Annotated in this window: 50 protein-coding genes (2 of these 50 running past the window's edge); 20 read left to right on the top strand and 30 right to left on the bottom strand. The window is 68.1% G+C overall.

The window, feature by feature from the left end; genetic code table 11:
• From pyrH to rpsB, 3 genes are all read right to left on the bottom strand, one after another.
• On the bottom strand, nucleotides 1–625 hold the 5' portion of the coding sequence (pyrH, locus tag AC3B6A_RS06825; RefSeq protein ID WP_488401536.1) for a UMP kinase. It extends 113 nt beyond the left edge of the window; only the first 625 of its 738 coding nucleotides appear in the window; the start codon lies at nucleotides 623–625; its stop codon lies beyond the left edge, outside the window.
• Nucleotides 626–830: 205 nt separating this feature from the next.
• Entirely contained in the window at nucleotides 831–1700 is an 870-nt protein-coding gene (gene tsf, locus AC3B6A_RS06820; RefSeq protein WP_488401535.1) for a translation elongation factor Ts, read from the bottom strand.
• A gap of 125 nt (nucleotides 1701–1825) precedes the next feature.
• Nucleotides 1826–2566, bottom strand: a complete 741-nt coding sequence (rpsB, locus tag AC3B6A_RS06815) for a 30S ribosomal protein S2 (protein WP_488401534.1) — start codon at nucleotides 2564–2566, stop codon at nucleotides 1826–1828.
• Nucleotides 2567–2869: 303 nt separating this feature from the next.
• Here rpsB and map point away from each other — a divergent pair, with 303 nt between their 5' ends.
• From map to AC3B6A_RS06775, 8 genes are all read left to right on the top strand, one after another.
• Entirely contained in the window at nucleotides 2870–3652 is a 783-nt protein-coding gene (gene map / locus AC3B6A_RS06810) for a type I methionyl aminopeptidase (protein ID WP_488401533.1), read from the top strand.
• Nucleotides 3653–3795: 143 nt separating this feature from the next.
• Nucleotides 3796–6495: a [protein-PII] uridylyltransferase gene (locus AC3B6A_RS06805; protein WP_488401532.1), complete on the top strand. Its 2700-nt coding sequence runs from the start codon at nucleotides 3796–3798 to the stop codon at nucleotides 6493–6495.
• Nucleotides 6496–6513: 18 nt separating this feature from the next.
• Nucleotides 6514–7710: a succinyldiaminopimelate transaminase gene (gene dapC, locus AC3B6A_RS06800; RefSeq protein WP_488401531.1), complete on the top strand. Its 1197-nt coding sequence runs from the start codon at nucleotides 6514–6516 to the stop codon at nucleotides 7708–7710.
• 285 nt (nucleotides 7711–7995) lie between these two features.
• Entirely contained in the window at nucleotides 7996–8304 is a 309-nt protein-coding gene (locus AC3B6A_RS06795; RefSeq protein WP_488403533.1) for an arsenate reductase, read from the top strand.
• An 11-nt stretch (nucleotides 8305–8315) separates the two neighbouring features.
• Nucleotides 8316–8942, top strand: coding sequence for a LysE family translocator (locus AC3B6A_RS06790; protein ID WP_488401530.1), 627 nt, complete (start codon nucleotides 8316–8318; stop codon nucleotides 8940–8942).
• A 43-nt stretch (nucleotides 8943–8985) separates the two neighbouring features.
• Nucleotides 8986–10020 carry a 2,3,4,5-tetrahydropyridine-2,6-dicarboxylate N-succinyltransferase gene (dapD, locus tag AC3B6A_RS06785; RefSeq protein ID WP_488401529.1) on the top strand — a complete coding sequence of 345 codons (1035 nt, stop codon included), beginning with the start codon at nucleotides 8986–8988 and terminating at the stop codon, nucleotides 10018–10020.
• A 75-nt stretch (nucleotides 10021–10095) separates the two neighbouring features.
• Nucleotides 10096–11301, top strand: coding sequence for an aminotransferase class V-fold PLP-dependent enzyme (locus AC3B6A_RS06780; RefSeq protein ID WP_488401528.1), 1206 nt, complete (start codon nucleotides 10096–10098; stop codon nucleotides 11299–11301).
• Complete coding sequence (locus AC3B6A_RS06775; RefSeq protein ID WP_488401527.1) at nucleotides 11298–11705, top strand: SufE family protein; 408 nt, start codon at nucleotides 11298–11300, stop codon at nucleotides 11703–11705. Before AC3B6A_RS06780 ends, AC3B6A_RS06775 begins: the two co-directional genes overlap by 4 nt.
• A 231-nt stretch (nucleotides 11706–11936) precedes the next feature.
• Here AC3B6A_RS06775 and tcdA read toward each other — a convergent pair whose 3' ends face one another.
• On the bottom strand, nucleotides 11937–12743 hold the full coding sequence (tcdA, locus tag AC3B6A_RS06770; protein ID WP_488401526.1) for a tRNA cyclic N6-threonylcarbamoyladenosine(37) synthase TcdA: 807 nt from the start codon (nucleotides 12741–12743) through the stop codon (nucleotides 11937–11939).
• Between the two features lie 250 nt (nucleotides 12744–12993).
• Here tcdA and AC3B6A_RS06765 point away from each other — a divergent pair, with 250 nt between their 5' ends.
• The 5 genes from AC3B6A_RS06765 to AC3B6A_RS06745 all read left to right on the top strand — a co-directional run bounded on the left by AC3B6A_RS06765 (nucleotide 12994) and on the right by AC3B6A_RS06745 (nucleotide 18294).
• Nucleotides 12994–15591: a glycosyltransferase gene (locus AC3B6A_RS06765; RefSeq protein WP_488401525.1), complete on the top strand. Its 2598-nt coding sequence runs from the start codon at nucleotides 12994–12996 to the stop codon at nucleotides 15589–15591.
• A gap of 178 nt (nucleotides 15592–15769) precedes the next feature.
• Entirely contained in the window at nucleotides 15770–16927 is a 1158-nt protein-coding gene (gene dapE, locus AC3B6A_RS06760; RefSeq protein WP_488401524.1) for a succinyl-diaminopimelate desuccinylase, read from the top strand.
• On the top strand, nucleotides 16924–17103 hold the full coding sequence (locus AC3B6A_RS06755) for a hypothetical protein (RefSeq protein ID WP_488401523.1): 180 nt from the start codon (nucleotides 16924–16926) through the stop codon (nucleotides 17101–17103). The genes dapE and AC3B6A_RS06755 overlap by 4 nt, the downstream gene beginning before the upstream one ends.
• Nucleotides 17103–17912, top strand: a complete 810-nt coding sequence (locus AC3B6A_RS06750; protein WP_488401522.1) for a putative RNA methyltransferase — start codon at nucleotides 17103–17105, stop codon at nucleotides 17910–17912. Before AC3B6A_RS06755 ends, AC3B6A_RS06750 begins: the two co-directional genes overlap by 1 nt.
• Nucleotides 17913–17922: 10 nt before the next feature.
• Nucleotides 17923–18294 (top strand): hypothetical protein, encoded by a 372-nt coding sequence (locus AC3B6A_RS06745; protein ID WP_488401521.1) that lies wholly within the window; start codon nucleotides 17923–17925, stop codon nucleotides 18292–18294.
• Between the two features lie 65 nt (nucleotides 18295–18359).
• On the opposite strand, the gene AC3B6A_RS06740 is transcribed toward AC3B6A_RS06745, so the two are convergent.
• From AC3B6A_RS06740 to AC3B6A_RS06715, 6 genes are all read right to left on the bottom strand, one after another.
• Entirely contained in the window at nucleotides 18360–18569 is a 210-nt protein-coding gene (locus tag AC3B6A_RS06740) for a cold-shock protein (RefSeq protein ID WP_015476243.1), read from the bottom strand.
• 368 nt (nucleotides 18570–18937) lie between these two features.
• Entirely contained in the window at nucleotides 18938–19909 is a 972-nt protein-coding gene (locus AC3B6A_RS06735; protein ID WP_488401520.1) for a DUF4340 domain-containing protein, read from the bottom strand.
• Nucleotides 19910–19919: 10 nt separating this feature from the next.
• Nucleotides 19920–21746 (bottom strand): GldG family protein, encoded by a 1827-nt coding sequence (locus AC3B6A_RS06730; protein WP_488401519.1) that lies wholly within the window; start codon nucleotides 21744–21746, stop codon nucleotides 19920–19922.
• Between the two features lie 10 nt (nucleotides 21747–21756).
• Nucleotides 21757–22491, bottom strand: coding sequence for an ABC transporter permease subunit (locus AC3B6A_RS06725; protein WP_488401518.1), 735 nt, complete (start codon nucleotides 22489–22491; stop codon nucleotides 21757–21759).
• Entirely contained in the window at nucleotides 22488–23411 is a 924-nt protein-coding gene (locus AC3B6A_RS06720) for an ABC transporter ATP-binding protein (protein WP_488401517.1), read from the bottom strand. Before AC3B6A_RS06720 ends, AC3B6A_RS06725 begins: the two co-directional genes overlap by 4 nt.
• 166 nt (nucleotides 23412–23577) lie before the next feature.
• A complete protein-coding gene (locus AC3B6A_RS06715; RefSeq protein WP_488401516.1) occupies nucleotides 23578–24048 on the bottom strand; it encodes a hypothetical protein in 471 nt (156 codons plus the stop codon).
• A 167-nt stretch (nucleotides 24049–24215) separates the two neighbouring features.
• On the opposite strand from AC3B6A_RS06715, the gene plsB reads away from it, so the two are divergent.
• From plsB to AC3B6A_RS06695, 4 genes are all read left to right on the top strand, one after another.
• A complete protein-coding gene (gene plsB, locus AC3B6A_RS06710) occupies nucleotides 24216–26726 on the top strand; it encodes a glycerol-3-phosphate 1-O-acyltransferase PlsB (protein ID WP_488401515.1) in 2511 nt (836 codons plus the stop codon).
• Nucleotides 26727–26825: 99 nt separating this feature from the next.
• On the top strand, nucleotides 26826–27287 hold the full coding sequence (locus AC3B6A_RS06705) for a low molecular weight protein-tyrosine-phosphatase (protein ID WP_488401514.1): 462 nt from the start codon (nucleotides 26826–26828) through the stop codon (nucleotides 27285–27287).
• An 83-nt stretch (nucleotides 27288–27370) separates the two neighbouring features.
• On the top strand, nucleotides 27371–28498 hold the full coding sequence (locus tag AC3B6A_RS06700; RefSeq protein WP_488401513.1) for a glycosyltransferase family 4 protein: 1128 nt from the start codon (nucleotides 27371–27373) through the stop codon (nucleotides 28496–28498).
• 175 nt (nucleotides 28499–28673) lie between these two features.
• On the top strand, nucleotides 28674–29351 hold the full coding sequence (locus tag AC3B6A_RS06695) for a DUF4197 domain-containing protein (protein WP_488401512.1): 678 nt from the start codon (nucleotides 28674–28676) through the stop codon (nucleotides 29349–29351).
• A 76-nt stretch (nucleotides 29352–29427) separates the two neighbouring features.
• Here the strand turns inward: AC3B6A_RS06695 and AC3B6A_RS06690 are convergent, their stop codons facing one another.
• Nucleotides 29428–32496, bottom strand: coding sequence for an efflux RND transporter permease subunit (locus AC3B6A_RS06690; RefSeq protein WP_488401511.1), 3069 nt, complete (start codon nucleotides 32494–32496; stop codon nucleotides 29428–29430).
• Between the two features lie 6 nt (nucleotides 32497–32502).
• Entirely contained in the window at nucleotides 32503–33606 is a 1104-nt protein-coding gene (locus AC3B6A_RS06685; RefSeq protein ID WP_488401510.1) for an efflux RND transporter periplasmic adaptor subunit, read from the bottom strand.
• Nucleotides 33607–33702: 96 nt separating this feature from the next.
• Between AC3B6A_RS06685 and AC3B6A_RS06680 the strand changes: the two genes are divergently transcribed.
• Complete coding sequence (locus AC3B6A_RS06680; RefSeq protein ID WP_488401509.1) at nucleotides 33703–34335, top strand: TetR/AcrR family transcriptional regulator; 633 nt, start codon at nucleotides 33703–33705, stop codon at nucleotides 34333–34335.
• 159 nt (nucleotides 34336–34494) lie between these two features.
• Here AC3B6A_RS06680 and AC3B6A_RS06675 read toward each other — a convergent pair whose 3' ends face one another.
• The 7 genes from AC3B6A_RS06675 to ppc form a co-directional block, all read right to left on the bottom strand.
• Entirely contained in the window at nucleotides 34495–35280 is a 786-nt protein-coding gene (locus AC3B6A_RS06675; RefSeq protein ID WP_488401508.1) for a class I SAM-dependent methyltransferase, read from the bottom strand.
• An 82-nt stretch (nucleotides 35281–35362) separates the two neighbouring features.
• On the bottom strand, nucleotides 35363–36193 hold the full coding sequence (locus AC3B6A_RS06670) for an isocitrate lyase/PEP mutase family protein (protein ID WP_488401507.1): 831 nt from the start codon (nucleotides 36191–36193) through the stop codon (nucleotides 35363–35365).
• A 76-nt stretch (nucleotides 36194–36269) separates the two neighbouring features.
• Nucleotides 36270–37127, bottom strand: a complete 858-nt coding sequence (locus AC3B6A_RS06665; protein WP_488401506.1) for a DUF72 domain-containing protein — start codon at nucleotides 37125–37127, stop codon at nucleotides 36270–36272.
• 4 nt (nucleotides 37128–37131) lie between these two features.
• Nucleotides 37132–37479, bottom strand: a complete 348-nt coding sequence (locus tag AC3B6A_RS06660) for a hypothetical protein (RefSeq protein WP_488401505.1) — start codon at nucleotides 37477–37479, stop codon at nucleotides 37132–37134.
• A gap of 66 nt (nucleotides 37480–37545) precedes the next feature.
• On the bottom strand, nucleotides 37546–38220 hold the full coding sequence (tsaB, locus tag AC3B6A_RS06655) for a tRNA (adenosine(37)-N6)-threonylcarbamoyltransferase complex dimerization subunit type 1 TsaB (RefSeq protein ID WP_488401504.1): 675 nt from the start codon (nucleotides 38218–38220) through the stop codon (nucleotides 37546–37548).
• A gap of 99 nt (nucleotides 38221–38319) precedes the next feature.
• Nucleotides 38320–38967, bottom strand: a complete 648-nt coding sequence (gene adk / locus AC3B6A_RS06650; protein WP_488401503.1) for an adenylate kinase — start codon at nucleotides 38965–38967, stop codon at nucleotides 38320–38322.
• A 249-nt stretch (nucleotides 38968–39216) separates the two neighbouring features.
• Entirely contained in the window at nucleotides 39217–41853 is a 2637-nt protein-coding gene (gene ppc / locus AC3B6A_RS06645; RefSeq protein ID WP_488401502.1) for a phosphoenolpyruvate carboxylase, read from the bottom strand.
• Between the two features lie 234 nt (nucleotides 41854–42087).
• Here ppc and AC3B6A_RS06640 point away from each other — a divergent pair, with 234 nt between their 5' ends.
• On the top strand, nucleotides 42088–42432 hold the full coding sequence (locus AC3B6A_RS06640) for a pilin assembly protein (RefSeq protein WP_488401501.1): 345 nt from the start codon (nucleotides 42088–42090) through the stop codon (nucleotides 42430–42432).
• Between the two features lie 443 nt (nucleotides 42433–42875).
• On the opposite strand, the gene cadR is transcribed toward AC3B6A_RS06640, so the two are convergent.
• A complete protein-coding gene (gene cadR / locus AC3B6A_RS06635; protein ID WP_488401500.1) occupies nucleotides 42876–43343 on the bottom strand; it encodes a Cd(II)/Pb(II)-responsive transcriptional regulator in 468 nt (155 codons plus the stop codon).
• Between the two features lie 86 nt (nucleotides 43344–43429).
• Here cadR and AC3B6A_RS06630 point away from each other — a divergent pair, with 86 nt between their 5' ends.
• On the top strand, nucleotides 43430–45742 hold the full coding sequence (locus tag AC3B6A_RS06630; RefSeq protein WP_488401499.1) for a heavy metal translocating P-type ATPase: 2313 nt from the start codon (nucleotides 43430–43432) through the stop codon (nucleotides 45740–45742).
• A gap of 156 nt (nucleotides 45743–45898) precedes the next feature.
• Here AC3B6A_RS06630 and AC3B6A_RS06625 read toward each other — a convergent pair whose 3' ends face one another.
• The 10 genes from AC3B6A_RS06625 to prfB form a co-directional block, all read right to left on the bottom strand.
• Entirely contained in the window at nucleotides 45899–46408 is a 510-nt protein-coding gene (locus AC3B6A_RS06625) for an O-acetyl-ADP-ribose deacetylase (RefSeq protein WP_488401498.1), read from the bottom strand.
• Nucleotides 46409–46446: 38 nt separating this feature from the next.
• Nucleotides 46447–46770: a PA3694 family proteiin gene (locus AC3B6A_RS06620; protein WP_488401497.1), complete on the bottom strand. Its 324-nt coding sequence runs from the start codon at nucleotides 46768–46770 to the stop codon at nucleotides 46447–46449.
• Nucleotides 46767–47690: an alpha/beta hydrolase gene (locus AC3B6A_RS06615; protein ID WP_488401496.1), complete on the bottom strand. Its 924-nt coding sequence runs from the start codon at nucleotides 47688–47690 to the stop codon at nucleotides 46767–46769. Before AC3B6A_RS06615 ends, AC3B6A_RS06620 begins: the two co-directional genes overlap by 4 nt.
• Nucleotides 47687–48433 (bottom strand): TIGR00266 family protein, encoded by a 747-nt coding sequence (locus tag AC3B6A_RS06610; protein WP_488401495.1) that lies wholly within the window; start codon nucleotides 48431–48433, stop codon nucleotides 47687–47689. The genes AC3B6A_RS06615 and AC3B6A_RS06610 overlap by 4 nt, the downstream gene beginning before the upstream one ends.
• Before the next feature lie 47 nt (nucleotides 48434–48480).
• A complete protein-coding gene (locus AC3B6A_RS06605) occupies nucleotides 48481–49785 on the bottom strand; it encodes a flavohemoglobin expression-modulating QEGLA motif protein (RefSeq protein WP_488401494.1) in 1305 nt (434 codons plus the stop codon).
• Nucleotides 49782–50345, bottom strand: a complete 564-nt coding sequence (locus tag AC3B6A_RS06600) for a hypothetical protein (RefSeq protein ID WP_488401493.1) — start codon at nucleotides 50343–50345, stop codon at nucleotides 49782–49784. Before AC3B6A_RS06600 ends, AC3B6A_RS06605 begins: the two co-directional genes overlap by 4 nt.
• Nucleotides 50346–50450: 105 nt before the next feature.
• Nucleotides 50451–51167, bottom strand: a complete 717-nt coding sequence (locus AC3B6A_RS06595; protein ID WP_488401492.1) for a TetR/AcrR family transcriptional regulator — start codon at nucleotides 51165–51167, stop codon at nucleotides 50451–50453.
• A gap of 369 nt (nucleotides 51168–51536) precedes the next feature.
• The gene (locus AC3B6A_RS06590; RefSeq protein ID WP_488401491.1) at nucleotides 51537–52865 is read right to left on the bottom strand and encodes an IS4 family transposase; all 1329 of its coding nucleotides are present in this window, start codon (nucleotides 52863–52865) and stop codon (nucleotides 51537–51539) included.
• A 116-nt stretch (nucleotides 52866–52981) separates the two neighbouring features.
• Nucleotides 52982–54487, bottom strand: coding sequence for a lysine--tRNA ligase (gene lysS, locus AC3B6A_RS06585; RefSeq protein WP_488401490.1), 1506 nt, complete (start codon nucleotides 54485–54487; stop codon nucleotides 52982–52984).
• Nucleotides 54488–54601: 114 nt separating this feature from the next.
• The gene (gene prfB / locus AC3B6A_RS06580; RefSeq protein WP_488401489.1) for a peptide chain release factor 2 occupies nucleotides 54602–55046 on the bottom strand; it runs 651 nt beyond the window's last position. Within the gene, nucleotides 54602–55046 belong to an annotated coding region that runs on past the window's edge; the region does not span the whole gene.

Raw genomic sequence — 55046 nt, 5'->3', positions numbered from 1 at the left:
AGATGGCAGTGAGGTCCATCACACCCAGCTTGCGATCGAGCACTTCATCGTACGTCAGACGTTCGAATTTCTCGGCATTCGGGTCCTTGAACGGGTCGGCAGTGTACACGCCGTCCACCTTGGTCGCCTTCAGCACTACGTCAGCATCTATTTCAATGGCGCGCAGGCAGGCGGCGGAATCGGTGGTGAAGAACGGGTTGCCGGTACCGGCGGAGAAGATCACCACCTCACCGCTGGCCAGGTGGCGCATGGCCTTGCGGCGGTCGTAATGATCGGTGACGCCGACCATGGAAATGGCCGACATGACGATGGCGGTGATGTTCGAACGCTCCAGCGCATCGCGCATGGCCAGGCCGTTCATCACGGTGGCCAGCATGCCCATGTGGTCGCCGGTGACGCGGTCCATGCCCGCCGCGGACAGCGCCGCGCCACGGAACAGGTTGCCACCACCGATGACCAGGCCGACCTGGACACCGATACCCACGAGCTGGCCGATTTCCAGGGCCATCCGATCGAGCACCTTGGGGTCGATACCGAATTCCTCGGCCCCCATCAGGGCTTCGCCGCTCAGTTTTAGAAGAATGCGTTTATAGCGAGGTTGACGTGCGCTCAGCTGCTGAGCCATGACCTGTTTCTCCTGCGGCGATTGAATGCTTGGCGCCTGCGGCGCCTTGGTTCGGAAGCGTGGACCCGCCACGCTTGCGGCGCCATTGACCCGCCGTGCGGGCCCGTGCCGTGGAAGCCGCCCCATTTGGCTTCCCCAGTTTGGCAAAGAGGCCGCGCGCGTTAGCGGGCAGCCTCTTGCGGGGCGACAGTCGCGAGACTGTCTATTACTGCTTGGAAGCGGCTACTTGAGCAGCAACCTCGGCAGCGAAGTCGGCTTCGACCTTCTCGATGCCTTCGCCTACTTCGAAACGAACGAAGGAAACGATTTCGGCGCCGGCTTTCTTGGCCAGATCACCGACCTTGACTTCCGGATCCTTGACGAAGGCCTGCTCGACCAGGCTGGCTTCGGCCAGGAACTTCGCGATACGGCCCTTGACCATGTTCTCGACGATGTTTTCCGGCTTGCCGGCGATCTTGTCGGCGTTCAGCGCCAGGAAGATTTCCTTTTCCTTGGCAACGGCTTCTTCGGAAACCTGCGACGGGTCCAGGAACTGCGGGTTGCTGGCAGCGACGTGCATGGCGATGTCACGGGCCAGTTCGGCATTGCCGCCCTTCAGGGTGACCAGAACGCCGATGCGGTGGCCGTGCAGGTAGGCGCCAACCACGTCGCCTTCAACGCGAGCCAGACGACGGATGTTGACGTTCTCGCCGCACTTGGCGACCAGCGCCTCACGAGCGGGTTCCTGTTCGGCGATCAGCGGAGCGGCATCGGTCAGCTTCTGGGCGAAAGCCTTGTCCAGGCTGGCGGCCACGAAGCCCTTGAAGTCGTCCTGCAGGGCCAGGAAGTCGGTCTGCGAGTTGACTTCGATGATGGTGGCGGACTTGGCATCATCAGCCACTTTGGCGGCGATGGCGCCTTCGGCGGCGATGTTGCCGGCCTTCTTGGCGGCCTTGATGGCGCCGGAAGCGCGCATATCGTCGATGGCCTTCTCGATGTCGCCTTCAGCGGCGACCAGTGCCTTCTTGCACTCCATCATGCCCTGGCCGGTACGCTCACGCAGTTCCTTGACCAGTGCTGCAGTAATTTCTGCCATTTCGAAACCCTCTTGAGTTGCTCTCAAAACCAGATCGCCCGGCTGCCCGGGCGGAATTTACAAGGTGGCAAAAAGGGGGCCTAGCCCCCTTTCCGCGCACCGCAGGACGTCTGGACGTCCTGGAATCAGCCTTCGGCGGAGTCGGCCGGCGCTTCTTCGACGAACTCGTCGGCAGTCACGCCACCGGCGTTCTTGCCACGCAGCACGGCTTCGGCCATGGAGCCCAGGTACAGCTGTACGGCGCGGATGGCGTCGTCGTTGCCCGGGATAACATAGTCAACGCCTTCCGGGCTGCTGTTGGTATCGACGATGCCGATGACCGGGATGCCCAGCTTGTTGGCTTCGGTGATGGCGATGCGCTCGTGGTCGACGTCGATCACGAACAGAGCGTCCGGCAGGCCGCCCATGTCCTTGATACCACCCAGGCTGCGATCCAGTTTTTCCAGATCACGGGTGCGCATCAGGGCTTCTTTCTTGGTCAGCTTGGCGAAGGTGCCGTCCTGAGCCTGGGTTTCCAGCTCGCGCAGGCGCTTGATCGACTGACGGATGGTCTTGTAGTTGGTGAGCATGCCGCCCAGCCAACGGTGGTCGACGTACGGCATGCCGCAACGGGAGGCTTCTTCGCGGACGATCTTGCCGGCGGAACGCTTGGTGCCGACGAACAGGATCTTGTTCTTGCCCTGGGCCAGGCGCTCAACGAAGGTCAGGGCCTCGTTGAACATCGGCAGAGTCTTTTCCAGGTTGATGATGTGGATCTTGTTGCGCGCGCCGAAAATGAACTTGCCCATTTTCGGGTTCCAGTAACGGGTCTGGTGGCCGAAGTGCACACCGGCCTTCAGCATATCGCGCATGTTGACTTGGGACATGATAGTTCCTCGATAAGTCGGGTTAGGCCTCCATGCATCCCAACGGCCAACCCTCCGAACCAGTCGAAAGGCACCCAGGCCATCGTGTCGATGCATGTGTGGGTTTATGCCTCGAGACGGCCGTAGCCTTCGAAGCGGGGCGCTTTATACCACAACCTCGGCCCCAGCGAAACCCGCCCGGACATCCGGCACCGCTTCAGCGCCCCGTTTCAGCGCTGACCTTAAAAGGAAGGCCCAAGGTCTGATAGACTTGCGTATTCATCTCATTTACCCGCGCGATCGCAGCGCCTCAAGAGAATTCGCATGACCGTCACCATCAAGACGCCCGAAGACATCGAGAAAATGCGCGTCGCCGGCCGTCTGGCCGCCGAAGTGTTGGAAATGATCGGCGAGCACGTCAAGCCCGGCGTCACCACCGAGGAACTGGACCGCATCTGCCACGACTACATCGTCGACGTGCAGAAGGCCATTCCGGCGCCGCTGAACTACAAGGGCTTCCCCAAGTCGATCTGCACCTCGATCAACCACGTGGTGTGCCACGGCATCCCCAACGACAAGCCGCTCAAGGAAGGCGATATCGTCAACCTCGATATCACCGTGATCAAGGACGGCTACCACGGCGACACCAGCAAGATGTTCCTGGTCGGCAAGACCCCGGAATGGGCCGACCGCCTCTGCCAGATCACCCAGGAATGCATGTACAAGGGCATCGCCGTGGTCAAGCCGGGCGCGCGCCTGGGCGACATCGGCGAAGTGATCCAGAAGTACGCCGAGAAGAACGGCTTCTCGGTGGTGCGCGAGTACTGCGGCCACGGCATCGGCAAGGTGTTCCACGAGGAGCCGCAGGTGCTGCACTACGGCCGCGCCGGCACCGGCCTGGAACTCAAAGAAGGCATGATCTTCACCATCGAGCCGATGATCAACCAGGGCCGCCCGGAAACCCGCCTGCTGGGCGACGGCTGGACCGCCATCACCAAGGACCGCAAGCTGTCCGCGCAGTGGGAGCACACCGTGCTGGTCACCGCCGACGGCTACGAGATCCTGACCCTGCGCAACGACGAAAGCTTCCCGCGCACTTCTGCCTAAGACGCGGTTTGCAATCTCGCCGACGGCTGGGTAGAACATAGAAATCCCGGCCCGGCACAGCCGCCGGGCCTGGCACCAGACGTCCAGGCCCGACCGCCCTCTTGCCCCTGCCCTCCCTTAAGCCATTGATCAGGAAGGCCGCCATGCCGCAGGTGGATCCCGAGTTGTTCGACCGTGGGCAGTTCCAGGCGGAACTGGCCCTCAAATCCAGCCCCATTGCCGCCTTCAAGAAGGCCATCCGTCAGGCCAACGAGGTGCTCGACGCCCGCTTCAACGGCGGCCGCGACATCCGCCGGCTGATCGAGGACCGCGCCTGGTTCGTCGACCGGATCCTGCAACAGGCCTGGAACCGCTTCGACTGGGGCGACGCCGCCGATATCGCGCTGGTCGCCGTGGGCGGCTACGGACGCGGCGAACTGCACCCGCACTCGGACATCGACCTGCTGATCCTGCTCGACAGCGAGGACCAGGAGCGCTACCGCGACCCCATCGAAGGCTTCCTCACCCTGCTCTGGGACATCGGCCTGGAAGTCGGCCAGAGCGTGCGCTCGGTGGCCGAGTGCGCCGACGAGGCGCGCGCCGACCTGACGGTGGTCACCAACCTGATGGAGTGCCGCACCATCTCCGGCCCGGACGGCCTGCGCCAGCGCATGCTCGACGCCACCAATGCGCAGCAGATGTGGCCCAGCGGGCAGTTCTACCTGGCCAAGCGCAAGGAACAGATCCACCGCCACACCAAATACAACGACACCGAATACAACCTCGAACCCAACGTGAAAGGTTCGCCCGGCGGCCTGCGCGACATCCAGACGCTGCTCTGGGTCGCCCGCCGCCACTTCGGCAGCCTCAACTTGCACGCCCTGGTGCGCGAAGGCTTCCTGGTGGAAAGCGAATGCAGCGTGCTGGCCTCCAGCCAGGAGTTCCTCTGGAAGGTCCGCTACGCCCTGCACATGCTGGCCGGGCGCGCCGAGGACCGCCTGCTGTTCGACCACCAGCGGCGCATCGCCGGGATGCTCGGCTACGAGGACAACGACGCCAAGCTCGCGGTCGAGCGCTTCATGCAGAAGTACTACCGCGTGGTGATGGCCGTTTCCGAACTGAACGACCTGATCATGCAGCACTTCGAGGAAGTGATCCTGCGCGCCGGCGAGAACGGCCAGCTGCAGCCGCTCAACAGCCGCTTCCAGCTGCGCGACGGCTATCTCGAAGTCACCCACGCCCAGGTCTTCAAGCGCACCCCCTTCGCCCTCCTGGAAATCTTCGTGCTGCTCGCCCAGCACCCGGAGATCAAGGGCGTGCGCGCCGACACCATCCGCCTGCTGCGCGACAGCCGGCACCTGATCGACGACGATTTCCGCCACGACATCCGCAACACCAGCCTGTTCATCGAGCTGTTCAAGTGCAAGGAAGGCATCCACCGCAACCTGCGGCGGATGAACCGCTACGGCATCCTCGGCCGCTACCTGCCGGAATTCGGCCTGATCGTCGGGCAGATGCAGCACGACCTGTTCCACATCTATACGGTGGACGCCCACACCCTCAACCTGATCAAGCACCTGCGCAAGCTGCGCCGCCCGGACATGGCGGAGAAGTACCCGCTGGCCAGCAAGACCATGGAGCGCCTGCCCAAGCCCGAGCTGATCTACATCGCCGGGCTCTACCACGACATCGCCAAGGGCCGTGGCGGCGACCACTCGGAACTGGGCGCGGTGGACGCCGAGCACTTCTGCCAGCGCCACCAGCTGCCGCCGTGGGACACCAGCCTGGTCTGCTGGCTGGTGCAGAACCACCTGATCATGTCCACCACCGCGCAGCGCAAGGACCTCTCCGACCCGCAGGTGATCTACGACTTCGCCCAGCTGATGGGCGACCAGACGCACCTGGACTACCTCTACGTGCTCACCGTGGCCGACATCAACGCCACCAACCCGACGCTGTGGAACTCCTGGCGCGCAAGCCTGCTGCGCCAGCTCTACACCGAGACCAAGCGCGCCCTGCGCCGCGGCCTGGAGAATCCGGTGGACCGCGAGGAGCAGATCCGCCAGACGCAGAGCGCGGCCATCGACATCCTGGTGCGCGGCGGCATCGACCAGGACGACGCCGAGCAACTGTGGAGCCAACTGGGCGACGACTACTTCCTGCGCCACACCGCCGCCGACGTGGCCTGGCACACCGAAGCCATCCTCCAGCACCCGGACGACGGCACGCCGCTGGTGCTGATCAAGGAAACCGCCCAGCGCGAATTCGAGGGCGGCACCCAGATCTTCATCTACGCCGCCGACCAGCACGACTTCTTCGCCGTGACCGTGGCGGCCATGGACCAGCTCAACCTGAACATCCAGGACGCGCGAATCATCACCTCGACCAGCCTGTTCACCCTCGACACCTACATAGTGCTCGACGCCGATGGCGGATCGATCGGCGACAATCCCGCCCGTGTCGCCGAAATCCGCGAAGGTCTGGTCTACGCCCTGAAGGACCCGGACGAATACCCGACCATCATCCAGCGCCGGGTGCCGCGCCAGCTCAAGCACTTCGCCTTCGCCCCGCAGGTGACCATCTCCACCGACGCGGCGCGCCAGGTCAGCGTGCTGGAAGTCACCGCGCCCGACCGCCCCGGCCTGCTGGCGCGCATCGGCGGGCTGTTCCTCGACTTCGACCTGTCGGTGCAGAACGCCAAGATCGCCACCCTGGGCGAACGCGTGGAAGACGTGTTCTTCGTCACCGATGCGCACAACCAGCCGCTCTCCGACCCGGAGCTGTGCAAGCGCATCCAGACCGCCCTGGTCGACATCCTCTCCGACGGCGGCCAGCAGACCATGCCGGTCCGCATCAGCATTTAGAAAGAAAGAGCCTTGCCCATGAACCCAGCCCTCGACCTGCTCCAGCCCTACCCCTTCGAGAAGCTCCGCGCCCTGCTGGCCGGCGCCCAGCCGCCGGCGGACCTCAAGCCGATCGCGCTGTCCATCGGCGAACCCAAGCACCGCTCGCCGGCCTTCGTCGCCGAAGCCCTGAGCGCCAGCCTCGACCAGCTCGCGGTCTACCCGACCACCCTGGGCATCCCGGCCCTGCGCGAAGCCATCGCCGCCTGGTGCGAGCGCCGCTTCAAGGTTCCGGCCGGCTGGCTCGACCCGGCGCGCCACGTGCTGCCGGTGAACGGCACCCGGGAAGCGCTGTTCGCCTTCACCCAGGCCGTGGTGGACCGCAGCCGCAACGGCCTGGTGATCAGCCCGAACCCCTTCTACCAGATCTACGAAGGCGCGGCCCTGCTGGCCGGCGCCGAGCCGCACTACCTGCCGTGCCGGGAAGCCAACGGCTTCAACCCGGACTTCGACGCCGTGCCGGCCGACGTCTGGGCGCGCTGCCAGATCCTCTTCCTCTGCTCCCCGGGCAACCCCACCGGCGCCCTGGTACCGCTGGAGACCCTGAAGAAGCTGATCGCCCTGGCCGACCAACACGACTTCGTGATCGCCGCCGACGAGTGCTACAGCGAGCTGTACTTCGACGAACAGAACCCGCCGGCCGGCCTGCTGACCGCCTGCGCCGAACTGGGCCGCTCGGACTTCGCCCGCTGCGTGGTGTTCCACAGCCTGTCCAAGCGCTCCAACCTGCCGGGCCTGCGCTCGGGCTTCGTCGCCGGCGACGCCGAGGTGCTGAAGAAATTCCTCCTGTACCGCACCTACCACGGCTGCGCCATGCCGGTGCAGACCCAGCTGGCCAGCATCGCCGCCTGGAAGGACGAGGACCACGTGCGCGCCAACCGCGACCTGTACCGCGAGAAGTTCGACGCCGTGCTCGACATCCTCGCCGGCGTGCTCGACGTGCAGCGCCCGGACGGCAGCTTCTACCTGTGGGCGAAGACGCCGATCGCCGACACCGAGTTCTGCCGCAGCCTGTTCGACCGGCAGCACGTCACCGTGGTGCCGGGCTCCTACCTGTCCCGCGAAGTGAACGGCGAGAACCCCGGCGCCAACCGCGTGCGCATGGCCCTGGTGGCCCCGCTGGCCGAGTGCGTCGAGGCGGCCGAGCGCATCAAGCGCTTCGTGCAGAGCCTGTAAGCCCCAGCTCCAGTAGGAGCGGACCTTGTCCGCGATAGCCGGCACATCCGGCACGATTCGCGGATGAGATCCGCTCCTACGGGGTTCGGCCCTCCGCTCCTCGCCCAGCGACGCGTCCGATATGGCTCCGCGCGCCAGCGTCGACCCCATGCCTCTTCCAGCGCTTCCCGCCGGCATCCCCCAAGCCCCCGGGAAATGGCATAATCCCGCGCCTGAAGAAAGCCCGAAAAGGAGACGCGCCCCGTGAGTCAGCGGACGCTGTATGGCATCAAGGCCTGCGACACCATGAAGAAAGCCCGCACCTGGCTGGACGAGCATGGCATCGAGTACGCCTTCCACGACTACAAGACCAGCGCGATAGACCGCGCGCACCTGGAACAATGGTGCGCCGAGCACGGCTGGGAAACCGTCCTGAACCGCGCCGGCACCACCTTCCGCAAGCTCGACGACGCCCAGAAGGCCGATCTCGACCAGGCCAGGGCCATCGAACTGATGCTCGCCCAGCCGTCGATGATCAAGCGTCCGGTGCTCGACCTGGGCGACCGCACCCTGGTCGGCTTCAAACCCGACAACTACGCCGCCGCGCTGGCCTGAGCCGTCCCGCCATGAACATCGCCTGGGCCCTGTTCCTCCCCGCCTGCTTCGCCCTGAACCTGGCGCCGGGACCGAACAACCTGCTGTCGCTGAACAACGCGGCACGCTTCGGCCTGCTGCGCGCCACCCTCGCCGGCAGCGGCCGCCTGCTGGCCTTCGCCGGCATGCTGGCCCTGGCCGCATCGGGCCTGGCGCTGGTGCTGCAGACCTCGGCCTGGCTGTTCCTGGTGATCAAGCTCGCCGGCGCCGCCTACCTGCTCTGGCTGGCCGTGCAGCTCTGGCGCGCGCCGACTGCCGACCTGCAAGCCAGCGGCGCAACCGTCCCGGCCAGCAGCCTCTGGCGCCTGGCGCGCCAGGAGTTCTGGGTCGCCGCCGGCAACCCCAAGGCGATCCTGATCTTCACCGCCTTCCTGCCGCAGTTCGTCGACCCGCGCCAAGCCGTGGGCGCCCAGTTCGCCCAACTCGGCACAGCCTTCCTGTCACTGGAGTGGCTGGCCATCGCCCTTTACGGGCTCGCCGGGGTACGCCTCGGCAAGCTGCTCGCCGGGGCCCGCGCCCGGCGCCTGTTCAACCGCGGTTGCGCCACGCTGCTGGGCAGCGCCGGGCTGGGCCTGCTGCTCAGCCGCCGGCCGGCCTGACCGAATTCACTCTTCGAGAACCTCTTTTCAAGGAAGCCCCCACATGTCGAAATCCCTGTTCAGCCTGGCCTTCGGTGTCGGCACCCAGAACCGCCAGGGCAACTGGCTGGAAGTCTTCTACGCGCAGCCGCTGCTCAAGCCCGCGGCCGAACTGGTCGCCGCGATCAGCCCGCTGCTGGCCTATGAGGGCGGCAACCAGGCGATCGCCTTCAGCGCCCACCAGGCCTACCAGCTGGCCGACGCCCTGAAAGGCATCGACGCCGCCCAGGCCGCCCTGCTCAACCGCCTGGCCGAGAGCCAGAAGCCGCTGGTCGCCACCCTGCTGGCCGACGACACCGCCCCCAGCTCCACCCCGGAGGCGTACCTCAAGCTGCATCTGCTGTCGCACCGCCTGGCCAAGCCGCACAGCCTGAACCTGACCGGCATCTTCCCGCTGCTGCCGAACGTGGCCTGGACCAACCTGGGCGCCGTCGACCTGGCCGAACTGGCCGAACTGCAGCTCGAAGCGCGCCTGAAGGGCAAGCTGCTGGATGTCTTCTCGGTGGACAAGTTCCCGAAGATGACCGACTACGTGGTCCCGGCCGGCGTGCGCATCGCCGACACCGCCCGCGTGCGCCTGGGCGCCTACATCGGTGAAGGCACCACCGTGATGCACGAAGGCTTCGTCAACTTCAACGCCGGCACCGAAGGCCCGGGCATGATCGAAGGCCGCGTCTCCGCCGGCGTGTTCGTCGGCAAGGGCTCGGACCTGGGCGGCGGCTGCTCGACCATGGGCACCCTGTCCGGCGGCGGCAACATCGTCATCAGCGTCGGCGAAGGCTGCCTGATCGGCGCCAACGCCGGCATCGGCATCCCGCTGGGCGACCGCAACATCGTCGAAGCCGGCCTGTACGTCACCGCCGGCACCAAGATCGCCGTACTGGACGACCAGAACAACCTGGTGAAAGTGGTCAAGGGCCGCGACCTGGCCGGCCAGCCGGACCTGCTGTTCCGCCGCAACTCGCAGACCGGCGCGGTCGAGTGCAAGACCAACAAGACCGCGATCGAACTGAACGAAGCGCTGCACGCGCACAACTAAAACGGGAAGCTCAAAGCTGCAAGCCCTAAGCTGCAAGCAAAGCACTTTTGGCTTGCAGCTCGAGGCTTGTAGCTTATGACTGCTCTTTCGCCCTGGCGCTCCGACTTCCCGGCCCTCGCCGCCTTCGAGGCCGAAGGCCAGACCTACCTCGACAGCGCCGCCACCGCGCAGAAACCGCGCGCCATGATCGACGCCCTCGCCGGCTACTACGCCAGCGGCGCCGCCAACGTACACCGCGCCCAGCACCTGCCCGGCGAGCGCGCCACCCGCGCCTTCGAGGCGACCCGTACCCTGGCCGCCAACTGGCTCAACGGCGGCAGCCCGGCGCAGATCGTCTTCACCGGCGGCGCCACCGAGGCGCTGAACCTGCTGGCCTACGGACTGGAAAGCCAGTTCCGGGCCGGCGACGAGATCGTCATCAGCGCCCTGGAACACCACGCCAACCTGCTGCCCTGGCAGCAGTTGGCGAAGAGGCGCGGGCTGAAACTGGTGGTGCTGCCGCTGGAGCGCAGCGGGCGCATCGACCTGGAGCGAGCCGCCGGCCTGATCGGCCCGCGCACCCGCCTGCTCGCCGTCAGCCAGCTGTCCAACGTGCTCGGCACCTGGCAACCGCTGCCGGAGCTGCTGCGGATGGCCCGCCAGCATGGCGCGCTGAGCGTGGTCGACGGCGCGCAGGGCGTGGTCCATGGCCGGCACAACCTGTCGGCGCTGGGCTGCGACTTCTACGTCTGCTCCAGCCACAAGCTCTACGGTCCGGAAGGCCTCGGCCTGCTCTGGGGCCGTCCGGAAGCGCTGGAGCGCCTGGCGCACTGGCAGTTCGGCGGCGAGATGGTGCGCGTGGCCGACTACTTCGACGCGCAGTTCCACGCCGCGCCCATCGGCTTCGAGGCCGGCACCCCGCCCATCGGCGCCGTGCTCGGCCTGGGCGCCACGCTGGACTGGCTGGCCCGCCAGGACAACGCGGAAATCAGCGCCCACGAGGACTTCCTCCACGCCCGCCTGCTCGCCGGCCTGCGCGCCCGCGAAGGCGTGCGCGTGCTGGGCGAGCCGGAGGTGGCGCTGGCCAGCTTCGTGGTCGAGGGCGTGCATGTCGCCGACCTCGGCCACCTGCTCAGCGAACAGGGCGTCGCCGTGCGCGCCGGGCACCACTGCGCCATGCCGCTGATGAAGACCCTCGACGTCGCCGGCGCCCTGCGCGTCTCCCTCGGCCTGTACAACGACGGCGCCGACCTGGAACGTTTCTTCAGCGCCCTGGACAGCGCCCTGGAGCTGCTGCGATGAGCCTGCCCGCCGCCGCCAGCGAGGCCCTGCAGGCCTTCACCGCCCTGCACGGCTGGGACCAGCGCGCCCGCCTGCTGATGCAATGGGGCGAGCGCCTGGAGCCGCTGAGCGAGGCCGAGCGCCGCGACGAGCAGCGGGTGCACGGCTGCGAGAGCAATGTCTGGCTGGTGGCCGATATGCGCGACGGCCGCTGGCACTTCCGCGCCTACAGCGATGCGCGCCTGCTGCGCGGGCTGCTGGCGTTGCTGCTGGCGCGGGTGGAGGGCTTGCCGGCGGCGGAGCTGGCGCAGGTCGACCTGGCGGACTGGTTCAACCAGCTGGGCCTGGGCCGGCAACTGTCGCCGTCGCGCAGCAATGGCTTGAATGCGGTGCTTTTGCGGATGCGCGAGCTGATCGACACCTGAGCACACGGGGCCAAGGACTTTCGTAGGAGCGGACCTTGTCCGCGATAGCCGGAGCGCCCGGCGCGATTCGCGGATGAGATCCGCTCCTACGAGAGCGCATGACGTTCTCTTGCAGCGACAGCGAACCCGCCATGGGGTGCTTTTCGTAGGAGCGAGCTTGCCCGCGAACCGCCAGGCTGCGTTGCAGCCGAGGGAGTTTGTTCGCGAGCAAGCTCGCTCCTACAAGGGCATTCAGCCCGAGGACCGCTCCGAAGGCCGCCGCGCGCCGGCGACGATCTTGTCCACCGCCCGCGCCGCCGCCACCATGCCGAAGGTCGCGGTAACCATCATCACCGCGCCGAAGCCCCCCGCGCAGTCCAGCTTCACCCCCTCGCCGACGAAACTCTTGGACTGGCAGACCGTGCCGTCCGGCTTCGGGTAGCGCAACTGCTCGGTGGAGAACACGCACTGCACGCTGTAGTGGCGGCCCGGGGTGCGCGAGAAGTTGTAGTCGCGGCGCAGCATGGAGCGGACCTTGGCGGCCAGCGGATCGTTGAAGGTCTTGTTCAGGTCGGCGACCTGGATCTGCGTCGGGTCGACCTGCCCGCCGGCGCCGCCGGTGGTGATGATCTGCAGCTTGCGGCGCTTGCACCAGGCGATCAGCGCGGCCTTGGCGGCGACGCTGTCGATGCAGTCGATCACGCAGTCCAGCTCGGGGGTGATGTAGTCGGCCATGGTCTCGCGGGTGACGAAATCGGCGGTGGCATGCACGACGATGCCCGGGTTGATCGCCCTCAGGCGTTCGGCCATCACCTCGACCTTGGGCTTGCCCACCGCGCCCTGCAGGGCATGGACCTGGCGGTTGGTGTTGGTCACGCAGACGTCGTCGAGGTCGAACAGGGAAATCTCGCCCACCCCGCTGCGCGCCAGCGCCTCGGCCGCCCAGGAGCCGACGCCGCCGATCCCGACCACCGCCACATGGCTGGCCGCCAGCCGCTCCAGGCCCTCGCGTCCATAGAGCCGCGCGATACCGCCGAAACGCTGTTCATCCAGTTCCATTCACCACACCTCGCATCGAAACGGCCGGCATTCTATAACGCCCGCGCGCTGCCGTCGGCGCGCCTGCAACAAAGTCGCTTTTCCGCAGTCTCAGGCTTGCGCCCGCAGCCCATTCTAAACTGTCGGGAAACGCCGTCCGACGCCCACGCGGCGGGCCGGCCGGCAACCTGTACAGTCCCCGGAGCGCGGGGTAGGATGCGCCCGCCGCTCCGGCCCCTCCCCGTTCCACCCTTCGGAACCCGATCGCACCATGCCTGCACCCAAGTTCGGACTCAACCTGGTGGTGTTCGTCGCCCTCGCGGCGCTCTTCACCGGCTTCTGGGCCCTGTACAACCGTCCCGTCAGCGTTCCCGACTGGCCGGAAAGCATTTCCGGATTCTCCTTCTCGCCCTTCCGCCTGAACCAGAACCCGCAGAAGGACCAGTTCCCCAGCGACGACGAGATCCGTTCGGACCTGGAACTGCTGTCGAAGCAGACCGACAACATCCGCACCTACTCGGTGAAGGGTTCGCTGGCGGACATCCCGCGCGTGGCCGAGGAGCTCGGCATGCGCGTCAGCCTGGGCATCTGGATCGGCCCGGACGAGGCCGAGAACGAAGCCGAGATCGAGCGCGGCATCGAGATCGCCAACAACTCGCGCAGCGTGGTGCGGGTGATCGTCGGTAACGAGGCGCTGTTCCGCCGCGAGGTCACGGTCCAGCAGTTGACCGCCTACCTCGACCGCGTGCGCAAGGCGGTGAAGGTGCCGGTGACCACCGCCGAGCAGTGGCACATCTACGAGAAGTACCCGCTGCTGGCCAGGCACGTCGACCTGATCGCCGCCCACGTGCTGCCCTACTGGGAATTCACCCCGATGGAGGACTCGGTGCAGTTCGTCCTCGACCGCGCCCGCGAGCTGCGCGCCAAGTTCCCGCGCAAGCCGCTGCTGCTGGCCGAGGTCGGCTGGCCGAGCAACGGCCGCATGCGCGGCGGCGCCGACGCCACCCAGGCGGACCAGGCCATCTACCTGCGCCAGCTGACCAACGCGCTGAACCGCAAGGGCTACAACTACTTCGTCGTCGAAGCCTTCGACCAGCCGTGGAAGGTCGGCGACGAAGGCTCGGTGGGCGCCTACTGGGGCGTCTACAACGCCCAGCGCCAGCCCAAGTTCAACTTCACCGGGCCGGTGGTGAACATCCCGCAGTGGCGCGCCCTGGCGGTGGCCTCGGTGGTGATGGCGCTGCTCGCCCTGACCCTGCTGATGATCGACGGCAGCGCCCTGCGCCAGCGCGGGCGGACCTTCCTCTCGGTGGTCGCCTTCGCCGGCGGCTCGGTGCTGGTGTGGATCGCCTACGACTACAGCCAGCAATACAGCACCTGGTTCAGCCTGACCGTCGGCGGCCTGCTGGGCATCGGCGCGCTGGGCGTGTTCATCGTGCTGCTCACCGAGGCCCACGAGCTGGCCGAGACCGTCTGGGTGCGCAAGCGCCGCCGGCCGTTCGAGCCGGTGCTGACCGACCTGGGCTACCGGCCCAAGGTCTCGGTGCACGTACCTTGCTACAACGAACCGCCGGAGATGCTGAAGAAGACCCTGGATGCCCTGGCCAAGCTCGATTACCCGGACTACGAAGTCCTGATCATCGACAACAACACCAAGGACCCGGCCGTCTGGGAGCCGGTGCGCGACTACTGCGAGGTGCTCGGCCCGCGCTTCCGCTTCTTCCACGTCGCGCCGCTGGCCGGCTTCAAGGGCGGCGCGCTGAACTACATCCTGCCGCACACCGCGCCGGACGCCGAAGTGGTCGCGGTGATCGACGCCGACTACTGCGTCGAGCCGAACTGGCTCAAGCACATGGTGCCGCACTTCGCCGACCCGAAGATCGCCGTGGTGCAGTCGCCGCAGGACTACCGCGACGGCGAGGAAAACCTGTTCAAGAAGCTCTGCTACGCCGAGTACAAAGGCTTCTTCCACATCGGCATGGTCACCCGCAACGACCGCGACGCGATCATCCAGCACGGCACCATGACCATGATCCGCCGCAGCGTGATGGACGAGCTGAAATGGGCCGACTGGACCATCTGCGAGGACGCCGAGCTGGGCCTGCGGGTGTTCGAGAAGGGCTATTCGGCCGCCTACTCGCACCAGAGCTTCGGCAAGGGCCTGATGCCCGACACCTTCATCGACTACAAGAAGCAGCGCTTCCGCTGGGCCTACGGCGCCATCCAGATCATGAAGGGCCACGCCCGCGCGCTGTTCCAGGGCAAGGACAGCCGGCTCACCAGCGGCCAGCGCTACCACTTCATCGCCGGCTGGCTGCCGTGGATCGCCGACGGCATGAACATCTTCTTCACCCTCGGCGCGCTGCTCTGGTCCTCGGCGATGATCATCGTGCCCAAGCGGGTCGACCCGCCGCTGCTGATCTTCGCCATCCCGCCGCTGGCGCTGTTCTTCTTCAAGTTCGGCAAGATCATGTTCCTCTACCGCCGCGCCGTGGGCGTCAACCTGCTGCGCTCGTTCCAGGCGGCGGTGGCGGGCCTGGCGCTGTCGCACACCATCGCCAAGGCGGTGCTCTACGGGGCGTTCACCAAGACCATCCCGTTCTTCCGCACGCCGAAGATGGCCTCCAACCACGGCGTGCTGGTGGCGCTGGCAGAGGCGCGGGAGGAAGTGTTCATCATGCTCCTGCTGTGGGGCGCGGCGCTGGGCATCGTGCTGGTGCAGGGCGTGCCGAGCCGCGACATGATGTTCTGGGTGGCCATGCTGCTGGTGCAGTCCCTGCCCTACGTCGCCGCGCTGGTGATGGCGCTGCTGTCCTCGGCGCCGGGGCCGCAGGAGGCGCCGGAACCCAGCACCGTCCCGGCCGGCTGATACCTGTAGGAGCGAGCTTGCTCGCGAACGCTCTTTCCGGTGGGTCCGGTGTGAAGCGGTTCGCGAGCAAGCTCGCTCCTACAAGTTGCCCGACACCGCTTGTCCCCTGCCGAGAACGCCGGCCAAACGCCGGCGTTTTTGCTTTAAGATGGGCGCCTTTTTCCGTTCCACCCCCAGGATGCCCCTCATGTCCCTCTCGCCGACACTGGCCCTCGCCTGCGAGCTGATTCGCCGTCCCTCCGTCACGCCGGTCGATGCCGACTGCCAGCAGCTGATGATGCAGCGCCTGGGCGCCTGCGGCTTCGCCCTGGAGCCCATGCGCATCGAGGAGGTGGACAACTTCTGGGCCCTGCGCCAGGGCCGCGACGGCGCCAATGGCCCGGTGCTGTGCTTCGCCGGCCACACCGACGTGGTCCCCACCGGCCCCGAGAAGGCCTGGCAGCACCAGCCGTTCGACGCGCTGATCGACGCCGACGGCATGCTCTGCGGGCGCGGCGCGGCGGACATGAAAGGCAGCCTGGCGTCGATGATCATCGCCACCGAGCGCTTCGTCGCCGACCACCCGCAGCATCGCGGCAGCATCGCCTACCTGATCACCAGCGACGAGGAAGGTCCGGCCCAGCACGGCACCAAGGCCGTCGTCGAGCACCTGAAGGCGCGCAACGAGCGCCTGGACTGGTGCATCGTCGGCGAACCGTCCAGCACCACGCTGGTCGGCGACGTGGTGAAGAACGGCCGCCGCGGCTCGCTCGGCGCCACCCTCAGCGTGCGCGGCAAGCAGGGCCACGTGGCCTACCCGCACCTGGCGAAGAACCCGATCCACCTGGCCGCCCCGGCCCTGGCCGAACTGGCCGCCGAGCACTGGGACCACGGCAACGACTACTTCCCGCCGACCAGCTTCCAGATCTCCAACATCAACGGCGGCACCGGCGCCACCAACGTGATCCCGGGCGAGCTGAAGGTGGTGTTCAACTTCCGCTTCTCCACCGAATCCAGCGTGGAAGGCCTGCAGCAGCGCGTCGCCGCCATCCTCGACAAGCACGGCCTGGACTGGCACATCGACTGGGCGCTGTCCGGCCTGCCGTTCCTCACCCAGCCGGGCGAGCTGCTCGATGGCGTGGCCGCCGCGATCCGCGCCGTGACCGGCCGCGAGACCACCCCGTCGACCTCCGGCGGCACCTCCGACGGCCGCTTCATCGCCACCCTGGGCACCCAGGTGGTCGAACTCGGCCCGGTGAACGCCACCATCCACCAGGTGGACGAACGCGTACTGGCCAGCGACCTCGATGTGCTGACCGAAATCTACTACCAGACCCTGGTGCGACTGCTGGCATGAGTGGAACCAACAAAGGCTTCTGCCTGGGCGCGACCTGCCCCGACACCCCGCCGCCGGCGCCGGCCGCCGAGCGCCGCTACGCCCTGCGCGTGTACCAGATAGCCCAGCGCCGCCGCTCGCTGCCGACCGTGCTGCGCAACGACCTGCCGCAGCCGCTGGGGCCAGGGAAAAAATGATGCTGATCTGTCCGCTCTGCCGCGAGGCTCTCGGCGACGTCGACAACGGCGTGGCCTGCCCCACCGGCCACCGCTTCGACCGCGCCCGCCAGGGCTACCTGAACCTGCTGCCGGTGCAGCACAAGAAGAGCCTCGACCCGGGCGACAACGCCGCCATGGTCGAGGCGCGCCGGCACTTCCTCGGCGCCGGCCACTACGCGCCGCTGGCCAAGCGCCTGGCCGAGCTGGCCGCCGAGCGCGCACCGGGCCGCTGGCTGGATATCGGCTGCGGCGAGGGCTACTACACCGCGCAACTGGGTGAGGCCCTGCCGCACGCCGACGGCTATGCGCTGGACATCTCCCGCGAGGCCGTGAAACGCGCCTGCAAACGCGCCCCGCAGCTGACCTGGATGGTCGCCAGCATGGCCCGCGTGCCGCTGGCCGATGCCTCCTGCCAGCTGCTGGCCAGCGTGTTCAGCCCGATCGACTGGAAGGAAGCCGCGCGCCTGCTCACTCCCGGCGGCGGCGTGCTGCGCCTGGGTCCGGCGCGCGATCACCTGCTGGAACTGCGCCAGCGCCTGTACGACGAAGTGCGCGAGTACGTCGAGGACAAGCACCTCGCCGACCTGCCCGACGAACTGAAGCCGGCGCACACCGAACAACTGAGCTTCAAGCTGCCGCTGCACACCCGCGAAGCCCGCGAGCACCTGCTGGCGATGACGCCCCACGGCTGGCGGGTCAACCCCGAGCGGCGCGAGCGCATCCTCGCCGAGCCGTTCGAAGTGACAGTTGCGGTACGCTATGACTGGCTGGAACGCCAAGACCCCTGACGAGGACGCCATGCGCCAACCGGATATCGAGATCTACATCAAGGATGCCGACCAGGCCGCCGTCGGCGCCTGGCTGGAAAAAGCGCTCGGCCCCTGCACCGAATGGCGCGCCCAGGGCGAGACCTTCAAGTGCGCCGCCGGGGCCATCCCGGTGACCTGGCTGCCGAAGGCCGTGGGCAAGTGGCACAGCCTGTTCCTCGACAGCGACGCCACCCCGTGGGACGACGATGTCGCCTGCGCCCGCGCCGCCTGCGCCGCGCTGGACGTGGAGGTGCGCTGCGCGCCGGGCAGCTGGAGCGAGGATCAGGGCGAGGAGGACGCGGACCGCTGGCTGAAGGTGACTGCCGCGGGCGTCGAGGAGATTACCTGGCGCACGGGCTGAACCCGGCCTGCGCAAGGCTTTAAAACAAAGGCCCGTCCATTGGACGGGCCTTTGTTTTCGGGGGCTCAGACCTTGGCGACGTCTTCCGCCTGGAGGCCTTTCTGACCCTGGATCACCGAGAACTCCACTTTCTGGCCTTCGACCAGGGAGCGGTGACCATCGCCACGAATGGCACGGTAGTGAACGAAAACGTCCGGACCGCTATCGCGTTGAATGAATCCATAACCTTTGGCGTCATTGAACCACTTGACGGTTCCGACCTCACGATCAGCCATTACCACACTCTCCAACTTGCCTATTATTTTTGGATGGCCCCCGGGAATGAGGACTTCAACGGCTCGTCCGGCAGAGCGTTTTCCTCATCATCCGACCCGGGCGTGAGCCGCGTTGGAAGGTAATTCGAATAACGCCCGGAGGCGACCGCGATCCCGAGTATATAAATCAAAAGTTACAGCTGGAAAGCACTTTTTCATCAACTCCGTGACCCCATGACCGATCAGGCCAAAGTGCCATTTTTCGGGGCTTGGAGGGCCATTTTGGTGCCCGTTACCCTGCGTAACGAAAGTGTTTCGAACTTGGACTGGATCACAACTTTGCACGATAGTTCCGGGCGATTTCGCAACACCCGGCGGCTGTTTTCCGATCAGGGTTTGCGCTCCTGCAAATCGTCCAGACGCCGCGCCAGCGCACTGGCCTGCTCCTGCCCGATGCGATAGGCCCAGTCGCCGCGCGCCAGGATCTGCCCCTCGGCGAAGCCCTCCATCCGGTCCAGCAGCAGCCACGGCTGGCCGCCCTGGCGCTGCAGGCGCGCCGAAAGCTGCGCACCATCCAGCGTCTTCAACGTCAGCGACAACTGCGGCGGGTCCTTGAACTGCACCTGGTCCAGCGGCGCGGCCTCGTAGAACAGCAGGTCGCCGAAGGGCAGCGCCATGCCGTTGGCCGCCGTCTCGAAAGGCAGGCGCGCCCCCTTGGGCAGTTGGCGCACCCGCAGGTTGGGCTCGCCGGGGTTGTCGCGATAGACCGTCAGGGTCTCGCCCCGGGGGTAGCGCACCGAGACTTCGGCGATGTCCTCGAAGGCGATGCGGGTGACGCGCCGGTCCAGCCAGTCCAGCTCATCGGGCGGCAGGTCGAGGGGCTGGTCGATCAGCCAGACCTGGTTGTCCCCCGGCAGGCGCACCAGGCGGCCGCCCTGCTGCGCGCGCTTGCCCAGCAGCAGGTCGATGGGCGCGCCGGAGGCCCGCTCCAGGGTCAGGCGCACGGCGGCGCCCTCGCCCTGCTCCGCCAGCCCGAGCCGGGCGAAGTTGGCCGGGTCGCGGGTCTTGGGCTCGACCTTGCGCGCCTGCGCCAGCTCATGCAGCAGGTCGCCGATCAGCCGCCCCGCCGCCCGGTAGTTTTCCTTCGCCGGCATGACCCAGCCGCCATCCTTGCGCGCCACCTGGATCGCCGGCTGGCCGGGACGCGCGATGCGCACGCCGCTGACCTGCCGCGGGTCGAGCCCCGGCAGGTAGCGGGTGTCCTGCACCGGCAGCGGTTCGGGCTCGCGCTGCAGCCAGAAGAACAGGCCGCCGAGCACAGCGGCCAGCACCACCAGCAGCAACAGACTCCTGCGTTGCATGGATTCCTCCTCAGGCGCGCCGGCGGCGACGCCACAGCCACAGGGCGAGCACGCCGAGCGTCAGCAGCAGCGGCACCAGGGCGATGTTGATGACTTTCAGGCGCGTGCCGAGGGCGTCGATATCGACGTTGAGCTGGAACTGCACGTCGCGCAGCTCCTTGCGGATGCGCGTGCGCTCCTGGATGAACTGCTGCACGGCGTGCTGCTGCTCCGGCGTCAGTTCGGTGACCTTGCCCGGGTCCTGGTTCTGCAGCGCCGCGAGCTTCTGCTCGGTGCCGGCCAGGCGCTGCTTGAGCGCGTCCTCCTGCTCGCGCAGGCGCGATTCGGCCTGGCGCTGCAGTTCGTCGACCACCAGGAACGGCCGGCTGAAGCGGCCGCGCGAACGCACGCTGATCAGCGCATCGGAGCCGGACAGGTTGTCCAGGCTGTTGATCACGAAGTTGGCGTTGTCCGCCCAGGGCTGCGGCACCCGCTCGCCGAAGAAGTCCTGCACCTGCACCCACAGGCGGTCGGTGAGCAGGTCGGTGTCGGCCACGGCGATCACGTTGATGCTCTCCGCGCGCTTGAGCCCGTCCTTGCGGCCCTCGATGCCCTGCGGGAAGGCGCTCTGCGCCGGGCCCTGGATGCGCGCGGCGAGGGCGTAGCGCTCGCCGCTGGGGGTGAGCTCGCGCATCAGCTGGCCGGGCTCCAGCAGGGTGACGAAGCGCCGGGCCTCGAACGGCATGGCCTGGGTCGAGCTCTGCAGCAACGGGGTGAAGCGGGTCGTCGCCCCCGTCAGCGGCTTGAGGATGCCGGCCGTGGCCAGGGTGATGCGGCCCAACCCCGCGGTGGTGACATCGTTCGGGTCCAGCGCGCGCGCATCCAGGCTCAGCCAGGCCGGATGGTGCGCCGTGCGCTGTCCGTCGCCCATGCTGATGTTCATGGCGAAGGTCGCGTCGCCCAGCACCTGGTCCGGCAGCAGCTGCACGCCCCAGGCCTTGAACAGCGGTCCGAGGTCCGACGCCGGCTCCTCCGGCATCGCCGGCGGCGAGGCCTTGTCCGCCTCGCTGTAGGGGTCGACGAACACCAGCAGCTTGCCGCCGCCCAGGACGAACTGGTCGATGGCGTAGAGCGTCTGCTGCGGCAGCTGCCTGGGGTGCACCAGCATCAGCACGCTGACGTCGTCGGGAATGCGGTCGACGTCCGCCTTCAGGCTCTTCAGGTCGAACTGCTGGCGCACGTCCTCCAGCAGCATCCACGGCGAGCTGGGCTGCTGGGTCTGCGGGTCGAAGCCGCCGTTCATGTTCAGCGTCGAGATCAGCCCCACCACCGGCCGCCGGGGCTGCGCCAGCCCCTGGATCAGGCGGCTGATGTCATATTCGAGGAACTGTTCCTGGTCCGGCTGGAAGAACGGGATCACCTGCACATCGTCCAGCGCGTTGGTGCCGGCCAGGCCGAAGTACAGCGCATCGCCGCTGCCCGGCAGCGGCACGCCCTGCAGGCCGAACCCGGTGGCCTTGTCCTCCTCCTCGGAGAACGGCTGCGGGTCGATCAGGTGCAGGCGGATCTTGCCGTCGGCCTGGCGTTCGTAGGCCTTGAGCAGTTCCTCCACGCGCCGGGCGTAGTTGCGCAGCGGCACCAGGTCGCGGCTGCCCTTGTCGGAGTAGAAGAAGTACAGGTTCACCGGCTCCCGGAGCGAGCCGAGGATCTGCCTGGTCCCGTCGGAAATGGTGTAGAGCTTCTGCTGCGTCAGGTCCAGCCGCGCGCCGGTGATCAGCAGGCCGCAGACCAGGTTGAAGGCCAGGAACAGCAGCGCGATCACCACCAGTCCGGCCCCGGAAACCATCAGCTTTTTCATCCGGGCGTCCTCAGTCGGCTTTCTTCAGGTCGACCACCACGGCGGTGGCGGCCAGCCAGGCGGCGATCAGGCTGGCGAAGTACAGCAGGTCGCGCAGGTCGATCACGCCCTTGCTGATGGCGTCGAAGCGGGTGAGGAAGCTCAGCGAGGCCACCGCGTCCAGCAGCCACTGCGGCGCCCAGGCGCTGAAGGCGTCGAGCACCAGCGGGAAGCCGCTGGCGATGAACAGGAAGCACACCACCACCGCGAGGATGAAGGCGATCACCTGGTTCTTCGCCAGCGCCGACATGCACGAGCCGATCGCCAGGTAGGCCCCGGCCAGCAGCCAGCTGCCCAGGTAGCCGGCGAGGATCGCGCCGTTGTCCGGCTCGCCCAGGTAGTTGACGCTGAGCACCATCGGGAAGGTCAGCAGCAGCGCCAGCCCGGCGAAGCCCCAGGCGGCGAGGAACTTGCCGGTGACCGCCTCGGCGCGGCTGACCGGCAGGGTCATCAGCAGCTCGATGGTCCCCGACTTGCGCTCCTCCGCCCACAGGCGCATGGCGATGGCCGGGATCAGGAACAGGTAGAGCCAGGGGTGGAAATTGAAGAAGGCGTTCAGATCGGCCTGGTTGCGCTCGTAGAAATTGCCCAGGTAGAAGGTGAAGACGCCCGAGAGCACCAGGAAAATGACGATGAACACGTAGGCCAGCGGCGTGGCGAAGTAGCTCGCCAGCTCGCGCCGGAAGATCACCGGCACCTGCCTCATGCCGCTTCCCCCCGGGTCAGGCTGCGGAACACCTCGTCGAGGCGGCCACGCTCGACATCCAGCTCGCGGATGTGCCAGCCGCGCTCGGCGATCAGCGCGCTGACCTGCGGGAAGATCACCTGTCCCGGCTGCGCCAGCACGGTCAGGCTGCCTTCCACGGCGTTCTCCTCCAGCCCGGCGACGCCCGGCAGCGCCGCCAGCGCGGCACGGTCCAGCGCGCCCTCGGCGACCAGGGTCACCGCCTGGTGGTAGCGCGAGCGGCGCTCCAGTTCCAGCGGCGTGCCGTCGGCCAGCAGCCGGCCGTTGGCGATCACCACGGCGCGGCTGCAGACCGCCGTGACCTCTTCGAGGATGTGCGTGGAGATGACGATGATGCGCCCGGCGGCCAGGTTGCGGATCAGCTCGCGCACCTGGTGCTTCTGGTTCGGGTCGAGGCCGTCGGTGGGTTCGTCGAGGATCAGCACCCGCGGATCGTGGAGGATCGCCTGGGCCACGCCGACGCGGCGCTTGAAGCCCTTGGAGAGGGTTTCGATGGACTGCTCGCGGACGTTCTCCAGCTCCAGCTGCTCGACCACCCGGCCGACCCGCTCGCGCTTCTGCGCGCCGCGGAAGCCGCGGATCTCGGCGATGAAGTCGAGGAAGGCGCGGACCCGCATGTCGCCGTAGCAGGGCGCGCCTTCGGGCAGGTAGCCGATCTGCCGCTGGGCCTTGAGCGTCTGGCTGAGGATGTCGTGGCCGAGGATGCTCGCGGTGCCGGAGGTCGGCGCGAGGAAGCCGGTGAGCATCTTCATGGTGGTGGACTTGCCGGCGCCGTTGGGCCCGAGGAACCCCAGCACCTCCCCCTGCGCCACGCGGAACGACAAATCATCCACCGCCGTGTGCGGGCCGAAGCGTTTCGTCAGTCGGCTTATTTCGATCATGGACTCTCCCCCGTGCGCCCGTCCCGGTATGCGGCAACGCTGGAGGGAGACGGGTGGCAGCGGGACTATAGGAAGGCCCTGCCAGACAATGCAAGGCGGCGTGCCTTACCAAAGATTGCCAGGCACGCCGCCCTCATGCGGAGCTCTCGCGGGCGACCTCGGGGTGTCACGGGCTGACCTGGTAACCGCGTCCCTGCAGGCAGCTGCTGTAGGCATTGGCGCTGGCCGAGCTCTGCGCGGCCTGCTGGTCTCGGCGATCCTGGCGGCGGTCCTGGCGCTGGCGCGAGCCGCCCACCACCGCGCCGGCGGCGGCGACTTCACCGGCGCGGTTCTGCCGGTACTGCTGCTTGGCATCGTCGCTGGCCCGGTCGTAGATCTCCTCATGCTGCTGCCCGCGCACGCCGGCGGCCACCGCCCCAGCCGCGGCGCCCTTCGCCGCGCCACGCACCCGCCCGCCGACGTTCGGGTCGGAGGACGTGCTGGCGCTGCTCGCGGCATTGGCGGCGACCCCGTTGCAGTAGTCCATGTCCTGCTGCATCTGCTGGCTGCTCTGGCCGTTGAGCGGCACCACCGACTGCGCCCCGGCCGGCGCCGCGCAGACCAGCGCCAGCAAGCATCCCCAAGTGACTGTACGCATCGCACCACCTCCATCGGCTGTCATCCTGATCCATCAGGATAGCCCTGCCAGCGCGCCGCCACCCGGCATCGGCCGGGCGGCCGCGACTTTGCCGCCCGCCACCCGATCCGGCAAACTAACGTCCCTGAGCAATCGCTCGTTTTATTTTCGCCAGCCATAGGGCCTGTATGCCTCGTTACCCGTTCCGCCGCTTCGGTTTCGGTGCCCTGCGCCGCCTGCTGTACCTCTGGGTGCGCTCGGAAACCATCAACCAGTCGGCCTTCAGCCTGAAGATCGACCGCAGCAAACCGGTCCTCTACGTCCTGCAGCAGCCCTCGGTGAGCGACCTCGCGGTAGTCGACACCGAATGCCGCAAGGCCGGCCTGCCGCGCCCGGTGATGCCGGTCGCCGTCGGCGAGTCCGTCGAGCCCGCGGCCTACTTCTACCTGACCCCGGAACCCGACTGGCTCGGCCGCCAGGACAAGCGCGGCGCGCCGCCGGCGCTGGTGCGGGTGCTCGGCGCCATCGGCCAGAACGGCATCGACGATGCGCAGGTCATTCCGGTCAGCGTGTTCTGGGGGCAGTCGCCCGACAGCGAAAAGAGCGCCTGGAAGCTGCTGTTCGCCGACAACTGGGCGGTGACCGGGCGCCTGCGCAAGCTGGCGCGCATCCTGATCCTCGGCCGCAAGACCCGCGTGCAGTTCTCCGCACCCATCCAGCTGCGCGAGCTGGTGGAACAGGACAAGGGCCACGCGCGCACCCTGCGCATGGTGCAGCGCATCCTGCGGGTGCACTTCCGCAACCAGAAGACCGCGGTGATCGGCCCGGACCTCTCCCACCGCCGCACCCTGGTCAAGGGCCTGCTGCGCGCGCCGCTGGTGCGCCAGGCGATCCAGGAGGAATGCGAGGCGCAGAAGATCTCCCAGGAGAAGGCCGAGGCCGCCGCGCTGCGTTACGCCAACGAGATCGCCGCCGACGTCTCCTACCCGGTGATCCGCTTCCTCGAAGTGACCCTGACCTGGTTCTGGAACAAGCTCTACGAGGGCGTGAAGGTCAACCACATCGAGCGCGTGCAGGACGTCGCCCAGGGCCACGAGATCGTCTACGTGCCCTGCCACCGCAGCCACATCGACTACCTGCTGCTGTCCTACCTGCTGTTCCGCAACGGCCTGACCCCGCCGCACATCGCCGCCGGGATCAACCTCAACATGCCCGTCGTCGGCTCGATCCTGCGCCGCGGCGGCGCCTTCTTCATGCGCCGCAGCTTCAAGGGCAACCAGCTCTACACCGCGGTGTTCAACGAATACCTGCACACCCTGTTCAGCCGCGGCTTCCCCACCGAATACTTCGTCGAAGGCGGCCGCTCGCGCACCGGGCGCATGCTGCACCCGCGCACCGGGATGCTGGCGATCACCCTGCGCAGCTTCCTGCGCGACTCGCGCCGGCCGATCGTCTTCGTCCCGGTGTACATCGGCTACGAGCGCGTGCTCGAAGGCCGCACCTACCTGGGCGAGCTGCGCGGCGCGGCGAAGAAGAAGGAATCGATCTTCGACCTGTTCAAGGTCATCGGCGCGCTGAAGCAGCGCTTCGGCCAGGTCTGGGTGAACTTCGGCGAACCCATCCACCTCGACCGCTTCCTCGACCAGCAGCAGCCGGACTGGCGCCAGCAGAAGGCGAGCCCGGAATCCCCCCCGGCCTGGCTGTCGGCGACCACCAACCTGCTGGCCCGCGACGTCGCCCGCCACCTCAACGACGCCGCCGCGATCAACCCGGTCAACCTGGTCGCCCTGGCGCTGCTTTCCAGCAGCCGCCTGGCCCTGGACGAAACCGCCCTGGCGCGGCTGATCGACCTCTACCTCGACCTGCTGCGCAAGGTGCCCTACTCGCCCAGCGCGACCCTGCCCGAAGGCGACGGCCAGCGGCAGATCGACTACGTGAAGAGCCTGGACCTGCTCAGCGAACAGAAGGACGCCCTCGGCCGCATCTGCTACCTCGACGAGCAGAACGCGGTGCTGATGACCTACTACCGCAACAACGTGCTGCACATCTTCGCCCTGCCGGCGCTGATCGCCAGCTTCTTCCAGAACAACTCGCGGATCAGCCGCGAGCAGCTGCTGCGCTTCACCCGCGCGCTGTACCCGTACCTGCGCGCCGAGCTGTTCATCCGCTGGAGCCTCGACGAACTGGACGCGGTGGTCGACCAGTGGCTCGACGCCCTGGTGGCGCGCGACCTGCTCAAGCGCGAGAACGACACCTACGTGCGGCCGGCGCCCAGCTCGCGGCAGTACGTGCTGCTGACCCTGCTGGCGCGCTCCATCGCCCAGACCCTGCAGCGCTTCTACATGTCCGTCTCCCTGCTGCTCAACGCCGGGCAGAAGCAGCTCACCGCCGAGGAGCTGGAAAACCTCTGCACCGTCATGGCCCAGCGCCTGTCGATCCTGCAGGGCCTGAACGCCCCGGAGTTCTTCGACAAGAGCCTGTTCCGCCACTTCATCCAGACGCTGCTGGAGGAGCGCGTGCTGCGCAAGGACGAGGACGGCCGGCTGAGCTACCACGAGCTGTTCGGCGAGCTGGCCGAAGGCGCGGCCAAGCGGGTGCTGCCGGCGGAAATCCGCCTGTCGATCCGCCAGGTGGCGCTGGAGCGGCCCAGCCAGGAAGCGCCCGCCCCCGACGAGCAGCCGCCCGCCCCGCAGGCCTAGCGCGCCCGTCGGCGCACGGCGTCGACAGCTTGACGCCTCCGACCGCGATCGATAGTTTTTTGACGTAACTTCACATCGATCGCGGTCAGGGACGTTCCCGTGTTCAACAGGATTCTGCTCGTCTGCGTCGGCAACATCTGCCGCAGCCCCACCGCCGCCCACCTGCTTCGCGAATCCCTGCCAGGCAGCGGCATCGCCGTGGCCTCGGCGGGGCTCAGCGCGCTGGTCGGGCATCCCATCGACAGCACCGCGCTGGCCATCCTCGGCGGCCACGGCCACCGCCCGCCGCCCCACCGTGCCCGCCAGCTGAACCGCGAACTGATCCACGAAGCCAACCTGGTGCTGGTGATGGAACAGGGCCAGATCCAGGACGTCATCCGCCTGGCGCCCGAAGCGCGCGGCAAGACCTTCCTGCTCGGCAAATGGCTGCACAACCTGGAGATTCCCGACCCCTATCGCCAGGGCCCGGAGGCCTTCGAGCACAGCTACGGGCTGATCGAGCAGGCGGTTTCCAGCTGGGCCGGGCGGCTGCGCCCGCGCCGGCGGCAGGCGTCCGGGTAGCCGGGCACATCAGTTCCCACGGACCTTGTTCGGTCGTCTGGTCCGCCCCCGGCGCATGAAACTTCCGGAGTCCACGACGCCCCATGAACAGCCAGCCCCTCGATGCCCCCGCGGCCTTCCCCGCCCGGCCGCTGCGCATCCTGCATGTCGCCGAGACCATCCAGGGCGGCGTCGCCAGCTACCTGGAGACGCTGGACAAGACCTCGCCCCACGCCAACCGCTTCCTGATCCCCGCAAGCCAGGCCCACTGCAGCGCAATCGACCCCGGCAAGCTGCTGCTGTTCAGGGGCGAGCGGCGGCTCGCCCGCATCCTCCACCTGTTCAAGGCGCTGCATGGCGCCCTGCGGCGCGAGCGCTACGACCTGATCCACCTGCACAGCTCGCTGGCCGGCTACCTCTTCGTCCTGCGCCGGCTGGCGCTGCTGAAATGCCCGCCGGCGGTGTACTGCGCCCACGGCTGGTCGTTCCTGCGCGAGACCTCGCGCGTGGAGCACCTGGCGTGCCGCGCCCTGGACTTCCTCACCGGCGTGCTGGCCGCCGGCATCATCCATATCTCCCGCACCGAACAGGCGCGCGCGGCGTTCATCCCCAACGCCAACCAGGCCGTGCTCTACAACCCGATCGACCCGCACTACATCGCGCAGCCGCCCGCGACCGCCCCGCGACCGGCCAACACCGTGCTGTTCGTCGGCCGCCTGGACTACCAGAAAGGTTTCGATGTGCTCTACCGCGCCTTCCTCGACCCGGCGCTGCGGGATTGCCAGCTGCTGGTCGCCGGCTCCCCGGTGCTGGCCGGCACGGCCTACGGGGAGACCGCCAACGTCCGCTTCCTCGGCTGGCAGGACAAGGAAAGCCTGCATCGGCTCTACGGGCAGGCCGCGCTGACCGTCATGCCGTCGCGCTGGGAGGGCTTCGGCCTGGTGGCCATCGAGTCGCTCGCCCGGGGCACCCCGGTGCTGGTCAACCGCACCGGCTCGCTGCCGGAGATCGTCGCCCCGGTCGGCCGGGTGGCGGACCTCTCCAGCGCCGACCGGCTGGTCGAGCAGCTCAGGGCCGCCCTGGACGAGCCATCGGGCCACACGCCCGCCGCCCTCCACGCCTTCGTCCGCGAGCGTTACGCGCCGGAGCGCTTCGCCAGCGAGCTGTCGGCCTTCTACGCCAGGACCCTGGGCCTCGACGCCGGCCTGCGGGACCTGCCCGCGCAGCCGTAGCGGCCGTCCGCAACTATTCCCCGGCGGGCCTGTCCTACGTCGCCTGACGCGCGCCACGGCGCCGATTCGCCGCAGCGACGGGTTTTCCCCGGCGCGGTCCGTCCGTTAATCTCCCCACCTCGTTCTCCACCTCGACGGCCACACCGGCCGCCGGGCACCCTCCAAGGAAGTCCCGATGTTGCGAATTCCCGCTCTGCTGGCCGCGGCCCTGCTGTCCGCCAACGCCTTCGCCCTGTCCCTCTCCGACCTCAGCCAGAGCGACGCCTCCGGCGGCCTGAAGGATGCGCTGACCCAGGGCGCGCAGGTCGCCGTGAAACAGCTCAGCCAGCCCGGCGGCTTCAGCAACGACCCGGCGGTGCGCATCGAGCTGCCCGGCAAGCTGGGCAAGGCCGCCAGGACCATGAAGCAGTTCGGCATGGGCGCCCAGGTCGACCAGCTCGAAGCGAGCATGAACAAGGCCGCCGAGGCCGCCATGCCCCAGGCCCAGGCGCTGCTGGTGGACGCGGTGAAGAAGATGACCGTGACCGACGCCAAGGGCATCCTCCAGGGCGGCGACGATGCCGCCACCCAGTACCTCGACCGCAGCAGCCGCGAGCAGCTGCGCGCCAAGTTCCTGCCGATCATCAAGCAGGCCACCGACCAGGTCGGCGTGGCCAAGCAGTACAACGCCTTCGCCAGCCAGGCCGCGGCCTTCGGCGTGGTCGACGCGAAAAGCGCCAACATCGAGAGCTACGTGACCGAGGAGGCGCTGGACGGCCTGTTCAAGATCATCGCCGGGCAGGAGAAGAGCATCCGCCAGAACCCCACCGCCGCCGCTACCGGGCTGGCGAAGAAGGTGTTCGGGGTGCTCTGAAGAAGCAGCTGCAAGCAAGCAGCGTATCCGCCGGTCGGGCTTTCCGCTCTTGCTTGCAGCTTGTGGCTGATCGCTTTCAGCTGCCTTTCTTCACCCTGAACCACGCCGCGTAGAGCGCCGGCAGGAACAGCAGGGTCAGCGCCGTGGCGACGATCAGGCCGCCCATGATCGCCACCGCCATCGGCCCGAAGAACACGCTGCGCGACAGCGGGATCATCGCCAGCACCGCCGCCAGCGCGGTCAGCACGATGGGGCGGAAGCGCCGCACCGTGGCCTCGATGATCGCGTGCCAGGTGTCCAGGCCGTGGGCGCGGTCCTGTTCGATCTGGTCCACCAGGATCACCGAGTTGCGCATGATCATCCCGGCCAGGGCGATGGTGCCGAGCATCGCCACGAAGCCGAAGGGCTTCTGGAAGATCAGCAGGAACAGGGTCACGCCGATCAGCCCCAGCGGCGCGGTGAGGAACACCATGATCATCCGCGAGAAGCTGCGCAGCTGGAGCATCAGCAGGCTGAGCACCACCACGATGAACAGCGGGATGCCGGCGTTCACCGAGTTCTGCCCCTTGGCCGAATCCTCCACCGTGCCGCCGACCTCCAGCAGGTAGCCGTCGGGCAGCTCGGCGCGGATCGGCTCCAGCGTCGGCGAAATCTGCTTCACCAGGGTGGCCGGCAGCGAGCCGTCGTAGATGTCGGCGCGCACGGTCACGGTGGGCAGGCGGTTGCGCCGCCAGATGATGCCTTCCTCGAAGCCGTATTCCAGGGTCGCCACCTGCGACAGCGCCACGCTGTGGCCGCTGCTGGTCTGCATCGACAGGCTGGGCAGCTGCGACAGGTCGTGGCGGCCGCGCTCGTCGCCGCGCAGGAGGATTTCGATCAGCTCGTTGTCCTCGCGGTAGAAGCTCACCGTGGAGCCGGTCAGCGAGCTCTGCAGGAACTGCGAGATGTCCGCCGTGCTCACGCCGAGGGCGCGGGCGCGTTCCTGGTCGATGTCGAGGAAGATCGCCTTGCTCGGCTCCTCCCAGTCCAGGTGCACGTTCACCACATGGGAGTTCTCGCGCATCTTCTCGGCGACCTTGCGCGCCAGCGCGCGGACTTCCGCGATGTGCTCGCCGGAGACGCGGAACTGCACCGGGTAGCCCACCGGCGGGCCGTTCTCCAGGCGGCTGATGCGGGTGCGCAGCGTGGGGAAGTCCTCGTTCATGTGCTGGATCAGCCACTGGCGGACTTCCTCGCGGGCCTCCAGGTTCTTCGCCAGCACCACGAACTGGGCGAAGCTCGCCGCCGGCAGTTGCTGGTCCAGCGGCAGGTAGAAGCGCGGCGAGCCGGTGCCGACGTAGGCCACGTAGTTGTCGATGCCCGGATGCTCAGCGAGCATCTTCTCCAGGCGCTTGACCTGTTCGGCGGTGGCGGCGAGCGAGTCGCCCTCGGCCAGCTTCAGGTCCACCAGCAGCTCCAGCCGCGCCGACGGCGGGAAGAACTGCTGCGGCACCAGGCGGAACAGCATGATCGAGCCGATGAAGGCCGCCACGGTCAGCAGGATCACCGTCTTGCGGTAGCGCACGCACCATTCCACCAGGCGCCGGAAGCGCTGGTAGAACGCCGTCGAATACGGGTCGTGGCCCTTGTCGCTGCCGCCGTGCCTTTCCGCGTGGCGCTTGGCCAGGTCGGGCAGCAGCTTCTCGCCCAGGTAGGGCACGAAGACCACGGCGGCGATCCACGACACCAGCAGCGCGATGGTCACCACCTGGAACAGCGAGCGGGTGTACTCGCCAGTGCCCGACTGCGCGGTGGCGATCGGCAGGAAGCCGGCGGCGGTCACCAGGGTGCCGGTGAGCATCGGGAAGGCCGTGCTGGTCCAGGCGAAGCTGGCCGCCTTCAGGCGGTCGTAGCCCTGCTCCATCTTCACCGCCATCATCTCCACGGCGATGATCGCGTCGTCCACCAGCAGGCCCAGCGCCAGCACCAGCGCGCCGAGGGAAATCTTGTGCAGGCCGATGCCGAAGTAGTACATGCAGGCGAAGGTCATCGCCAGCACCAGCGGGATCGACAGCGCCACCACCAGGCCGGTGCGCAGGCCGAGGGAGAAGAAGCTCACCAGCAGCACGATCACCAGCGCCTCGGCGAGCACGCGGACGAACTCGCCCACGCCTTCGCGCACCGCCGCCGGCTGGTCGGAGACCTTGCGCAGCTCCATGCCGGCCGGCAGCGTCTGCTGCAGGCGCTGGAACTCGGAGTCCAGCGCCTTGCCCAGGATCAGGATGTCGCCGCCCTCCTTCATCGCCACGGCGATGCCGATGGCGTCCTCGCCCATGAAGCGCATGCGCGGCGCGGGCGGGTCGTTGAAGCCGCGGTGCACCTCGGCCACGTCGCCGATGCGGAAGGTGCGGTCGCCGACGCGGATCGGGAAGGCGCGGATGTCCTCCACCGAGTCGAAGCGACCGGACACGCGCAGTTGCACGCGGTCGGTGGAAGTCTCGAAGAAGCCGGTGGCGGTCACCGCGTTCTGCTCCTCCAGCGCCTTCTGCACCGCCGCCAGCGGCAGGCCGAGGGTGGCGAGCTTGGTGTTGGACAGGTCGATCCAGATCTTCTCGTCCTGCAGGCCGATCAGCTCGACCTTGCCGACGTCCTTGATCCGTTGCAGTTGCAGCTGCAGGCGGTCGGCGTAGTCCTTGAGCACGGCGTAGTCGAAGCCCTTGCCGGACAGCGCGTAGATATTGCCGAAGGTGGTGCCGAACTCGTCGTTGAAGAACGGCCCCTGGATGCCCTGCGGCAGGGTGTAGCGGATGTCGCTGACCTTCTTGCGGATCTGGTACCAGAGCTCGGGAATGTCGCGGGAGCGGAAGTCCTCGCGGGCGACGAAGGTCACCTGGGACTCGCCGGGGCGGGAGAAGGAGACGATGCGGTCGAAGTCGCCGGTCTCCATCAGCTTCTTCTCGATGCGCTCGGTCACCTGCCGCGAGACTTCCTCGGCGGTCGCCCCCGGCCAGTTGGTCTTCACCACCATGGCCTTGAAGGTGAAGGGCGGGTCCTCGCTCTGCCCCAGCCTGGTGTACGACAGCGTGCCGACGATGGCCAGCAGCAGCATGAGGAACAGGACGATCTGGCGATTGTGCAGCGCCCAGGCGGAAAGGTTGAACTGCATCGGGCGCTACTCCTTCGCCACCAGCTTGATCGAACGGTTCTCCCGGTCAACCGGCCGTACCTCCTGCCCTTCACGCAATACCTGCACGCCCGCGGCCACCACCCAGTCGTCGCTGCTCAGCCCTTCGAGCACCGGCACGCGGTCCTCGGCATAGGGGCCGATGCGCACCGGGCGGCGATGCAGGGTGGAACTCTTCGGATCGACCACCCAGACGAACGGCTGGCCGCCCTCGGCGGTCAGCGCGGCCAGCGGCACCGCCAGCGGCACCGAGCCTTCGGCATGGATGTAGACCCGCGCGCTCTGGCCCAGCTCGGCGGGCACCCTGGCGTCATCGAAGGCGACCCGTGCGGCGAAGGTGCGCGACTGCGGATCGGCCGCCGGCGACAGCTCACGGATCGTGCCGCCGAAGCGCTTGTCGCGCTGCGACCAGAGCTCGACGCTCACCGCCTCGCCGATGCGGAAGCGGTCGATGGCATGTTCGGGGAAGCTGATCAGCACTTCGCGGTCGCCGTCGGCGGCGAGGGTGAAGACCGTCTGTCCGGCGGCCACCACCTGCCCCACTTCCACCCGGCGGGTGGCGATCACGCCGTCCTGGGGCGCGCGCAGCACCGCGTAGTCCGCCTGGTTGCGGGCCACGTCGTACTCGGCGCGGATCTGCTTGAGCCGCGCCTCGCCGGCGCGGTAGGTGTTCTCGATGTTGTCGAACTGCGACTGGCTGACCAGCTGGCGTTCGAGCAGCGTCCGGTAGCGGCTGTACTCGGAACGCACGGTCTGCAGGTTGGCCTCGGCGGCCGCCACCTGGGCGCGGGTGGCTTCCAGTTGCAGGCGCACGTCCTCGGGGTCGAGCTCCGCCAGCGGCTGGTCCTTCTTCACCCGCTCGCCGGTTTCCACCAAGCGCTTGCTGACCTTGCCGGCGATGCGGAAGGCCAGCTCCGGCTCATGCCGGGCATGCACCTCGCCGGGATAGGCTTCGGTGACGTCCCGCGCCGGCAGCGGCTGCACCACCATCGCCGGGCGCGCCGCCGGCCTGGGCGGCTCGCCGTTGCCACAGGCAGTCAGGGACAGGGAAAGGACAGCGGGAAGCGCGACAGACAGAGCATGGCGGAACATGATGTGTGACCTTTCGCAAAGCGCGATTGAATTCTTATACTCTGCGGTATAGTAAAAATACAGAACCCATCAGTCCAGTATTTGAAATGTAAAAACATGTCACCATCGATTCCCACCAATGGCCCGGGTCGCCCCAAGGACCCCGCCAAACGCAAGGCCATCCTCGAAGCCGCCAAGCAGCTGTTCATCCGCTTCGGCTACGACGGCAGCAGCATGGAAGCCATCGCCGCCGAGGCCGGCGTCTCCAAGCTCACCGTCTACAGCCACTTCACCGACAAGGAGACGCTGTTCGTCGAGGCGGTGCAGGCCAAGTGCGCCGAGGGCATGCCCGAACTCTTCGCCGAGCCGCCGGCCGACGCGCCGCTGGAAAGCCTGCTGCTGACCCTGGCGCGCGGTTTCAACCAGTTGATCAACAGCCCCGAGGCCATCGCCCTGAGCCGGCTGATGATTGCCCAGGGCGCGGGAAACCCGCACCTGTCGCAGCTTTTCTTCGAGGCCGGCCCGCAGCGCGTGCTGGACCAGATGGAGCGCCTGCTGGAGCAGGCCCGTCAGCAGGGCAAGCTGGAGATGGACAGCCCGCGCCGGGCCGCCGAGCACTTCCTGATGCTGGTGCAGGGCTGCGTGCACTTCCGCCTGCTGATCGGCAGCGAAACGCCGCCCAGCGCGGAAGAGGCCGAGGCGCATGTGCAGGAAGTCGTGGCGCTGTTCCTCAAGGCGTTCCGGCCCTGACAAGGCGCTTTTTGTAGGAGCGAGCTTGCTCGCGAACAGATTTCCCGGCCGCTCCGACGCTGGGCGGGTTCGCGAGCAAGCTCGCTCCTACGGGAAATTCCGCGCCAGAACGACTGTAGGAGCGGACCTTGTCCGCGATTCGCGCCCGCCGGGCGCGCCTCAGCCCTTCAGGCTCTTCAGCGGATAGATGTCGTAACGGCTGGACTTGCCGTCCAGGCTGTAGCCCGGTTTCGGCCCCTCGATGATCGGTGCCTTGCGCGGGCGCTTGACCACCACGCGGTGGCTGGCCAGTTTCAGCGCCGCCGCCAGCAGCGCCGGGGCGTCGAGGTCGTCGCCCACCAGCGGGCGGAACAGGCGCATTTCCTTCTTCACCAGCGCGCTCTTGTCGCGGTGCGGGAACATCGGGTCGAGGTAGATCACCTGCGGCGCCTCGCCTTCCCAGGCCGCCATGCGCGCGATGGCGTTGCCCTGCAGCAGGCGCATGCGCGCGACGATGGCGCCCACGTCGAAATCACCCGCCGCGCGGGCCAGGCCGTCTTCCAGCAGGGCCGCGATGATCGGCTGGCGCTCGATCAGGTGCATCTCGCAACCCAGGGTCGCCAGCACGAAGGCATCGCGGCCCAGGCCGGCGGTGGCGTCCAGCACATGGGGGCGCACGCCGGGCTGGATGCCCACGGCCTTGGCGATCATCTGCCCGGCGCCGCCGCCGAATTGGCGGCGATGGGCCGTGGCGCCTTCGAGGAAGTCCACCCGCACCGGGCCGGGCGAGTCCGGCCCCAGCTGCAGCAGTTGCAGGCCCGGCTCGCCCAGTTGCAGGGCGAAGTCCGCGCCGTCCCCCTCGCCCAGCGGCAGACCCAGGCGCTGCGCCCACTGCTCGGCGGCAGCCTGCCAGGCGGGTTCCAGCGCCTGGACGACGATGCGCGGCGGGGTGAGGGTCTCGGTCATGGCGGGGCGATCCTGGAAAAAACCGCGATTCTAGCGCAGCGCATCAGCCTGCGGGCCCGACGCCGCCCCTCGCGCCAGCACGTCAGCCACGGAACAGCCGGTTGATCCGCTCGAAGGGAATCGCTTCGCCCATCGGCCGCAGGTCGCCGCTGCCCGCCAGCGCCTCGGCGGCCTGGAAGAAGGCACCGTAGGCCACCCGCGCCAGGGCGGAACCGACGCTCACGCGCTTCACCCCGAGCTCGGCCAGCTCGGCGAGGTTGAGCTCCAGCGCGGGCGAGCCGACCAGCACATTCACCGGACGCGGCGCCACCGCGCTGACCACCGCGGCGACCTCCGCGCGGGTCTTCAGGCCCGGCGCATAGAGCACATCGGCGCCGGCCTCGGCGAAGGCCACCAGGCGGCGGATGGTGTCGTCCAGGTCGTTGCGGCCATGCAGCAGGTTCTCCGCCCGCGCCGCCAGGGTGAAGGGGAACGGCAGCGCGCGGGCGGCCTGCACGGCGGCGGCGACCCGCTCCACCGCCAGTTCCAGCGGGTAGATCGGCGCATCCGGGCGGCCGCTGGCGTCCTCGATGGAGCCGCCGACCAGCCCGCAGGCGGCGGCGAGGCGGATGGTCTCGGCGCAGTCCTCCGGCTCGTCGCCGTAGCCGTTTTCCAGGTCGGCGGCCACCGGCAGCGGCGTCGCCTCGATGATCGCCCGGGCGTTGGCCAGCGCTTCCTCGCGGCTCACCGCGCCTTCGGCATCGGGCCGGCCGAGGGAGAACGCCAGGCCCGCGCTGGTGCTGGCGAGCGCTTCGAAGCCCAGCTGGGCGAGCATCTTCGCCGAGCCGGCATCCCAGGGGTTGGGCAGGACGAACAGGCCGTCGCGCTGGTGCAGCGCGCGGAACGCTTCGCCGCGTTGTTGCTGGGTGGTCATGGCGGTCTCCTTGCCGATCGGGGGGAAGGAGCAGGTTAGTCCCGCCGCCGCTGGCGTGCCATGCACAGTTGGCGGCTCAGAGCAGGCCGAGCTGTTCCACTTCCGGTTTCGGTTCGGCCAGCGCCGGCAGGCCCGTCAGGCGTTGGCGCAGCAGGGCATGGAAGCGCTGCGCCTGCTCGGCGGCGCGGTGGTTGTCCGGGGTGTGCAGGAAGACGTGGGGCGTCAGGCCCTGCTCGATCCATTCGGCGACCTTGGCGACCCAGGGCGTGAGATAGGCGGCGTTGGCGTCCAGGTCGGGGCCGCCGATGAAGCGCAGCTGCGGGCTGTCGCTGAAGGCCGCCGGGCGCACCGGCACCCTCGGCTTCTTCGACTGCGCATGCAGCACGGCGGGATCGTCGGAGCGGCAGGCGAACAGCGCGCGGGCGTCCAGGCAGATGCGCTCGACGCCGCGATCGAGCAGCAGCCGGTTCAGCGCCCGCTCCTCCTCGCCCCTGGCGAAGAACGCCGGATGCCGCACTTCCACCGCCAGCCGGCGTTCGGCGAAGGCGTCTAGCCAGGCCGCCAGTTCGCCGAGACGATCCGGGCCGAAGCTCGCCGACACCTGCAGCCACAGCGGCGCGACCCGCGCGCCCAGCGGCGCCAGCAGGTCGAGGAAGTCGCGGGTGTTTTCCAGCTGTCCGCGCAGGTCGCCTTCGTGGCTGATGTCGCGGGGCAGCTTGGCGCAGAAGCGGAAGTCCGCCGGCATGGTCTGCGCCCAGCGCTTCAGGGTTTCGGCCGTGGGGCGGGCGTAGAAGGTGGTGTTGCCTTCCACCGCGTTGAACACCCGGGAATAGAAGCCGAGGGTCTCGGCGGCGCGCAGATCCGCGGGATAGAAGGTGCCGCGCCAGGCCGGCTCGTTCCACGAGGGACAACCCAGGTAATACGGCAGCCTCATGAGGTCAGGCGTAGAGGTCGAGACCGACGATTTCCTGGCTCTCGTACTGGCCGGTCATGCTCGAGGTGCTGGCGTAGCTGGCGAGCGCCTGGGCGGCGCGGGAACTCAGCGGGCGCTGGTATTGCAGCGTGTCGCGCAGAGTGGCCGGCACGCCGTAGCTGCTGGCGCTGCCGGCTTCGGTGCGGCGCGTCTGCGGCTGCTGCCCGAGGCCCTGGGTGGCCGAGGGCGGCGCGGGTTGTTCGCGGCGGGTCTCGATCTCGCGCTGCACGTCCCGATAGGGCGTGACCGCGGTGCCCGTGCGGGCAGTGCGCTCGGGCGCCTGGGAGGTGGAGGTGAGACCGTCGATACGCATGGCGAACACTCGGTGGGATTGCATTCACTCTAGCGAGCGGGTGCGATCCGGGTCAATCGGCAGGGATCAGGCGCCCTTGGGGGTCGCCACGTTGTCGCGCAGGTAGACCGGCTGGGCCTGCTCCGCGTCGACGGTTTCGCCGCGCGCCCAGGCGAATTCGGCCAGGGTCAGCAGGTCCTCGGCATGCGGCAGCAGGCTGGCGTCATGGGCGGCGACCTTCACCGCCAGGCGCGCCTCGAAGCCCCAGCCGGTGCCGGAGCCGAACCATTCGCCGGCGGCGTCGCCCGGCAGCGCCACGCGCTCCGGCGGCAGCACCGCCTCGGCGCCGGCCAGGCGCATCTCGCCCTGTTCCAGGCGGTAGCAGCCCCAGTAGACCTCGTCCATGCGCGCGTCGATGGCCGAGGCCACCTGCTTCGCGCCGTGCTCGCGGTGGGCGCGCTGGGCGAGGATCGCCAGGTCCGAGATCGGCAGCACCGGTTTGCCCAGGGCGAAGGCCAGGCCCTGGACCACGCCGATGGCGATGCGCACGCCGGTGAAGGCGCCGGGGCCGCGGCCGAAGGCGATGGCGTCCACGGCGGACAGCGCGATGCCGGCTTCGCCGAGGATGTCCTGCACCATCGGCAGCAGGCGCTGGGCGTGCAGGCGTGGGATCACCTCGTGGCGGCTGTAGCGGCGGCCGTCGTGCAGCAGCGCGACGGAGCAGGCTTCGGTCGAGGTATCCAGGGCCAGCAGCGTGGGCATGGTGCTTTCCTTAAATAAAAAGCAGGGCGATGAAAAAGGGCGGGCATTATAAACGCCAAAGGCCCGCATTGTGCGGGCCTTTGGCATTGCGCGGGGCAATCAGCTCAGAGCGGCGAGCACCTTGGCGGTGATCTGCTCCACCGAGCCGACGCCTTCGACGCCGGTGTACTTCGGGGTGCCTTCGACGGCGGCCAGCTTCTGGTAGAAATCGACCAGCGGCTTGGTCTGCGAATGGTAGACCGACAGGCGGTGACGCACGGTCTCTTCCTTGTCGTCCTCGCGCTGGATCAGGTCTTCACCGGTGACGTCGTCCTTGCCTTCCACCTTCGGCGGGTTGTGCTGGACGTGGTAGACGCGACCCGACGCCGGGTGTACGCGGCGACCGGCCATGCGGCTGACGATTTCCTCGTCGTCCACGGCGATCTCGATCACGTTGTCGATGGTGACACCGGCTTCCTTCATGGCCTCGGCCTGGGGAATGGTGCGCGGGAAACCGTCGAACAGGAAACCATTGGCGCAGTCGGGCTGAGCGATACGCTCTTTCACCAGGTTGATGATCAGGTCATCGGAAACCAGGCCGCCGGCGTCCATCACGCTCTTGGCCTTCAGGCCCAGTTCGGTGCCGGCCTTGACCGCCGCACGCAGCATGTCGCCGGTGGAGATCTGCGGAATGCCGAACTTCTCAGTGATGAAGCGAGCCTGGGTACCTTTGCCGGCACCGGGCGCCCCGAGCAGAATCACACGCATCGATATGCTCCTTTAATACTTGTTAAGCGAAATCACGGATCCGCCTCGTGGGGCCAATCTCATCATGCCTGGAATGGCGCAGACCTGCGCCGAAAGGGTGCCCAAGATACACAGCGCCCCCCCACCGCACAAGCCGCCCCCGGCGACCTCACAAGCCCATCGGGGACGTTCGGATCGCCCCCGATCGGCCTTCAAGCTACCTCCATTTCACGCCCGCGCAATCCACCATTGGTGGGGGGTGGCGGGGCCTCAGCCGGTGTTGCGCAGGCCGGCGGCGATGCCCGCCACCGTGACCAGCATGGCCTGCTCCAGACCGCCGCAGGCATCGCCGGTGCAGCGCCGGGAGCGGGCCAGGAGCTCGGCCTGGAGCAGGTGCAGCGGGTCCAGGTAGGTGTTGCGCACGCCGATCGATTCGCGGGTTTCGGCGGCCTGGCCGAGCAGCTGTGACTGACCGGTCAATCCCAGCACCACGCGCACCGACTGCGACAATAGGTCGCGTAAATGCGCACCTAATGGTCGCAGTTCCGATTGCACCAGTCGCTCGTCATAGAGTTGGGCGATTTCCCGGTCGGCCTTGGCCAGCACCATCTCCAGCATGTCGATGCGGGTGGTGAAGAACGGCCACTCCTTGCGCATGCGCCCCAGCAGCGCGCCCTCGCCGCGTTCGATGGCGTTGAGCAGCGCGTTTTCCCAGCCCAGCCAGGCCGGCAGCATCAGGCGCGTCTGGGTCCAGGCGAAGATCCAGGGGATCGCCCGCAGGCTTTCCACCCCGCCCTCGCGGCGCTTGGCCGGGCGGCTGCCCAGCGGCAGGCGGCCGAGTTCCTGTTCCGGGGTGGCCTCGCGGAAGTATTCGACGAACTGCGAGTTGTCCCGCACCACCGCGCGATAGGCCGCCAGGCCGTCGGCGGCGAGCCGGTCCATCTCCTCGCGCCAGGCCGGCTCCGGTGCCGGCGGCGGCTGCAGCGTAGCTTCCAGCACGGCGGCCAGGTAGAGGTTGAGGTTCTGCTCGGCGATGCCCGGCAGGCCGAACTTGAAGCGGATCATCTCGCCCTGTTCGGTGGTGCGGAAGCGCCCGGCCACCGAGCCCGGCGGCTGCGAGAGGATCGCCGCGTGGGCCGGGCCACCGCCACGGCCGACGGTGCCGCCGCGGCCATGGAACAGCAGCGGCTCGACGCCGTGGCCGCGGCAGATTTCCACCAGCGCCTCCTGCGCGCGGTACTGCGCCCAGGCGGCGGCCAGGGTGCCGGCGTCCTTGGCCGAGTCGGAGTAGCCGATCATCACTTCCTGCGGCCCGGCCAGGCCGGCGCGGTAGCTGTCCAGGCTGAGCAGGCGGTCTATGCAGGGGCCGGCGTTGTCCAGGTCGTCCAGCGTCTCGAACAGCGGCACCACGCGCATCGGTCGTTGCAGCCCGCACTCCTTGAGCAGCAGTTGCACGGCGAGCACGTCGGACGGCTGCCCGGCCATGGAGATGACGTAGGAGCCCAGCGAGGCCGCCGGCGCCTCGGCCACCACGCGGCAGGTGGCCAGGACTTCGGCGGTCTCCGCCGAGGCGGCGTAGTTCGCCGGCAGCAGCGGGCGGCGGCTGGCCAGCTCTTCGAGGAGGAACTCCTGGCGCACGCTTTCGTCCCACTCGGCGTAGTCGCCCAGGCCGAGGTAGCCGGTGATTTCGCTCAGCGCGCTGGCGTGGCGGGTGGCGTCCTGGCGCACGTCCAGGCGCACCAGGAACAGGCCGAAGGTGGCGGCGCGGCGCAGGGTGTCGAGCAGCGCGCCGTCGGCGATCACGCCCATGCCGCAGTCCTGCAGCGAGCGGTAGCAGAGCTGCAGCGGGGCGAGCAGCTCCCGGTTGTCCTGCAGCACCTCCGCGCACGGCGCCTCGCCGCTGTGGATGGCGCGCTCGGCCCAGGCGCGGGTGGCGCGCAGGCGTTCGCGCAGCTGCTTGAGCAGCGCGCGATAGGGCTCGGCGAGGTCGCCCACCGCGGCGCGCAGCTCGTCGCTGGCCTGCTGCATGGACAGGTCCGAGGCCAGGCTGTCGATGTCGCGCAGGTACAGGTCGGCGGCCATCCAGCGCGCCAGCAGCAGGACTTCGCGGGTGATCGCGGCGGTGACGTTGGGGTTGCCGTCGCGGTCGCCGCCCATCCAGGAGGCGAAGCGGATCGGTGCGGCGGACAGCGGCAGGCGCTCGCCCAGCGTCTGCCGCAGGGTGGCGTCGACGTGCCGGAGGAAGGCCGGCAGCGCCTGCCACAGCGAGTGTTCGATGACCGCGAAGCCCCATTTGGCCTCGTCCACCGGCGTTGGCCGGGTGCGGCGGATTTCCTCGGTGTGCCAGGCCTCGGCGACCAGCCGCTGCAGGCGTTCGCGCACCGCTTCGCGCTCTTCCGGCAGCAGGTCGGCGTGGTCGCCGGCGGCCAGTTGAGCGGACATGGCGTCGTATTTCTGGATCAGGGTGCGGCGCGCCACTTCGGTGGGGTGCGCGGTCAGCACCAGTTCGATCTCCAGCTCCGCCACCTGCCGCGCCAGGCCTTCGGCGCCGAGGCCGGACTTGCGCAGGCGGCCGAGCAGCTCGCCGAGCACGCGGTTCTCGAAGGGCTCCGGCTCCCTCGGCGTGCGCCGGCGGATGCGGTGGTACTGCTCGGCGATGTTGGCCAGGTTGAGAAACTGGTTGAAGGCCCGCGCCACCGGCAGCAGTTCGTCCTCGCCGAGGGCGTCGAGGGTCGCCGTCAGCTGCCGGGCGCCTTCCGCCGAGCCGCGCCGGGCGGCCTTGGCGCCGGTGCGGATGAGTTCGATCTTGTCGAGAAAGCCCTGGCCGTGCTGGGCGCGGATGGTCTGGCCGAGCAACTCGCCCAGCAGGTGAACGTCCTCGCGCAGGCGCGCATCGATATCCGGCATGGCTGTCTCCTGGGTGGAAAGACCTGGATCGAGAGTCCCGGGGCGGGAATCCCCGGCCGGGCGTTCTACACAGTGGCGCTGGCGACACCCACTGACAAGCGTGCGACGAACGCCAGCCTTCCAGCTCGGACAGCGTCTAGGCTCAAAGTGATCCCGAGGCCATCGGGAAAACCTGTCGGCGAGCCCACGAGGCCCGCCCCGCACGCCCGCCACGAGCGGGCCACCGAGGTGAACATGAAGATCCGCGATCTGGTACGCCATTGGGAACAGAACGCCAGGGGGCGGCTGACCCGCCACCACTACAGCATCCCGCTGGACGTGGAAACCGCCGCGCGGCTGGCGGCGCTGCACGACATGTATCCCAAGCGCAGCGTCGAGGAAATCCTCGGGGAACTGGTCGGATCGGCGCTGGAGGAGCTGGAGGCGAGCTTCCCCTACGTGAAGGGGCAGAAGGTGGTGGCGCAGGATGAACAGGGCGATCCGATCTACGAGGACATCGGCCCGACGCCGCGCTTTCTGCAGCTGTCGCGCAAGTATCTGCAGGAACTGACGGAGGCGGAGCAGCCGGATCATTCCTGAGGGGGTGGAACCTGTAGGAGCGAGCCTGCTCGCGAACCCGCCTGACGCCGGCCCTGCCGGCGGATCGCGGACAAGGTCCGCTCCTACGGTTCGGACCGGCCGCTTTCGTAGGAGCGGAGCTTCTCCGCGATGCTTTTGATCGGGCGTTTCTGCGCCGCTTCGGCGTGTGCTGGGGCTTCTTGTTTCGCCCTCCCGGGCGAGTTCCTTTTGGGGCCCCAAAAGGAACCAAAAGGGCCCGTCCCGGCATCCGGGTCTTCGCTTCGCTCAGACTGCCCTCGCTCCGGTATTGCTCCGAGGGTCGGCTTGCAAGGGCCATCCATGGCCCTTCAAGCCTCTCGCGGCATCCATGCCGCTCGCCCCTCTGCGCAATACCTCCACTCGGCCTCCTGACGGGACTCTGCGCGCGCCGGAAACTTTGGCTGCTCCCTTGTAGGAACGAGCCGTCAGTGCCGGCCGTGGACGCCGGGGACGTGCAGATGCCCCGCCTCCGCGCAGGCCTCCGGAGTCACCGACGGCTCCGCCGGCTGCTCCAGCTCGCGCAGGATGCCGCAGTCCTCGCTGCTGCCCTCGCCGCGGCAGCGGGCGCGCAGTTCGCGCAGTTGCTGGCTGAGCGACTGCAGCTCGGCGATGCGCACCTCGACGTGGTGCAGGTGTTCGTCGATCAGCCGGTTGGCGGTGCCGCAGTCGGATTCGGGGCGGTCGCGCAGGCCCAGCAGGATGCGGATTTCCTCCTGGGTCATGTCCAGCGAGCGGCAATGGCGGATGAACGACAGGCGCTCGACATGGAGGGCGTCGTACTGCCGGTAGTTGCCCTCGCTGCGCGACGGCTCCGGCAGCAGGCCCTCGCGTTCGTAGTAGCGGATGGTCTCCACCGGGCAGCCGGTCAGCTTCGCCAGTTCACCGATCTTCATCTGCGGCCTCCTGAAAGACAGGCTTGACTCTATAGTTACTACAGGGTGTGCAATCGGCAGCAACTCGTCAAACAGGAACGGACGACATGACTGCCAATCGCCAGGGCCCGATCATCCACGGCGCCGTCCAGGATCAGGAACACAGCGTCGCCGGCGGCGGCTGCGGCTGCGACCAGGGCGCACCGCTGCTCGCGCCGGCCCACGGGCATGCCGAGGCTCATGGCCACGACCACGGCGCGGATCGCAGCGCGCTGGCCCGTGACGCCGCGACGGCGGCGAGCGGCGCCGCCAGTGGTGAACTGCGCTGGACCAGCCTGCGCATCGAAGCCATGGACTGCCCCACCGAGGAGCGCCTGCTGCGCGATGCCCTCGGCCGCGTGCCGTCGGTGGAGGACCTCGACTTCAACCTGATGCAGCGCCTGCTGCGCGTGCAGCACCGTTTCGACAGCATCGAGCCGCTGCAGAAACTGGTGGCCTCGCTGGGCATGCAGGCCGAAGCGCTCGACGACAACGCCCCCGCCGCCGCGCCGGCCGCCAGGCACAAGCCCTGGTGGCCGCTGGCGCTGGCCGGCGTGGCGGCGGTGGCCGCGGAGCTCTGCGAGTGGTTCGCCGTCGGCCCGCAGTGGCTGGTGGCGGCGCTGGCGGTGGCGGCGATCCTCGGCGCCGGCCTGCCGACCTACCGCAAGGGCTGGATCGCCCTGAAGAACCGCAACCTGAACATTAACGCGCTGATGAGCATCGCGGTGACCGGCGCCATGCTGATCGGCCAGTGGCCGGAAGCGGCGATGGTCGCCGTGCTGTTCGCCATCGCCGAACTGATCGAGGCGAAGTCCCTGGAGCGCGCGCGCAACGCCATCCGCGGCCTGCTGCAACTGGCGCCGGAACTGGCCACGGTGCAGGTCGACGGCCAGTGGAAGGAGCTTTCCGCCAAATCCGTCGCCCTCGGCGCCCGGGTGCGCGTGCGCCCCGGCGAACGCATCGCGCTGGACGGCGAGGTGATCGACGGCCGCTCCAGCGTCAACCAGGCGCCGATCACCGGCGAGAGCCTGCCGGTGGAGAAACAGGCCGGCGACCCGCTGTTCGCCGGCACCATCAACGGCGAGAGCGCGCTGGAATACCGCGTCACCCGCGTCGCCGACGACAGCACCCTGGCGCGGATCATCCACGCCGTGGAGCAAGCCCAGGGCTCGCGCGCGCCGACCCAGCGCTTCGTCGACCAGTTCGCGCGCATCTACACCCCGGTGGTGTTCCTCATCGCCATCGCCACCGCGCTGCTGCCGCCGCTGTTCTTCGGCGGCGCCTGGCTGGACTGGGTGTACCGCGCCCTGGTGCTGCTGGTGATCGCCTGCCCCTGCGCGCTGGTGATTTCCACCCCGGTGACCATCGTCAGCGGCCTCTCGGCGGCGGCGCGCCTGGGCATCCTGATCAAGGGCGGGGTGTTCCTCGAACTGGGCCGCTCGCTGGAATGGATCGCCCTGGACAAGACCGGCACCCTCACCGAGGGCCGCCCGCGCCAGACCGACTACGCGCCCCTGCGCGAACTGCCCGGCGCCGATGTGCGCGCCCTCGCCGCCAGCCTGGCGGCGCGCTCGGATCACCCGGTATCCCAGGCCGTGGCCCGCGCCGCGGAAGCGGACGGCCTCGCGCTGTACGGCGTCGGCGAGCTGACCGCCCTGCCCGGCCGTGGCGTGAAGGGCGAGATCGGCGGGCGCGTCTATCACCTGGGCAACCACCGTCTGGTGGAGGAACTGGCGCTGTGCTCGACGGCGCTGGAGGCCCGCCTCGACGCCCTCGAACAGCAGGGCAAGACGGTCATCGTGCTGCTCGACGCCGACGGGCCGCTGGCGCTCTTCGCGGTGGCCGACGCGGTGAAGCAGACCAGCCGCGAGGCGGTCGCGCAGCTACATGAGCTCGGCGTGAAGACCCTGATGCTCACCGGCGACAACCCGCACACCGCCGCCGCCATCGGCGCCCAGGTGGGCATCGATGCGGCGCAGGGCAACCTGCTGCCGGAAGACAAGCTCGACGAAGTGAAGCGGCGCCAGCAGGGCGGCAGCCGCGTCGGCATGGTCGGCGACGGCATCAACGACGCCCCCGCCCTGGCCCGCGCCGACATCGGCTTCGCCATGGGCGCGGCGGGCACCGACACCGCCATCGAGACCGCCGGCGTGGCGCTGATGGACGACGACCTGCGCAAGCTGCCGTCCTTCATCCGTCTGTCGCGCCAGACCCAGCGCGTGCTGATCCAGAACATCACGCTGGCGCTGGGCATCAAGGCGGTGTTCCTGGCCCTCACCCTGGCCGGCGAAGGCACCCTGTGGATGGCGGTGTTCGCCGACATGGGCGCCAGCCTGCTGGTGGTGTTCAACGGGCTGCGGCTGTTGCGTCACCGGGGCTGACTTCACGCCCGGCCCTCCAGGAGCCTGCCCGTAGGATGGCGTGGAGCGGAGCGATACCCATCGATTACCGTGCGTACAACGCCGATGGGTATCGCAAGCTCCACCCATCCTACGATCGAGGCTCCCGGTGACTGTGGGGGCGCCGCTCCTAAGCGCTCAGCCCAGCAGGCGCCGGTACAGCTCCGCCATCTCGGCGGAGAACGCCACCAGCACCAACTCCTCCAGCGAACTGCCCGACGGGCGCGGGCGGCGCAGCTCGTCGACGGCGATCCGCGCCGCCGCTTCGGCGGGGAAGCGGTAGATGCCGGTGCTGATGGCCGGGAAGGCGATGCTGGCCAGGTTCAGGTCCTCGGCCAGTTGCAGGCTGTTGCGGTAGCAGCGGGCGAGCAGTTCCGCCTCGCCGTGCCCGCCGCCGCGCCAGACCGGCCCGACGGTGTGGATGACGAAGCGCGCCGGCAGGCGGAAGCCGGCGGTGAGCTTCGCTTCGCCGGTGCCGCAGCCGCCCAGCGGACGGCACGCGGCGAGCAGTTCCGGGCCGGCGGCGCGGTGGATGGCGCCGTCGACGCCACCGCCGCCCAGCAGCGAGCCGTTGGCGGCGTTGACGATGGCATCGAGGTCGAGACGGGTGATGTCGCCCTGCCAGACGCGGATTCCGGGATGGCTCATGCGGCTTCCTCCCTCGTTCAGCGACGGCAGGCCCGCCGTCACTTGGTTTCTTGCGGGGTATCCTGGCCCATGCAGCGTACGGCGCGCTTGCGGCCGTCGACCAGCACGCCGGTCAGGCCCTTCTGGGTCATGTCGAACATCACCAGCACGCCGTCGATGCACTGCGCCTGCTGCTCGGCCGGGTCCAGAGAGAGCTTGGTGTCCTGGCCGGGGATGCTCTTGAGCATGGTGAACTGGGTCAGTTCCAGCGCGTCCTCGGGTTTGGCGAAGTGCAGGTAGCCGTAGTACCAGAGCGTGCCGACCGAGACGATGATGGTGGCGATGACGGTGAGGATGTAGGAAATCGGGTTGCTCTGGTTCATGGCTTGCCTTGGTTTTGGGAGTCCGCTGCGGCGGGCTCCGGCGTTGAGGAATTCGGGACTTCGGCCAGCCGGCGCAGGCCGGTGAAGTGCTGCGGATCGTCGAGGAAGCGCAGCATCACTTCGCGCCAGACCGGTTCGCCGAAGGTTTCCACGTGGTTGCCGCGGGTGAGCTGGAGGACCTTGGGCGGCGGCGCGGCCTTGTAGAGGCTCAGGCCGTTGTCCAGGGGCACGATGGTATCGTCGATGCTGTGAAAGAACAGCACCGGTGCGCCAGAAAGTCGCGGGATCGAGCGGATCGCGCTGTCGCCGTCGGGCACCACCCAGGACAGCGGCACCTGCAGCGGCCAGGTCAGCCAGGCATTGCCCAGGGTGTAGCGCGCCACGCCGCGGTAGCTGGCCGGCACGCCGTCGAGCACCACCGCGTGCAGCTGCTTCTGCCGCTGCGGATGCAGCCCCAGGTAATGCACCGCCAGGGCGCCGCCCAGGCTCTGGCCGAGCAGGATCAGCGGCTTGCCCTGCACGTCCGGCGCCTGGTCCAGCCAGGCGAAGGCGGCGTCGATGTCCTGGTAGATCGCCGGCAGGCTCGGCGTGCCCTCGGAGCGGCCGTAGCCGCGGTAGTCGACCATCAGCACCTGGTAGCCCTGCTCCGGCAGCCACCAGGTACCGCCCAGGTGCCAGGCCATGTTGCCGCCGTTGCCGTGCAGCTGCAGCACGGTGCCCTTCACCGGCACCCCGGCCTTGGCCGGCAGCCACCAGGCGGCGAGCTTCACGCCGTCGGCGGTGGTCAGCGTGATGTCGCGGTAGTCCAGCCTGGCGCGGGTGGGCGTGATGGTGACGTCGGCGCTGGGGTAGAACAGCAGCGAACTGCACCCGGCGAGCAGGGCCAGGCAGGCGGCGAGGACGAGGCGCACGGCGTTCATTCGCGGTCGGTCCTCACCTCTTCGCGGGCGCGAAAGGTGGCGTTGTAGATGCGCTCGGCCAGGCGCGAGAACGGCAGGCTCTGCAGCCAGACGGTGCCGGTGCCTTCGAGGGTGGTCAGGAGCATGCCCTCGCCGCCGAACAGCATGCTGCGCAGGCCGCCGGCCAGTTGCACGTCGTAGTCGATGCCATCGGTGAAGGCCACCAGGCAGCCGGTGTCCACCCGCAGCGTCTCGTCCTTCAGCTCGCGGCGGATCACCGTGCCGCCCGCGTGGACGAACACCAGCCCGTCGCCCTCCAGTTTCTGCAGGATGAAGCCTTCGCCGCCGAAGAAGCCGGCGCCCAGGCGCTTGGCGAAGGCGATGCCGACCCGCGTGCCGTAGGCCGCGCAGAGGAAGGAGTCCTTCTGGCAGATCAGCCTGCCGCCGACCTCGCCGAGACGCACCGGCACCACGTTGCCCGGATAGGGCGCAGCGAAGGCGACCTGCTGCTTGCCCTGGCCCTCGTTGGTGAAGTGGGTCATGAACACCGATTCGCCGCTGAACTTGCGCTTGCCGGCGCTCCACAGCTTGCCCAGCAGGCTGCTGTCCGAGCCGTCGCCCATGCGCGCGGTGAAGTGGATGCCGCCGGTCATGTAGTTCAGCGCGCCGGCTTCGGCGATCACCGTCTCGCCGGGGTCCAGCCCGATCTCCACGGTCTGCATGGATTCGCCGAGGATGCGGTAGTCGAGGTCATGGCTGGGCATTGCGGGCACTCCTGGCCGCCCGTGGGAGTCCTTGCGGGCGGCGCCGGTCAGAGGATGTTGGCGTAGTCCGCCTCGATGCGGTCGAGGCTGAGGTGGTTGAGGAAGTTGGAGAAGCACATCCACGCCGACAGCGCGTTGAGGTCGCGGAACTGCGGCGGCAGGTACTTGGGCGGCACCACCAGGCCCTCGTCCACCAGTTGGCGCAGGGTGCGCATGTCTTCCAGGGTGGCCTTGCCGCAGAACAGCAGCGGGATCTGCTCCAGCTTGCCCTTGCGCACGGCGAGCTGGATGTAGTTGTAGATCAGGATGAAGCCCTTGAGGTAGGACAGGTCCTTGGTGAACGGCAGGCCGGAAGGCGTAGAGCCGCGGAACACCCGGCTGGCGTTCTGGTAGCTGCTCTCCACGCTGTAGCTCTGCTCGCGGTAGAAGTGGAACACCTCGAGGAAATCCGCGCCCTCCTCGGCCATGTGGATGGCGCGGGTGCGGTTGGTGAGCTTGCGCAGGCGCGTCGGGTAGGAGGCGAAGGCGATCACTTCCATCAGGATCGCCAGGCCCTCCTGGGTCACGGTGGAGGACGGCGGGCCCTTGGCGAGGAAGGTGCAGATCGGCTGGTTGAGGCCGTTGAGGGTGGTGCCGACGTGCACCAGGCCCTCGTGGACCTCCAGCGCGCGCACGTCGCGCTCGTTGAACAGCGCGTCGGCGCGCACCTTGATGTAGTCGGCGCCGGCCGCGGCGTCGGCGACGATACCGTCGGACTCGAAGACGCGGATGGTGTCCTGCTTGTCGTCGAACACCTTGTTCAGGCGCTCCTGCAGCATCGCCACCGCCTGCGCGGCGGTGAGCGTCTTGGGCTCGTCCTTGAGGTCGCCACGGTCGGCGATGTTGTTCAGGTAGTCCGAGAGCATCAGGCCGAGGTCGGCCAGGGTCGGGTCGCCGGCGTGGAAGGCGTCGGAAGCCGAGCCGTAGAGCTCCTGGGAGATCAGCCCGAAGTCCTGGGTGCCGCGCGCTTCGAGCATGCGGATGACCATGCGGTATTCCTTGCACATGCGCCGCATGATCTGCCCGACCGGGTTGAACTGCCCCAGGTGGCGGGTGATGTCGCGCTCGATGTTCTGGAATTCCTGCTTCTTGGCGCTGGCGTCGAAGGCCAGCGGGCGCCCGTCGTAATAGGCGCGGTCGACCTTGGGCGCGTGCTTGCCGCGGCCCTTGAGGAAGTCGTCGCGGATGCCGTCGTCCCACTTGACGGCGTCGAGCACGCGGATCGGCGTCTGCGCCTCGACGATGCGGTCGGACAGGCCGCGGATGATCTGCTGGTATTCGGTGGGCGAGGTCTGCTTGCGCCGCGGCGTCATTGCCGTTCTCCCGGGGTCACGCGCGAATAGCGCAGGGCTTCGACGAACACGTCCGAATTGGCCGGGTCGTTCAGGTAGGCGATCACCTCGGGCAGCGGGCTGGTCACCAGGGCGCCGGCGCCCTGCTCGGTGTCCACCTTCTGCCCCTTCAGCGCGCCTTCGCCCATGTCCTGCAGGACGCGTTCGACATCCAGGTTATAGATCACCAGTTCGTCCTTGTCGGTGATCTCGAAGCCGGCCAGGGCGAAGTTGCCGCCCATGCTCTTCGGCAGCCCGGCGGACAGGTACCAGCGCTTGCCGTGGCGGGCCACGGTGAAACCGAAGTCCTCGACGCTGTCGGTGTTGTCCTTGCTGTCGAGGTAGCTGATCGCGCGGTAGAGGTTGGAGCCGGAACGGGTGACTTCGAGGAACTGTTCCTCGCCGTACTCGTTCACCCGCGACCACTGGCCCAGCAGATGGGCCGGCGCCGCTTCGTTGGCCGGAATCGGGTCCTTGAACGTCACCAGGCAGCCACTGAGCAGGCCGATGCTCAACAGCAGCAGTGCACGCCAGACTTTCATCACGCCCTCCTTAGGTCCCGACGCCTCCCACATGCGATGGGAAAATCGATCGGGAGTTCCGACACGAAAACCCCGCCGGCCGGCGGGGTTGCAATGCTGCTGTGGTTACAGGCCCATCACCAGGTCGAGGTAGCGGCTGAGGATGGCACGCATCTCATCGACCCGCAGGTGGTCGGCCCCGTCCAGCAGGCCCTGATACTCCATCTGCAGGATGATGGCCGTCAACACCTTGGCATCCTGTTCCGGCTGCCGGGAGCCGAGCACCTCGAAGAAATGCACGACGCCCCGGGAGAGAATGCGCCGGTGCCGCTGCGCCAGTTCCATCAGGCTCGGGTTGAGCAGCGCCTCCTGGCGGAACGCCTGCTCGGCCAGCAGGTGCTCGCGGCGCTCGGTCAGCTGCACGTAGACGTACTTGATCGCCAGCTCGACGATGTTGTCGGTCAGCGTGCGGCGCGCCTTCGCATCGTCCTGGCCGAGGCTCGCGGCCATCGCCTGCAGGTCGCCCTCGACGCTGGCCCAGAAGGCCGAGAGCGCCTCGGCGCTGCGTTCGACGAAGAGCGCGAAGGTGTCGGTGATGAGGTCCTGGATGTCCTTGAAGTAGTAAGTGGTGGCCGACAGCGGCACGTTGGCCTCGGCGGCCACCGCGCGGTGGCGCACGGCGCGCACGCCGTCGCGGACGATGATCCGCAGCGCGGCGTCGAGGATCGCCTGGCGGCGCTGCTCGCTGCCCTGGCGGCTGGCCTTGCGGCCCTGGTACTTGACACTTTCGGCGATGGCGCTGGCGACTTGCGCGGCGCTGTCTCGCGGGGACACTCGGGTCACTGGCATTACCTCCGGCGGCGCGGCCTGATGACGCATTGTTCGGGCTTTTCGATGGGGAATCAATCGCCGCGCGGCGCTGGCCCGGTCACGGGCAGCGCAGGCTCGCGGGGTAGCGCGGGCGGCGGAAAATCCGCCCTGGGTGTATGACGTGCTACACGGCGTCCGGGCCACGGCGCCGGCGTGAATTTCGTCGCGCAGGGCGCACGTCTCCGCACAACGGCTCAGCTCCACCCATCCTACGGAATGCGGCAGTTTCCCGGCGGGGTCGGCGTTAGGCGGGTTCGCGAGCAAGCTCGCTCCTACGAAAGGCGCGTCCCCGCACGTGCCGCTCGTGAAAACGAAAAAGGCCGCCCGAAGGCGTAATGCTGTTCACTTAAGCGGAGCGGCCTTGCGGTCTACCGGGTAGCGGGTCTTGGACATCTTCACCGTCCGGGGTCGTGAAGGCCTTGGGCGGTGATCCAGGAACAACCCGCCGATTCCCGCCCGCAACTCCGATAAGCGTCGTCCTGTCGCGGAAACCGGGTTGGCCGCCGCCATCACGATCAGTTGCACGGCGATGTAGTGAGCCACCGGCTTGAAGCGGATGTCGCCGGGAGCACGGCCAAAGGCCACTGCGGCCTGGCTCGCCTCGCGGCGAATGATGTTGTAGGCCAGCAACAGTCCCCAGACTTCCTGGTAGATCAGTTCGATTTTCTTACTGCGCAGGGTCACTGCGTTCTGTTGCAGGGAGCTCTTGATATCGCGGAAGCCCAGTTCGATCTCCCAGCGTTCCTGATACAGATTGGCAATGGCCTTGGCGCTGTAGATATCGGCTGGCAGCGAGGTCAGTACGGTTTTGACCTTGCCCTGTCTCTCGTAGCTGACTTCCCGCACCTCCCAGTAGCAGGGCAGATTCGGATTGCGCTTCCTCGCCTGGGCTGACACCCGCATCCGCAGCAGGCGGTCCCCTTTGCCGTAGCGATCGATCTCCTCGCTGACCAACGCCTTGCGGGCCGGAATCAACCAGTGACGGTTGTCGCCGCTGGCCAGGCCCAGCAACAGGTTGGCACTCCAGAATCCCTTGTCGAACAGCGTCACCGAATGGCTGGGAATCTGCTGCACAAACGCATCAGCCAGGCGCATTTCACTGCGCCGGTAGGGGCTCAGTTGGGCATCCAGAATCAGGTGCGAGCGCACGTTCATCAGGGCTACGAGGCGCAGCATGGGAAACGGCGTCTGGCGGTCGGTGGCGGTATTACCGGAGCCGAAATGCTCCCGTAGCTCGGGGGTATCCGGGGTGCGCAGGAGCGCACCGTCCACGGCCAAGACCTGCAGGCCCTGCCAGGTATCACCGTCATAGCGCTCGCGCCCCCAGTGGTGACCGGTCTGGCGAAACAGCCACTCCACCGGATCGGCCCCTAGCCGTTTGCGGGCCTCGGTGACCCCGCTGCGGGCCAGCAGGTCGTGAGAGGCCAGTCCCTGGGCGCAGATGTTCAGGCGCCGCGCCACCTCATGGACCGGCTCGTCGCGGAACAAGGCCATGCCGAGCACCAGCCAGAGCACCTGATCGCTGGGCAGGCGCCGCCGTCGGATGGTGGCCTGCGCGGAAAGACCCAGTGCCGACGCCACCCACTCGATCGGGATGTTCTGGATGAAGGTGCTGAGATCCGAGAAGTTGAACAACTCGCCCAGATCGAGCAATTGCTGTTGGAAAGACATAAAAAATCCGATGCCAGAGACCTGGCATCGGATTCTCGGGGAGCCCGGGCAACAGCTCAAATGCTTAAGTGAACAGCATTACGCCCGAAGGCGGCCTCTTTCACCGGTCCCGGCGCTTACGCCTGCGGGCGCATGTGCGGGAACAGGATCACGTCGCGGATCGACGGCGAGTTGGTCAGCAGCATCACCAGGCGGTCGATGCCGATGCCTTCGCCGGCGGTGGGCGGCATGCCGTATTCCAGCGCGTTGACGAAGTCGGCGTCGTAGTGCATCGCCTCGTCGTCACCGGCGTCCTTCTCCTTGACCTGCAGCATGAAGCGCTCGGCCTGGTCTTCGGCGTCGTTCAACTCGGAGTAGGCGTTGGCGATCTCGCGGCCACCGATGAACAGCTCGAAGCGGTCGGTGACGCTCGGGTCGTTGTCGTTGCGGCGGGCCAGCGGGGAGACCTCGAACGGGTACTGGGTGATGAAGTGCGGCTGCTCCAGCTTGTGCTCGACCAGCTCCTCGAAAATCATCACCTGCAGCTTGCCCAGGCCTTCGTGGCCGAGGACCTTGGCGCCGGCCTTCCTGGCGATCTCGCGGGCCTTCTCGACGTCGTTCAGGTCGGCCGCGGTGAGTTCCGGATTGTACTTGAGGATGGCGTCGAACACGGACAGGCGGGCGAACGGCTCGCCGAAGTGGAAGACCTTGTCGCCGTAGGGCACGTCGGTGCTGCCGAGCACGGCCTGGGCCAGCTCGCGGAACAGCTCCTCGGTCAGGTCCATGTTGTCTTCGTAGTCGGCGTAGGCCTGGTAGAACTCGAGCATGGTGAACTCGGGGTTGTGCCGGGTCGAGACGCCTTCGTTGCGGAAGTTGCGGTTGATCTCGAAGACCTTCTCGAAGCCACCGACCACCAGGCGCTTGAGGTACAGCTCCGGGGCGATGCGCAGGAACATGGCCATGTCCAGCGCGTTGTGGTGGGTTGCGAACGGCTTGGCCGCCGCGCCGCCGGGGATGGTCTGCAGCATCGGGGTTTCCACTTCGAGGAAACCGCGCTCGGCCAGGAAGCGGCGGATGTGGGCGATGACCTGGGAACGCACGCGGAAGGTGTTGCGGGTTTCCTCGTTGACGATCAGGTCGACGTAGCGCTGGCGGTAGCGCTGCTCGGTGTCGGTCAGGCCGTGGTGCTTGTCCGGCAGCGGGCGCAACGACTTGGTCAGCAGGCGCACGCTGGTCATCTCGACGTACAGGTCGCCCTTGCCGGAGCGGGCCAGGGTGCCTTCGGCGCCGATGATGTCGCCCAGGTCCCAGGTCTTGATGTCGGCCAGGGTCTCTTCCGGCAGGGTCTTGCGGTTGACGTAGACCTGCATGCGGTCGCTGCTGTCCTGCAGGACGATGAAGGAACCGCGGTTGAGCATGATGCGACCGGCGACCTTGACCGGGATGGCTGCGGCTTCCAGCTCTTCCTTGGTCTTGTCGGCGTACTGTTTCTGCAGGTCCGCGAAGTAGGCGTCGCGGCGGAAGTCGTTGGGGAAGGCGATGGCCTGGGCTTCGCGCACGGCGGCAAGCTTTTCCTTGCGCTGGGCGATCAGCTTGTTTTCTTCCTGTTGCAGTTCGTGTTGGTCGAGTAGTTGGTCGCTCATGGTCGTTCTATCTGCCTGGCGTCTGTGTCATTCAATGGGGATCGTGGGAGCGGGCTTGCCCGCGAAGCTCGCGGGCGGGTTCGCGAGCAAGCTCGCTCCTACAGGGGCTCCGCGTCAGAGCCCTTGTTTGAGGCTGGCCTCGAGGTACTCGTCCAGATCACCGTCGAGCACCTTGTCGCAGTCGCTGCGTTCCACGCCGGTGCGCAGGTCCTTGATGCGCGACTGGTCGAGCACGTAGGAGCGGATCTGGTGGCCCCAGCCGATATCGGACTTGGTGTCTTCCAGCGCCTGCGAGGCGGCATTGCGTTTCTGGATCTCCTGCTCGTACAACCTGGCCCGCAGCATCTTCATGGCGGTGTCCTTGTTGGCGTGCTGGGAGCGCTCGTTCTGGCACGCCACCACGGTGTTGGTCGGCAGGTGGGTGATACGCACCGCGGAGTCGGTGGTGTTCACGTGCTGACCGCCCGCGCCGGAGGAGCGGTAGGTGTCGATGCGCAGGTCGGCCGGGTTGATCTCGATCTCGATGTTGTCGTCGATTTCCGGCGAGGCGAACACCGCG

This window comes from Pseudomonas sp. B12(2026), from assembly GCF_057767015.1.
Note: the sequence above shows the minus strand (reverse complement) of the source record. Positions and strands in the feature narration are given on the sequence as shown.

What these genes read in the sequence shown, in the direction of transcription:
- tsf (WP_488401535.1), bottom strand. Translation starts at nt 1,700, where the DNA reads ATGGCAGAAATTACTGCAGCACTGGTCAAGGAACTGCGTGAGCGTACC.
- rpsB (WP_488401534.1), bottom strand. Translation starts at nt 2,566, where the DNA reads ATGTCCCAAGTCAACATGCGCGATATGCTGAAGGCCGGTGTGCACTTC.
- map (WP_488401533.1), top strand. Translation starts at nt 2,870, where the DNA reads ATGACCGTCACCATCAAGACGCCCGAAGACATCGAGAAAATGCGCGTC.
- AC3B6A_RS06805 (WP_488401532.1), top strand. Translation starts at nt 3,796, where the DNA reads ATGCCGCAGGTGGATCCCGAGTTGTTCGACCGTGGGCAGTTCCAGGCG.
- dapC (WP_488401531.1), top strand. Translation starts at nt 6,514, where the DNA reads ATGAACCCAGCCCTCGACCTGCTCCAGCCCTACCCCTTCGAGAAGCTC.
- AC3B6A_RS06795 (WP_488403533.1), top strand. Translation starts at nt 7,996, where the DNA reads ATGAAGAAAGCCCGCACCTGGCTGGACGAGCATGGCATCGAGTACGCC.
- AC3B6A_RS06790 (WP_488401530.1), top strand. Translation starts at nt 8,316, where the DNA reads ATGAACATCGCCTGGGCCCTGTTCCTCCCCGCCTGCTTCGCCCTGAAC.
- dapD (WP_488401529.1), top strand. Translation starts at nt 8,986, where the DNA reads ATGTCGAAATCCCTGTTCAGCCTGGCCTTCGGTGTCGGCACCCAGAAC.
- AC3B6A_RS06780 (WP_488401528.1), top strand. Translation starts at nt 10,096, where the DNA reads ATGACTGCTCTTTCGCCCTGGCGCTCCGACTTCCCGGCCCTCGCCGCC.
- AC3B6A_RS06775 (WP_488401527.1), top strand. Translation starts at nt 11,298, where the DNA reads ATGAGCCTGCCCGCCGCCGCCAGCGAGGCCCTGCAGGCCTTCACCGCC.
- tcdA (WP_488401526.1), bottom strand. Translation starts at nt 12,743, where the DNA reads ATGGAACTGGATGAACAGCGTTTCGGCGGTATCGCGCGGCTCTATGGA.
- AC3B6A_RS06765 (WP_488401525.1), top strand. Translation starts at nt 12,994, where the DNA reads ATGCCTGCACCCAAGTTCGGACTCAACCTGGTGGTGTTCGTCGCCCTC.
- dapE (WP_488401524.1), top strand. Translation starts at nt 15,770, where the DNA reads ATGCCCCTCATGTCCCTCTCGCCGACACTGGCCCTCGCCTGCGAGCTG.
- AC3B6A_RS06755 (WP_488401523.1), top strand. Translation starts at nt 16,924, where the DNA reads ATGAGTGGAACCAACAAAGGCTTCTGCCTGGGCGCGACCTGCCCCGAC.
- AC3B6A_RS06750 (WP_488401522.1), top strand. Translation starts at nt 17,103, where the DNA reads ATGCTGATCTGTCCGCTCTGCCGCGAGGCTCTCGGCGACGTCGACAAC.
- AC3B6A_RS06745 (WP_488401521.1), top strand. Translation starts at nt 17,923, where the DNA reads ATGCGCCAACCGGATATCGAGATCTACATCAAGGATGCCGACCAGGCC.
- AC3B6A_RS06740 (WP_015476243.1), bottom strand. Translation starts at nt 18,569, where the DNA reads ATGGCTGATCGTGAGGTCGGAACCGTCAAGTGGTTCAATGACGCCAAA.
- AC3B6A_RS06735 (WP_488401520.1), bottom strand. Translation starts at nt 19,909, where the DNA reads ATGCAACGCAGGAGTCTGTTGCTGCTGGTGGTGCTGGCCGCTGTGCTC.
- AC3B6A_RS06730 (WP_488401519.1), bottom strand. Translation starts at nt 21,746, where the DNA reads ATGAAAAAGCTGATGGTTTCCGGGGCCGGACTGGTGGTGATCGCGCTG.
- AC3B6A_RS06725 (WP_488401518.1), bottom strand. Translation starts at nt 22,491, where the DNA reads ATGAGGCAGGTGCCGGTGATCTTCCGGCGCGAGCTGGCGAGCTACTTC.
- AC3B6A_RS06720 (WP_488401517.1), bottom strand. Translation starts at nt 23,411, where the DNA reads ATGATCGAAATAAGCCGACTGACGAAACGCTTCGGCCCGCACACGGCG.
- AC3B6A_RS06715 (WP_488401516.1), bottom strand. Translation starts at nt 24,048, where the DNA reads ATGCGTACAGTCACTTGGGGATGCTTGCTGGCGCTGGTCTGCGCGGCG.
- plsB (WP_488401515.1), top strand. Translation starts at nt 24,216, where the DNA reads ATGCCTCGTTACCCGTTCCGCCGCTTCGGTTTCGGTGCCCTGCGCCGC.
- AC3B6A_RS06700 (WP_488401513.1), top strand. Translation starts at nt 27,371, where the DNA reads ATGAACAGCCAGCCCCTCGATGCCCCCGCGGCCTTCCCCGCCCGGCCG.
- AC3B6A_RS06695 (WP_488401512.1), top strand. Translation starts at nt 28,674, where the DNA reads ATGTTGCGAATTCCCGCTCTGCTGGCCGCGGCCCTGCTGTCCGCCAAC.
- AC3B6A_RS06690 (WP_488401511.1), bottom strand. Translation starts at nt 32,496, where the DNA reads ATGCAGTTCAACCTTTCCGCCTGGGCGCTGCACAATCGCCAGATCGTC.
- AC3B6A_RS06685 (WP_488401510.1), bottom strand. Translation starts at nt 33,606, where the DNA reads ATGTTCCGCCATGCTCTGTCTGTCGCGCTTCCCGCTGTCCTTTCCCTG.
- AC3B6A_RS06680 (WP_488401509.1), top strand. Translation starts at nt 33,703, where the DNA reads ATGTCACCATCGATTCCCACCAATGGCCCGGGTCGCCCCAAGGACCCC.
- AC3B6A_RS06675 (WP_488401508.1), bottom strand. Translation starts at nt 35,280, where the DNA reads ATGACCGAGACCCTCACCCCGCCGCGCATCGTCGTCCAGGCGCTGGAA.
- AC3B6A_RS06670 (WP_488401507.1), bottom strand. Translation starts at nt 36,193, where the DNA reads ATGACCACCCAGCAACAACGCGGCGAAGCGTTCCGCGCGCTGCACCAG.
- AC3B6A_RS06665 (WP_488401506.1), bottom strand. Translation starts at nt 37,127, where the DNA reads ATGAGGCTGCCGTATTACCTGGGTTGTCCCTCGTGGAACGAGCCGGCC.
- AC3B6A_RS06660 (WP_488401505.1), bottom strand. Translation starts at nt 37,479, where the DNA reads ATGCGTATCGACGGTCTCACCTCCACCTCCCAGGCGCCCGAGCGCACT.
- tsaB (WP_488401504.1), bottom strand. Translation starts at nt 38,220, where the DNA reads ATGCCCACGCTGCTGGCCCTGGATACCTCGACCGAAGCCTGCTCCGTC.
- adk (WP_488401503.1), bottom strand. Translation starts at nt 38,967, where the DNA reads ATGCGTGTGATTCTGCTCGGGGCGCCCGGTGCCGGCAAAGGTACCCAG.
- ppc (WP_488401502.1), bottom strand. Translation starts at nt 41,853, where the DNA reads ATGCCGGATATCGATGCGCGCCTGCGCGAGGACGTTCACCTGCTGGGC.
- AC3B6A_RS06640 (WP_488401501.1), top strand. Translation starts at nt 42,088, where the DNA reads ATGAAGATCCGCGATCTGGTACGCCATTGGGAACAGAACGCCAGGGGG.
- cadR (WP_488401500.1), bottom strand. Translation starts at nt 43,343, where the DNA reads ATGAAGATCGGTGAACTGGCGAAGCTGACCGGCTGCCCGGTGGAGACC.
- AC3B6A_RS06630 (WP_488401499.1), top strand. Translation starts at nt 43,430, where the DNA reads ATGACTGCCAATCGCCAGGGCCCGATCATCCACGGCGCCGTCCAGGAT.
- AC3B6A_RS06625 (WP_488401498.1), bottom strand. Translation starts at nt 46,408, where the DNA reads ATGAGCCATCCCGGAATCCGCGTCTGGCAGGGCGACATCACCCGTCTC.
- AC3B6A_RS06620 (WP_488401497.1), bottom strand. Translation starts at nt 46,770, where the DNA reads ATGAACCAGAGCAACCCGATTTCCTACATCCTCACCGTCATCGCCACC.
- AC3B6A_RS06615 (WP_488401496.1), bottom strand. Translation starts at nt 47,690, where the DNA reads ATGAACGCCGTGCGCCTCGTCCTCGCCGCCTGCCTGGCCCTGCTCGCC.
- AC3B6A_RS06610 (WP_488401495.1), bottom strand. Translation starts at nt 48,433, where the DNA reads ATGCCCAGCCATGACCTCGACTACCGCATCCTCGGCGAATCCATGCAG.
- AC3B6A_RS06605 (WP_488401494.1), bottom strand. Translation starts at nt 49,785, where the DNA reads ATGACGCCGCGGCGCAAGCAGACCTCGCCCACCGAATACCAGCAGATC.
- AC3B6A_RS06600 (WP_488401493.1), bottom strand. Translation starts at nt 50,345, where the DNA reads ATGAAAGTCTGGCGTGCACTGCTGCTGTTGAGCATCGGCCTGCTCAGT.
- AC3B6A_RS06590 (WP_488401491.1), bottom strand. Translation starts at nt 52,865, where the DNA reads ATGTCTTTCCAACAGCAATTGCTCGATCTGGGCGAGTTGTTCAACTTC.
- lysS (WP_488401490.1), bottom strand. Translation starts at nt 54,487, where the DNA reads ATGAGCGACCAACTACTCGACCAACACGAACTGCAACAGGAAGAAAAC.